Origin of the sequence: Spirulina sp. 06S082, assembly GCF_034932145.1 — a bacterium.
Lineage (GTDB): Bacteria > Cyanobacteriota > Cyanobacteriia > Cyanobacteriales > Spirulinaceae > CCY15215.
On sequence record NZ_JAYGHV010000005.1, the window covers coordinates 1 to 45,409 of the forward strand.

Annotated in this window: 33 protein-coding genes; 14 read left to right on the forward strand and 19 right to left on the reverse strand. The window is 44.4% G+C overall.

Going from position 1 to position 45,409, the window contains the following annotated elements:
* Positions 1 to 142: 142 nt before the first annotated feature.
* The gene (locus VB714_RS01075) at positions 143 to 3,634 is read right to left on the reverse strand and encodes an AAA-like domain-containing protein (protein WP_323220297.1); all 3,492 of its coding nucleotides are present in this window, start codon (positions 3,632 to 3,634) and stop codon (positions 143 to 145) included.
* Between the two features lie 147 nt (positions 3,635 to 3,781).
* Between VB714_RS01075 and VB714_RS01080 the strand changes: the two genes are divergently transcribed.
* Complete coding sequence (locus VB714_RS01080) at positions 3,782 to 3,907, forward strand: hypothetical protein (protein WP_323220299.1); 126 nt, start codon at positions 3,782 to 3,784, stop codon at positions 3,905 to 3,907.
* A gap of 119 nt (positions 3,908 to 4,026) precedes the next feature.
* On the opposite strand, the gene VB714_RS01085 is transcribed toward VB714_RS01080, so the two are convergent.
* The gene (locus VB714_RS01085; RefSeq protein ID WP_323220301.1) at positions 4,027 to 5,280 is read right to left on the reverse strand and encodes a 1-acyl-sn-glycerol-3-phosphate acyltransferase; all 1,254 of its coding nucleotides are present in this window, start codon (positions 5,278 to 5,280) and stop codon (positions 4,027 to 4,029) included.
* A gap of 29 nt (positions 5,281 to 5,309) precedes the next feature.
* Between VB714_RS01085 and ribD the strand changes: the two genes are divergently transcribed.
* Positions 5,310 to 6,431 carry a bifunctional diaminohydroxyphosphoribosylaminopyrimidine deaminase/5-amino-6-(5-phosphoribosylamino)uracil reductase RibD gene (gene ribD, locus VB714_RS01090; RefSeq protein ID WP_323220303.1) on the forward strand — a complete coding sequence of 374 codons (1,122 nt, stop codon included), beginning with the start codon at positions 5,310 to 5,312 and terminating at the stop codon, positions 6,429 to 6,431.
* Positions 6,432 to 6,546: 115 nt separating this feature from the next.
* A complete protein-coding gene (locus VB714_RS01095; RefSeq protein WP_323220305.1) occupies positions 6,547 to 7,494 on the forward strand; it encodes a DNA adenine methylase in 948 nt (315 codons plus the stop codon).
* Here the strand turns inward: VB714_RS01095 and VB714_RS01100 are convergent.
* The 4 genes from VB714_RS01100 to infC all read right to left on the reverse strand — a co-directional run bounded on the left by VB714_RS01100 (position 7,491) and on the right by infC (position 12,326).
* Positions 7,491 to 8,297, reverse strand: coding sequence for a hypothetical protein (locus VB714_RS01100; protein WP_323220307.1), 807 nt, complete (start codon positions 8,295 to 8,297; stop codon positions 7,491 to 7,493). The two genes, VB714_RS01095 and VB714_RS01100, sit on opposite strands and share 4 nt — an antisense overlap.
* Complete coding sequence (locus VB714_RS01105; protein WP_323220309.1) at positions 8,294 to 8,536, reverse strand: helix-turn-helix transcriptional regulator; 243 nt, start codon at positions 8,534 to 8,536, stop codon at positions 8,294 to 8,296. The genes VB714_RS01100 and VB714_RS01105 overlap by 4 nt, the downstream gene beginning before the upstream one ends.
* A gap of 140 nt (positions 8,537 to 8,676) precedes the next feature.
* Positions 8,677 to 11,712: an Npt1/Npt2 family nucleotide transporter gene (locus VB714_RS01110; RefSeq protein WP_323220312.1), complete on the reverse strand. Its 3,036-nt coding sequence runs from the start codon at positions 11,710 to 11,712 to the stop codon at positions 8,677 to 8,679.
* Between the two features lie 86 nt (positions 11,713 to 11,798).
* Complete coding sequence (infC, locus tag VB714_RS01115; RefSeq protein WP_204102607.1) at positions 11,799 to 12,326, reverse strand: translation initiation factor IF-3; 528 nt, start codon at positions 12,324 to 12,326, stop codon at positions 11,799 to 11,801.
* A 221-nt stretch (positions 12,327 to 12,547) separates the two neighbouring features.
* Between infC and VB714_RS01120 the strand changes: the two genes are divergently transcribed.
* Positions 12,548 to 13,468: an alpha/beta fold hydrolase gene (locus VB714_RS01120; protein ID WP_323220314.1), complete on the forward strand. Its 921-nt coding sequence runs from the start codon at positions 12,548 to 12,550 to the stop codon at positions 13,466 to 13,468.
* Here the strand turns inward: VB714_RS01120 and VB714_RS01125 are convergent.
* The 10 genes from VB714_RS01125 to VB714_RS01170 all read right to left on the reverse strand — a co-directional run bounded on the left by VB714_RS01125 (position 13,457) and on the right by VB714_RS01170 (position 27,376).
* A complete protein-coding gene (locus tag VB714_RS01125) occupies positions 13,457 to 13,741 on the reverse strand; it encodes a type II toxin-antitoxin system RelE/ParE family toxin (RefSeq protein WP_323220316.1) in 285 nt (94 codons plus the stop codon). The genes VB714_RS01120 and VB714_RS01125 overlap by 12 nt on opposite strands.
* Positions 13,734 to 13,997: a hypothetical protein gene (locus VB714_RS01130; RefSeq protein WP_323220318.1), complete on the reverse strand. Its 264-nt coding sequence runs from the start codon at positions 13,995 to 13,997 to the stop codon at positions 13,734 to 13,736. Before VB714_RS01130 ends, VB714_RS01125 begins: the two co-directional genes overlap by 8 nt.
* Before the next feature lie 156 nt (positions 13,998 to 14,153).
* Entirely contained in the window at positions 14,154 to 16,328 is a 2,175-nt protein-coding gene (gene ppk1 / locus VB714_RS01135) for a polyphosphate kinase 1 (protein ID WP_323220319.1), read from the reverse strand.
* A gap of 118 nt (positions 16,329 to 16,446) precedes the next feature.
* The gene (locus tag VB714_RS01140; RefSeq protein WP_323220320.1) at positions 16,447 to 19,380 is read right to left on the reverse strand and encodes an ATP-binding protein; all 2,934 of its coding nucleotides are present in this window, start codon (positions 19,378 to 19,380) and stop codon (positions 16,447 to 16,449) included.
* Between the two features lie 14 nt (positions 19,381 to 19,394).
* Positions 19,395 to 20,021: a restriction endonuclease subunit R gene (locus VB714_RS01145; RefSeq protein WP_323220321.1), complete on the reverse strand. Its 627-nt coding sequence runs from the start codon at positions 20,019 to 20,021 to the stop codon at positions 19,395 to 19,397.
* Positions 20,022 to 20,035: 14 nt separating this feature from the next.
* Entirely contained in the window at positions 20,036 to 22,891 is a 2,856-nt protein-coding gene (locus VB714_RS01150) for a DUF1156 domain-containing protein (RefSeq protein ID WP_323220323.1), read from the reverse strand.
* Positions 22,869 to 23,168, reverse strand: coding sequence for a hypothetical protein (locus tag VB714_RS01155; RefSeq protein ID WP_323220325.1), 300 nt, complete (start codon positions 23,166 to 23,168; stop codon positions 22,869 to 22,871). Before VB714_RS01155 ends, VB714_RS01150 begins: the two co-directional genes overlap by 23 nt.
* A 34-nt stretch (positions 23,169 to 23,202) precedes the next feature.
* The gene (locus VB714_RS01160; protein WP_323220327.1) at positions 23,203 to 25,371 is read right to left on the reverse strand and encodes a helicase-related protein; all 2,169 of its coding nucleotides are present in this window, start codon (positions 25,369 to 25,371) and stop codon (positions 23,203 to 23,205) included.
* A gap of 21 nt (positions 25,372 to 25,392) precedes the next feature.
* Positions 25,393 to 26,625: a DEAD/DEAH box helicase gene (locus VB714_RS01165; protein ID WP_323220329.1), complete on the reverse strand. Its 1,233-nt coding sequence runs from the start codon at positions 26,623 to 26,625 to the stop codon at positions 25,393 to 25,395.
* Positions 26,626 to 26,692: 67 nt separating this feature from the next.
* Positions 26,693 to 27,376 carry a DUF2834 domain-containing protein gene (locus tag VB714_RS01170; protein WP_323220331.1) on the reverse strand — a complete coding sequence of 228 codons (684 nt, stop codon included), beginning with the start codon at positions 27,374 to 27,376 and terminating at the stop codon, positions 26,693 to 26,695.
* Between the two features lie 57 nt (positions 27,377 to 27,433).
* Here VB714_RS01170 and lipB point away from each other — a divergent pair, with 57 nt between their 5' ends.
* The 8 genes from lipB (at position 27,434) to VB714_RS01210 (ending at position 36,149) form a co-directional block, all read left to right on the forward strand.
* Positions 27,434 to 28,075: a lipoyl(octanoyl) transferase LipB gene (gene lipB / locus VB714_RS01175; protein ID WP_323220333.1), complete on the forward strand. Its 642-nt coding sequence runs from the start codon at positions 27,434 to 27,436 to the stop codon at positions 28,073 to 28,075.
* Positions 28,076 to 28,194: 119 nt separating this feature from the next.
* Positions 28,195 to 28,821, forward strand: a complete 627-nt coding sequence (locus VB714_RS01180) for a Uma2 family endonuclease (RefSeq protein ID WP_323220335.1) — start codon at positions 28,195 to 28,197, stop codon at positions 28,819 to 28,821.
* Between the two features lie 124 nt (positions 28,822 to 28,945).
* Positions 28,946 to 29,746 (forward strand): SDR family oxidoreductase, encoded by an 801-nt coding sequence (locus tag VB714_RS01185; RefSeq protein ID WP_323220337.1) that lies wholly within the window; start codon positions 28,946 to 28,948, stop codon positions 29,744 to 29,746.
* A 142-nt stretch (positions 29,747 to 29,888) separates the two neighbouring features.
* Entirely contained in the window at positions 29,889 to 32,576 is a 2,688-nt protein-coding gene (locus VB714_RS01190) for an MGH1-like glycoside hydrolase domain-containing protein (RefSeq protein ID WP_323220338.1), read from the forward strand.
* Between the two features lie 101 nt (positions 32,577 to 32,677).
* Positions 32,678 to 33,703 (forward strand): agmatinase family protein, encoded by a 1,026-nt coding sequence (locus tag VB714_RS01195; protein ID WP_323220341.1) that lies wholly within the window; start codon positions 32,678 to 32,680, stop codon positions 33,701 to 33,703.
* 33 nt (positions 33,704 to 33,736) lie between these two features.
* Positions 33,737 to 34,525 carry an MIP/aquaporin family protein gene (locus VB714_RS01200; RefSeq protein ID WP_323220343.1) on the forward strand — a complete coding sequence of 263 codons (789 nt, stop codon included), beginning with the start codon at positions 33,737 to 33,739 and terminating at the stop codon, positions 34,523 to 34,525.
* A 103-nt stretch (positions 34,526 to 34,628) separates the two neighbouring features.
* Positions 34,629 to 35,285 carry a restriction endonuclease subunit R gene (locus VB714_RS01205; protein WP_323220345.1) on the forward strand — a complete coding sequence of 219 codons (657 nt, stop codon included), beginning with the start codon at positions 34,629 to 34,631 and terminating at the stop codon, positions 35,283 to 35,285.
* Positions 35,286 to 35,342: 57 nt separating this feature from the next.
* A complete protein-coding gene (locus tag VB714_RS01210; protein ID WP_323220347.1) occupies positions 35,343 to 36,149 on the forward strand; it encodes a hypothetical protein in 807 nt (268 codons plus the stop codon).
* Between the two features lie 80 nt (positions 36,150 to 36,229).
* Here the strand turns inward: VB714_RS01210 and VB714_RS01215 are convergent, their stop codons facing one another.
* Positions 36,230 to 38,362, reverse strand: coding sequence for a CHAT domain-containing protein (locus tag VB714_RS01215; RefSeq protein WP_323220349.1), 2,133 nt, complete (start codon positions 38,360 to 38,362; stop codon positions 36,230 to 36,232).
* 123 nt (positions 38,363 to 38,485) lie between these two features.
* On the opposite strand from VB714_RS01215, the gene VB714_RS01220 reads away from it, so the two are divergent.
* Together VB714_RS01220 and VB714_RS01225 are read left to right on the forward strand one after the other, a co-directional pair.
* Positions 38,486 to 41,506: a peptidase domain-containing ABC transporter gene (locus VB714_RS01220; RefSeq protein ID WP_323220351.1), complete on the forward strand. Its 3,021-nt coding sequence runs from the start codon at positions 38,486 to 38,488 to the stop codon at positions 41,504 to 41,506.
* Positions 41,507 to 41,605: 99 nt separating this feature from the next.
* On the forward strand, positions 41,606 to 43,420 hold the full coding sequence (locus VB714_RS01225; protein ID WP_323220353.1) for an aspartate kinase: 1,815 nt from the start codon (positions 41,606 to 41,608) through the stop codon (positions 43,418 to 43,420).
* A gap of 10 nt (positions 43,421 to 43,430) precedes the next feature.
* Here the strand turns inward: VB714_RS01225 and VB714_RS01230 are convergent, their stop codons facing one another.
* Both VB714_RS01230 and VB714_RS01235 read right to left on the reverse strand, forming a co-directional pair.
* Positions 43,431 to 44,393 (reverse strand): pentapeptide repeat-containing protein, encoded by a 963-nt coding sequence (locus VB714_RS01230; RefSeq protein WP_323220355.1) that lies wholly within the window; start codon positions 44,391 to 44,393, stop codon positions 43,431 to 43,433.
* Positions 44,394 to 44,398: 5 nt separating this feature from the next.
* Positions 44,399 to 45,367, reverse strand: a complete 969-nt coding sequence (locus tag VB714_RS01235) for a stage II sporulation protein M (RefSeq protein ID WP_416309573.1) — start codon at positions 45,365 to 45,367, stop codon at positions 44,399 to 44,401.
* Between the last annotated feature and the right edge of the window lie 42 nt (positions 45,368 to 45,409).

The window sequence follows — 45,409 nt, forward strand, 5'->3', positions numbered from 1 at the left end:
CCGGGACATTGCAGATCGAAGGTCATGGAGATGTGAGAATTAAAGGACAAGAATAGAGGAGAAGGGAACAAACACAATAGAATTTAATATTTTAACAATTCTAACATTTTAAGAATGGGGATAATGGGGAATTATTAATTACTCATTGATAAGCGCGATCGCATAAATGCCGATCTTCTTCTTTTAACTCAGTATTTGTTCGCAAATAATCCCGTATCCAATTACAAGCATAAGTAAATTCATCTAACTTGAGGATGTTTTCTAAATCCCAAAGAATGGCAGTATTATCTCGGCTGGCGGTGGCTAATATCTTGCCATCGGGAGAAAAAGCCATCCCTGATATTGCCGCAGTGTGACCGGTGAGAGTGGTGATAATCTCTCCCTCTCGAGTCCACAATTTAGCAGTTTCGTCTAAACTGGCCGTCGCGATCGCCTCACTGTTGGGGGCAAAGGCAACCTCCATGACTGCCCCATGATGTCCGATGAGATGCGCCAATAACTTCCCCGACAGACTCCAGAGTTTGGCGGTATTATCTTCTCCTCCTGTCATCAGGGATTTGCCATCCGGGGCAAAGGCGATCGCATCAACTCCGAGTTCGTGGGCGATCCAAGAAGCCAACAATTCTCCCTTGAGATTCCAGAGTTTCACGCTTCCGTCCCAACTGGTGGTTGCCAAGGTCTGACCATCGGGAGCAAAGGCAAGGGCTAACACTGAAGCATCATGGGCATTCCAAGCAGCGAGTAAATTTCCCTTGAGATTCCAAAGTTTAACAATCTTATCAACGCTAGAAGTGGCTAAAATCTCGCCATTGGGGGAAAAATCAATTCCCCAAACCGCCGCATCATGTTCTAGGGTCAGGATATTTTTTTGTCCTTGCCACAGTTTAATCGTTTTATCGCTACTGGTGGTGCCGATGGTCTGACTGTCTGGGGAGAAAGTAACTCCGAGAATGGCTGCATTGTGTCCGACTAGGGTTTTCAGCAAGCGCCCCTTGCGATTCCACACTTTCGCTGTATTATCTGCACCTCCTGTCACCAGGGTTTTACCGTCGGGGGCAAAGGCAACTCTCCGCAACCCAGCTTTGTGTCCTGTCAAATCTGTGAAAAAATAGTTCTCTAAATTCCAGAGTTTGGCAGTATGGTCATCGCTAACCGTCACTAAAGTTTTTCCATCGGGAGTAAAAACAACACCCCAAACGGCAGCTTCATGTCCTGTTAACGTTGCTAATAATTGTCCCGATCGCGCCCAGAGTTTGATTGTACTATCTTCACTGACTGTAGCGATGGTTTGACCGTCTGGAGAAAAGGCTGCATCTAAAACTCGTGACTCGTGACCGATGAAGGTAGTGAGGAGATTGCCTTGCAAATCCCACAATTTGGCAGTTTTATCCTCACTGGTGGTGACTAAACTTTTCCCATCGGGGGAAAAAGCGACACCCCAAAGAGAAACATCGTGAGCGAGGAAAGAATTCAGAAGTTTTCCTTCTCGATTCCATAATTTGAGGGTTTTATCCGCACCAATCGTCGCTAAAATTTGACTATCTGGAGAAAAGGCTGCATCCCAAACAGCAGAGGTATGTTTGCTTAGGGTATGTATTAGTTGTCCTTCCCGCGTCCAGAGGTTCACGATGTTGTCTTCTCCCACTGTAGCGATCGCTTCTCCGTCGGGGGAAAAGACCACACCTAAAACCGCAGCCCGATGCCCTTTTAAGGTACGCAGCAATTGTCCTTCCCGCGTCCAGAGTTTGGTGGTATTATCCTCGCTGGCTGTGGCGATCTCTTTGCCGTCGGGGGAAAAAGCAATCCCTAAAACTGGGGCAGTATGACCCTTCAAAGTGGTTAATAATTTTCCCTCTTTACTCCACAATTTAGCGGTAGTATCTTTGCTGGCAGTGGCGATCGCTTCCCCGTCGGGGGAGTAGTCCACTCCCCAAATTCCTGCCTTGTGATCCGAGAGGCGATTGTATTCTTTGGTTTGATAAATAGCCTGGCGCAGGGCATTTTTAACTTGTTTCTCGATGGGAAAATCCTTACCCCTGATGAACTGCAATCTTTGTTTAGCTTTGGTGGCTTCGATGAGGGCATCAAATTTTCTCTGGGTCGCAACTAGGGCTTTTGAGGAGGAAACCAGTGCTTGCACTTCACTGATTCTCGCTTGATCTTCGCTCTCGATCGCCTTGCGATATTGCCAAAAGGCGATAATTCCTAAGATTGAAGCAATGAGGAAGGCAATACTTGTCACTCCCAGCAACAATCTTTGCATTTTAGCGGTTTTGCGATCGCGGACTAATTGCGCCTCAATAATTTGAACCCGTTCGGCTTCTAAACGTATTTTCATTTCTTGTTGGTTGAGTTCCTGACTCGCCTTCAAGAATTGATAATCTAAATCGCTCAAACTTTTTCCTTGGGACCAGTCCAAGGCATTTTGCAAAGCGATTCCTCGTAATAGTCTCGATTCATCGCTTTGTTGGGAAGCGATCCAAGCCTTAAAAACTTCGGAATAGGGACGCAACTTTTCTAGTTGCTTTTCAACCCATTCTAAATTAAATACTTCTTGATAAATGCGATTTTTGACGGTTAATATTCCTTCTGATTTGACCACTAAGCCAGATAAAATTAAATCAATTTGTTCCGGACTATCATCGGTTTCAACTTTGCCCTTTTCCAAAACTTGTTGATAAATACCCAGTAAGCGAGAACTCTTGTTTTCATTCCTTTGGATGCGATCGCGGATTGTCCGTAAATGTTCGGGTTCGTCCTGGGATTCCCATTTATGAATAATGCGCGATTTAATCAGACTCTCAATCCAAAAGGCTTCTACTCCTGGGGGCATGATTAAGTCCCGTCCGTTTTCATCGCGACTGGATTCGATCGCAATCTTGCATATTTTTTGCGTTAAAAAAGGTTGCCCAGAAGTCCATTGCAAAATCTCTGCTAATATTTTTGTCTTGTTACAATTGGCAATTGTTAATCCTGCTGCAAGGGAGCCAATTTCATTCAGTTTAAAACCTTGTAATTCTATCGCTGTTCCAATATTAAAGGGCGTTCTTTTTTTATCTGCGATTAAATCTGAGGGTGTTGCTACACCAAACAGAACAAAACTAATGCGTTTATAGCGAGGATCTTGCGCTCTTTGGTTATAGCAAAAGCGAATCATCGCGAAAAAGTCATCAATGGGAAACTTAAGGCTGAGAATACTATCAATTTCATCCACAAAAATAAAGATTTTTTCTTCAGAAAACTCTTGGAGTAGCACTTCAGAAATAAATTGACTTAATTTTTGCAGTACAGAAATACCTTCTCGTTCTGCCCACCAAGTTTTTAAGTTAACTTTTCTTAAGAGTTTAAATCCTCGCCATAGTTCTACAGCTACGCCTTTATACCATTGAGCGGGGGTAATATTTTCACTACCAATATTGGTCATATCAATACTAGCACACTTAAATCCGTCTCGTTCGAGTCGATAGCGAGTACGCACTAATAAAGAGGATTTGCCAACTTGTCTCGAGTTAAGGACATAGCAAAATTCGCCTTGTTTGAGTGCTTCATATAATTCTGTATCGGCTTGTCGCTCAACATAACTAGGTGCATTATCAGCGAGGCTTCCTCCCACTTGATAGTGATGGTTGCTCATGCAATTCTCCTACAAAAAAGATTAGAAATGTTATGGCAGATATTTGCCCTGTATTAAATTGCCATTTTGAGGTAGACATTTTCAGGGACAAGCGATCGCGGTCTAGAGTAAGCAGAAGGCACACAAATACGCAAAAAAACAGGTCTATTGGTCAAGAGCAGAGGGGAGAAGCAGTTTCGATTACAAAGTTTAGGCGATCGCCAGCCCGAAAGTACCAAAAGTTTAACACTTGTCAAAGCCTTGGCAATCTCTAAATGGGATTATGCCCTTTAAGATTGCGAATTAAAAGGAGAAAGCGATCGCCCTAACGCGATTTTAACAAACTCGCTTATTTTATCTGGCTTTGGAATGATTCTACAAGTCTAACAAGTTTATTTGACTAAAAGAGAGCATTATGGGGATGCGATCGCCTGCAAATTCTCCTGTACGGCTTGCTGCATCTGTCGCGTGATGGTTTCGATCGTCTCGGTGCGATTTTGTTTGTAAGCGTGTAAATAATCTTTAAGATTGACGGGAACGCCAATTTTCAGGAAGGCGTGGCGATAGCCTTTGGGTTGGGGGCGATCGATGCTGAAAACTTCTCGTTCTAATCGAATTAAAGTATCTAAAAAGCGTTCGGGGGTAGGGGCTGCAGCCACGTAACCATCATAAATAGCATCGAAGTTGAGCAAGCGTACTGTAGCTTTATAGAGAGTTTCTGAAACGGGGGAAGGTTCATCGTCAGTATCGAGAAGCGCTTGAATTTTATAGACTCGTTCTCGCATGGGAAGATGAGAAGCAGAGGTAATGTCTAGCTTTTTTTCACAGTTGGTTAAAAGACGAATTTTGATGTTCTCGATACGTTGGTTGAGGAGTAATGGGTGAGTTTTAGGAGGGGCGATCGCGTATTCTTTTTCGATATTAGTGACGACTCTTTCTCCAATTGCCCGCAAGCGCGGATAGAATGCTTCTGTTTGGGGGACAATGCCTAAATGAGTTTCTAACTGCTGGAGACTGTCCGCGATCGCCTTCTCCATCGATCCGCGATAGCGATATTTGAGACTAACGGGAACGAGAAAAAAGTTAGGAACTTCTGAGGTTTCTTTCGCTAATTTATGGAGAACTTGTAAGGGCATTTGCACCGCCCCCGAGCGAAAAGGCATTACGGTATCATTTTGATAAGAACAGCCCCCCTCGGCAAAAATAACGAGTTTTGTCACATTTTGGCGCAATAGGTTGAGGGTGTAGGCAATACTGGCGCGATCGCCGACTCCTCGCTTGATGGAATAGCTGCCGATACGCTGTAGAAATTTCCCTTGCCAACCGTTAAAATTATCCTGGGCGACAAGGTAGTGAAACAACTGTCCGAGGCGCGTTGAAAGGAGAAAGAGGACAATGCCATCGTCCAATGAGGGATGATTGGGCATTAGGATAGCGCGATCGCCTTCTATGGCTTTTAATTTATCCAGATCGCGATCGGAAACCTGCAAATCCACGTGATAGGCTGTATGGGCGATTCCGTAGGAAAGACTTTGGATAAGGCGAACAAAAAGCGGCGTTAATTTGGCCGGATAAAACTCAGCAGTTTTCACAACAAGAATTAATGCGAATGCAACAATGAAGTTAATATTTTTGAGCTTAAAGGAATAACGAACAAATTTCCTCATCAACTATGACACTTTTTCAGAAAAATAAGATGGAGAGCAACAAGCCAAAAAATGACAACATTACGCCTTTTGATGGCAATATGATGCAACGCTGTTTGCAGCTTGCTCGCCAGGCTGAAGGATATACTGCTCCTAATCCTCTTGTGGGTTGTGTTATCCTGCGCGAGGGTAACATTGTGGGGGAAGGATATCACCCAGAAGCAGGACAACCTCACGCGGAAGTTTTTGCTTTGCGCCAAGCGGGAAATTTGGCAGAGGGTGCCACCCTTTACGTGAATTTGGAACCGTGCAACCATTATGGGCGCACTCCTCCTTGTAGTGAAGCCATTATTGCGGCTAAAATCACTAAAGTATTTGTGGGAATGGTGGATCCCGATCGCCGAGTTGCAGGAGGAGGGATCGATCGCCTGCGACAAGGGGGAATTGAGGTTATTGTCGGGGTGGAGGAGGCAAAATGCCGCCAGTTGAATGAGGCTTTTATCCATCGTAGCCTTTACCAGCGCCCTTGGGGAGTTTTGAAATATGCCATGACCCTTGATGGGAAAATTGCAGCCACTAGCGGGCATAGTGCTTGGGTGACGGGTCCGCGATCGCGCCACCGGGTCCACCAAGAAAGGGCGATCGCCGATGCGGTTATCGTGGGGGGCAATACCGTGCGACGGGACAATCCTCACTTAACAACTCATGGCGTTTCTCCTCGTAACCCTTTGCGAGTAGTGATGAGTCGCACTCTCGATTTGCCCTTAGAGGCGAATCTCTGGCAAGTTCGAGAAAATCCTACTTTAGTGTTAACTCAAACAGGAGCTAATTCACAACAGCGAGAATATTTGCAAAACAAGGGTGTTGAAGTGGTGGAATTTCCCGAATTGACTCCCGATACAGCCATGCAGCACCTAGGCGATCGCGGTTTCTCTCGCATTTTATGGGAGTGTGGGGGGGTTTTGGCGGCTCAGGCGATCGCGCAAGGTGCGGTACAAAAAATCATGGCTTTTGTCTCTCCTAAAATTATTGGTGGGAGTGCGGCTCCTTCTCCTGTGGGAGATTTGGGATTCACTAAAATGACGGATGCTTTGTTGTTAGAGCAAATAAAAATAACGCAAATCGATGCCGATCTTCTAATTGAAGGATATCTACAACAGAGAAAAGTTTAAGGCTTTTAGAATAACCTGCAATTGTTTTTCTTGCTTTTAAGAATATAATTGGGATTATTGACTCATAGTCGCATATACGTTAATTTGAATAAAGATTGAACTCATCAAATATTTTATGTCGAAGCTGCCTAGAAAATTAACTCATTCTCCTTTTCGTTATCCTGGTGGGAAGTTTTATGCTCGTAAACTTATCTTGAATTGTATTCCTCAACATGACAAATATTGTGAACCTTTTGCAGGTGGTGCATCAATATTTTTCGCTAAACCAAATGTTTGTGAAGTTATTCTCAATGACAAAGATGCAGACCTAATAAATTGCTATATTCAAATCAGGGATAATGTAGAAGCAATAATCGGTTTTCTTCAGGGAATTCCTGCAAGTAAAAATAATCATACATTTTACAAGAATAGTTTTAAACCCAAAAATAATTTGGAACGTGCTGCTCGTTGGTTTTACCTCAACCGTACATCATATTCAGGAATTATGAATCAGCGAAATTGTTATTGGGGATACGGTGATAAATATTCTATGCGTCCTGAAAATTGGCCTCATCATTTAAGAACGACTTCAGAGCGCCTTCAACATATTAATTTGTATTGTATGGATTTTGAAGATTTAATTAATTTATTACCGAATGACTATTTTCTCTTTATCGATCCGCCTTATTTTAATGCTGACCAAGATAAATTTTATACTTGTAGCTTTTCAATAGACGATCATTTTAGATTATGTAAAACTTTAAAAGATAATACTCATCGTCTTAGATTTCTGATAACTTATGATAATTCTGAAGAAATACGTTCTATGTATGATTGGTGTGTTTCTATGCAAGATAATGAATGGAATTATACAATTAGTCGCACTGACGACCAAAAAAACAAGAAACAAAGAAAAGATGGATATAAAAGTAGTAGATATAAAGGTCGCGAAGTTTTTATTACTAACTATAATCCTAATGACATTTTAAGTGTTCGTCCTTTGAACTTTGCGGATTCAAACAATTCTCAAAAATCTCAACAAACTGAAACCGATGCAGAGTTTATTCAACTTTCTCTCTTTTAGTGCAAAAGAGTTTCTATATTTTCTATAGAAACCCAAGGCTGGAAGGGAAGCCCAGTTTTTTTATCAAGATAAATGCACGGATAATTAGGAATAAAATTGCAATATTCCCTGTTCAACTTTTTCAATTCATCAGAACAAGTCTTTCTGGTACAAATTATTCTATTTTCTCTGTTTTCTGCATTGGCTATTAAATCTTTGCTTTTGGCTGCATACATCTTATAAAATGCGTTTTCTTGGTTCTGAATTCCCATTTTCTCTAAAAGTGGAAGTGCTTCTTCTGATGGAGACCAATAAAATAGTTTTTCAGTATCAGTTTCATAAAAAGCATTCGCTATAGAAGTAACAACTATATCAAAATCACTATCTACATATTGATCGTTATGAATTTGTAGCAATGTTTCGGGGACATTAAGAATTTTTGCTCTTTGTTGTGCAGCTTTCTGTCCAAGAGTTCTCGATCTCATACATTTTACCCGTAATTTGGGTTCACCTTTTTCTAATCGAAAACTGCCTTTTGCTGCAAGTTTACATTCTACAGAATATTGCTTTTGGTTCGATTTGTTTACGATAGAGATATCCATATCATGCAGTCCTGCTTGAGCATTTATTCTAGGATTTTTTACCTCATATTTGCTGGATAATATTTCTTGAATAACATCTCTTGCAGTCATTTCAAATGATTTTCCACGAATCATTGGAATAACCTTTGGATCATTAATAATATCTGCTAAATACTTAATGTTTAAATTATATTTTTTGCACAACTTCTGCAATTTTTCTTGCCAATCTTGTTGGTTATTCATTCGTTTTTAGCTTTTTCTAAATCATCAATTTTTTGAAAGAACTCTGTTAAACTTATATCTAAAGCTATGCAGAGCAAGTTAAGCAATTTTAATGACGGGTTTCTTTTTCCTCGCTCTAAAAAGCTAATATAAGTTCGATCGACATCAATCAACTCAGCAAGTTGCTCTTGAGATAAACCGCGAGCAACTCTTTGACTTTGTAAACATTTGCCGAATTGAATCAAGATGCGTTCTTCCATGTTCAACGTATATAATCGAATTTGTGACCATGAGTCTACAGACTGACAGTCACATTGATTCAAATGCAGTTATCGAGATATGAAAAGTATTTTTCCCGAATTGAGTGAAGATGAATAATATATTTTTTGCGATCGCCTTCCTAAGTTTGAGTTTTAACTGGCAAAGATTTCCCCTTTACCTTGCGTTGAGTAAATTCATTTTTCAAACTATCCACTTGCGATGCAACCAAAGGATCGGGATCGTCCTGTAAAACGGGAAGTAATTCATAACAAGTTTTTGGACTGGCAACCTTTAAATAAGTCAAAACCGCCTCTCTCACAAAACTACTAGGATGGCGCAACCCTACTAAAGCCGCCTCTCGCGTTACACCCCAACGCTGTTCCCTCGCTAAATGGAAACAACAGGCCAAGGTCCAATCCGAGAGAAAATGACGCAGATCGAGAAGGCGACGCAAGCGATCGCTTGGGGTCATTACTTCATAAGGGACCATCTCTTCCATATCTGACAGACGATCCGCCGTGGGACGATTTTCCAACACCCGCAGGAGGATTTGTTTTTGGGGTAAATCTACCGTATTATCGAGAATCTCCAACCCTAACGCTACGCTCACCTCTGAATCCGAATCCAAATTCAAAATTGCGGCTTGCATCGAACTAAAAGGATAGAGTAACTTCATAATCAAGAAACAGCGATCGGTAATATCCGACTGTAGCCCCACGATCGCACTCCGCAATAAATCTGCCTCTCGTCCCGATACCACCTCGGCAGGTAAATCCATCTCGGCAGCGAACATTTGTCCTAATAGTAATAATTCTTGTTGAATTAACTCTTCTACCCCCGATCGCCCTAACTGATCCAGCACCATTTCAATACCGCGATCGCCAGGAATTTTCAAAATAATCCGCAACAAATTGCGCCGACTGGTTCCCCAACTGGTTAACAATTGTTGTACGAGGGTTTTTAGGGCGATTTCGCTGCCAATTTCTGACATGGCACTCCAAGCCTGAAGGCGAATATAATCCGCTTTACGGACATCTTCTGCCAAGATCGTTAACATGGGTAGAGCTTCATCCCCCAATGCAATCAAGGATTGTTTTGCGGCATCTCTTGTAGAGCGGTAATATAAACCCTTTAACAAGGAAGGATAATAGTCTTCTAGGCGTTTCTTGGCGATCGTTGCTAATAAGGTACAGCGTACCCGTGCCGAGTCGTCTTGTAATAATTGCGGTAGATAAGACTGGGTTAAATTGGCATCGCGATCGGTGACTTGTAACGCTTGTACGCCAATAATTCGTTCTCTTTCTCGTTCTGAAGTGAGCATTTTTTCCAAAGTGGCGATCGCGCTTTGGCGATCTTCATCGGAACCCCGACTTAAAATCAATCCCGTTGCTGTCCCCCGTACCATCGGATCGACCCGTTGATTCAAATAAGGTTTAAGGGTATGAGTATCTAATTGAGGCTGAGAGAGCCAAATATAGCGCAATGATAGCGCCAATACTTCCAACTCCGGACGAGTTTGAATCAAGCGCTGCACGTCCTTTAAATAGGTTGCTTGGGGATATTCCAGCATCGCCTCCATACACTGACGCTGTAATGCAGGAGAGAGTTTAGCAAGACGCGGTGCCAGAATTTCTCCAGCATTAGGTAAATCTATGCGTTCGAGGAGTTGAATGCACGATCGCTTATCGCTATCCGTCGTTTTTCCATCTAAAGACTCAACAATAGCGCGTTTAAAGGCTTTGAGATCGACACTGCCAAAACCCAAGCGCCCTTGTTCCGCCGACTGTACCAGTAAAGTAATGTAACTTTGTCGTAACAGTAGCGCACTTAAAGCCCAGACTACGGAAAATAACACGATCGCGACAACAAAGACCCCGCCCTGGACCTGTCGCGCCATTTCCTCATCCCAATCTCCCAATAAATGTCCGAGAAGCCAAACAATAGAAATAATACCCAGTCCCGTCAGTCCCGTGGTTAGAGGTTCGGCGATCCCTTGGACTTGGGTTTGAATAGAACCGCGAATTTCCGCCGGGAGGGGTTGAAAAAGAAAGGGTTCGATGCCCGCAATGAGGGTATAGCGCAATAGTTCATCGAAGAACCGAATAATAATAATACCAAAAAAGAGAATTTGAGCGCTATTAATATTTAAACCGCCAACATTTGTAATATTAAAAAGAATCGTACAAAAGCCCAAAACCGAGAGGGAAACGGGCAAAAACATAGCCGCCACAAAGACTCCTAAACGTTCCACCGCACGGCTAGAAACAAACCATTGGGTCGCCAGTTCGCAGATGCCCAAAATCCCCGAAAATAACCCTAAAAATCCGGCGATCGCCTCTGTATCGGGATAAACTCGTTCCAGTTCTCCGAGATATTGGAATTCCACCAAAAGAAAGAGCAATTCTCCCAAAATGAAGAAAGCAAAAAGGGGGATAATATAACGGCGAATCGTGCCGCTCATGCGCTTGGAGGTATAGGTGGATTCTAACTCATCCAGTTCTCGCACAGGGGTATCGGGAAAGGCTTGCTTGTAGCGATTGGCAAGATAAAGAAAGGTAAAACCCCCTAATAAGAGTACGAGGGAAGCTAGGATAATAACATTTTTTAAACCGATCAGGAAAAGTAAAACAGGTAAAGAGAAACCCGACACTACATCCCCAATTAAAAGACCACTGGAAATAATGGGATAGGTGCGTTTAATTTCCCGAATATTAAAAAGTTGGTTGGCGGCAACTTGGGAGTTAAGATCGTTAAGAATTTCTTCGGCATCCAGCCACAATCGGAGAATAAAAACCGTGGCGAGGACGATAAAACCGTCAGCAGCGCCTATTTCTAAGCCGATACGGAAGAAAACCAGAGGAATCGCCATTAAGAGGGCGACCACCAGAAAGACGCGCTTGAGAGGGAAATTATTTTGCAGCCAAGAGTAAAGGATTCCTAAACCCGACCCCATCAGGGCGCTGGCGATGTAAATAATCGGTAAACCTTCCGCCCCAAAGTGTTCCAAGAATAGGGCGATCGTGCTTTGTTCCAGCCACAATAACCCTATGGAAGTGATGGTATAGGCAATCAGCATCACTAGGGTTCTCTCGCCTTCCTCTGGGCGAAGATTGACCACATTGAGCAGTTTTTTTGTCCAGTCGTCCCGCTCTTTATTGCTCTTTAACTGTTTCATGGTCGAGGGTTAGAGTTCAGAGTGTAGGGGGTTTAGGTTTAGGGGCGATCGCCAATCCCCCATTCCCAATTCCCCATCCTCATTATTTATTTCTTGGGAGAAATGAACATTATCATATTACGCCCTTCTTGTTTGGGGGCTTGTTGCAGTTCTCCAAAGTCTTTAAGGTCCTCGGCCATACGATTGAGTAATTCTTTCGCTAAATTTGAGTGTTGGATTTCTCGCCCTTTAAAGGTAATGGTAGCTTTGACCTTATCCCCTGACTTGAGGAAGCGTTGGGCATTGTTGACGCGCACTTGATAATCGTGTTCTTCGATTTTGTAGCGCATCTTCACTTCTTTTACATCAGCCGTGTGTTGTTTTTTACGAGCTTCTTTGGCTCTTTTTTCTTGCTCGAACTTGTATTTGCCATAATCCATGATCCGACAGACAGGGGGATCGGATTTGTCGCTAACGAGAACGAGGTCGAGTTCTTTTTCTTCAGCAAGTCGCCGACCTTCTTCCGAGGTGACAATCCCAAGCTGGCCGCCGTCGGTATCGATCAGACGAATGTTGGGGTAGCGAATTCTTTCGTTGATTTGAGGTAGATCTCGGCGTTGTCTTTTATCTTTCACAGGCGTATGCGTACTGGTTTGTAATCGTTGATAAGGGGTTTTGCAAAATGGGTGATTAGTTCATTGACCATTTCATTTTAGCGATCCTCTTCGCGTTTTGCGCCAGTTTGTTTACTTAACTTTCTATTTGGCGAGGTGGTGAGTATTAAGGCTCAAGTTTTGGCGATCGCGTTCCTTTGCCGTTTACAATCAATCAAGGTGAATTTTTATGAATTTGGCTTGTGATTTCTACGATACAATGGCATGAACGCATTGGTTTACAACGGGATTGGGTTTGGCGCGGTTGGCAGGTGCGTTATAGTTTCCGCAGAGCCTCGACGGGGAAAACGCCTATTCTCTTTATTCATGGATTTGGTGCGGCGATCGAGCATTGGCGCAAAAATATACCTGTGTTGGGGGAAGATCGGACGGTCTATGCGCTGGATTTATTGGGGTTTGGGGGATCGAGAAAGGCGATCGCCCCCTATGGGGCGGAACTTTGGGTGGCACAGGTTTACGATTTTTGGCGCGCGTTTATCGGCGAACCTGTGGTATTGGTGGGGAATTCTCTAGGGTCTTTAGTGAGTTTCATGGCGGCGGCGAAGTATCCGGAGATGGTGAAGGGGTTGGCAATGTTGAATTTACCGGATGTGACGCTAAGGGAAAAGAGCGTTCCAAAGCCATTTCGTTCTTTAGTGTTTGCGATCGAGGCATTTTTTAGCGGTCCGCTTTTTCTCAAGCCACTTTTTTACTTTGTGCGCCGTCCTTCTCTGATTCGCACTTGGGTGAAGTTTGCTTACGAGCAGAAAGAAGCGGTGGATGATGAATTGGTAAATATTTTAGCATTACCGCCGACGGATGGCGGGGCGGTGGATGCGTTTTGTGCGCTATCTTCTTCTGTGCGTCAGTCGGGTTTCTCGCGATCGGTTCGTGAATTATTACCAGAGTTAACGATTCCGATCTTATTACTTTGGGGTCGTCAGGATCGGATGGTTCCGTTTAGTTTATCAAAGAATTTTTTAGGATTAAATCCGAATTTAGAGTTTGTTCCTTTGGATAATACGGGTCACTGTCCTCACGATGAAGATCCAGAGACATTTCATCGAGTTATTTTGCCCTGGTTGGCTGCTAAATGCGATCGCACAACAATTCTATTTATCTAACAAGCGTTTGATTTTTTTGTAAACTTCATCATCATTCCGCTTACCGACCAACAAAATTTCTACTAAGTCCTCCTCGGGTAAAAATCGGTAAATAATACGATATTCACCACTATCGACGCGATATATTTCAGAGTATCCTTTTAACTGTTTGCTATCTGTTGGTAATGGTTCGATATTCAACGCTAAAACTTTCTTCGCAAGTTGTGCTGCTATTTTGGGCTGTAGTCCTTTGAGAAAATCTAAAACTGATTTTAAACCATCAAGTTTAGCCATTTGCTAACTCCTGAAGCGATTTTTTGAATTTATCTTCTCCGATAAATTTTGATTCTTTTAAAGCATCAATTGCTTGTTTTCCCCAAACTAAATCTTCTAATTCCCCGATGCGGTTTATTAATTCTTGGTATGCTTGAAAAGACATGATAACATGAGAGGGATAAGATTTTTCTGAGAGAGATATAGGCTCATCCTTGGCTTTATTAAATATTTCTTCTTGTCGAGATTTTGCTTCTTTTAATGTGTAGTTCTGCATTGTTTTTCTTTGAATCTTTTGGAGTGCGAGAGATATCAGAGTAAGGCTTATGATTTTGAACTGACAAGGCTTCACAAACAGTTTTGCGAGGTATTCCCTATTATACCTGAAAACTTAAAATTGCTCCCAGCAATATTTTGCTGTATCTTATGTCAATTAATTCAAAGCACTTAAAGACATCTCCATTAAAGTCTTCTGGGCGCTGCGATCGCTTTCGTTGGGCTGGGGTTTGCGCTGGAGATAATGTCCATCGGTTTGTAATTCCCAGGCTTGACGATTATCTGCTAACATAATCCCCAAAATTTCTTGCAGGTCTTTGCGGATGTCAGGATCGTCGATAGGGGCGATCGCCTCAACGCGGCGATCTAAATTGCGAGTCATCCAATCTGCACTACCAATATAAACTTCTTCGTTGCCCAGATTATGGAAGTAGTAAATACGGGAATGTTCTAACAATTGTCCAACAATACTTATTACCTTAATATTTTCGCTGACCCCTTCCACTCCTGGACGCAAACAACAAATTCCCCGGATAATCAGATCGATTTTGACTCCGGCTTGAGAGGCTTCATAAAGTTTAGCAATCATCCGCGCATCGACTAATGAATTCATTTTCGCAACAATGCGTCCGCTTCCTTCATTTTGGCAATTTTCTATTTCTCGTTCGATTAATTCTACCATGCGATCGCGTAAATTCACGGGAGAAATTAACAGTCTGCGATAAGAACGCTGTCGCGAATATCCGGTTAAAAAATTAAACAAATCTGTCAGATCTGACCCCAGTTCTTCCCGACTGCTGAATAGTCCCAGATCGGTATAAAAACGGGCAGTTTTCGGATTATAATTTCCCGTTCCGATATGAACGTAGCGGCGAATTTTTTCTCCTTCCTGACGGACTACCAATGTGACTTTGGTATGGGTTTTTAAACCTACTAATCCATAGACGACATGAACGCCAGCTTGTTCTAATTTTCGCGCCCACAGAATATTATTCTCTTCATCAAATCGCGCTTTTAACTCTACTAAAGCAACTACTTGTTTGCCATTTTCGGCGGCATCAATTAAAGCACTGATAATGGGAGAATCCCCCGAAGTGCGGTATAAAGTTAATTTAATCGCCAAGACTTTAGCATCGTGGGCAGCTTGGGTGATGAACTCCTGTACTGAAGCTGTGAAAGATTCGTAAGGATGATGAACTAATAAGTCTTTTTGAGATAATAAATCGAAGAAACTTTCCCCATCTTCTTGTTCTAATTTGCGACTGGCTTCTGCTGCATCTAGCATTCGCCGCAGTCTTGAGGGAATAACCGGAGTCCAGTCGGGTTCTTTTAAATGAGGCAAAGGCAGTTTCATAAAGAAAAAGAGGTCATTTAAACCCAATAATCCTGTGAATCCATAAACCTCATCCTCATCTAAGTTCAAGCCTCGCATGAGAGGATTGCGGACATTTTCCGGCATTGAGGCTTGAATTTCCAAACGAACTGCGGATTTGCCGATGCGTCGCTTGCGAACTTCCTGTTCGATCGCCAGCAGGAGATCGTCGGCTTCGTCTTCTTCTACGGATAAATCTGCATTGCGAGTGACGCGAAAGGGGTAACATTCTTGGACATTCATGCCTGGAAAAAGGGCATCGAGATTATGGGCGATCGCCTGTTCGATGGAAATTCCCGTCCAGACTGCGGGGACTTCTCCGGAATGTTGTAGATTTTTGGGAAAGGAAACAAATCGAGGGAGAGTAGAAGGGACTTTAATGCGGGCAAAAAGTTCTTCTTTGGTTTCGGGATTTTTCACCAACACTGCTAAATTCAGGCTGAGATTGGAGATATAGGGGAAAGGATGAGAGGGATCGACAGCGAGGGGAGTGAGAACGGGAAAAATATGTTCTTCAAAGAAACTGTGGAGATGCTTGCGCTGTTCTTGGTTGAGATCGACATAATTGAGAAGATATACTCCTTCTTGGGCAAGTTCGGGTCTTAAGACCTGCTCAAAAGTGCGATCCTGTTGCTGCATGAGGGGATGGAGGCGATCGCGGATTTCTTGTAATTGTTCTGAGGGGGTGCGACCATCAAAACTAAGTTTATTAACTTGTGCCTCTTCTTGTTTCTTTAATCCCGCTACCCGTACCATGAAAAATTCATCGAGATTAGAACAAAAAATAGCAAAAAATTTGAGGCGATCGAACAGTAGGGTGCGATCGTCTAAACCTTCGTGCAGAACGCGGTAATTGAATTCCAGCCAACTGAGTTCTCGGTTAAAGTAATATTTGGGATCTTTGAGATCGATTGTGGTAACGGTATCTTTAACGGGTTTAACAGTTTTAGGAGTTGGCATCGTTTTTAGAAGCAGGAATAGGGAATAGGTGCGATCGCAATTTCCCTATCCTATCGCGATCGCCGAACGGAAAAAACTATTGTGGAAAAAAGCCGATGTTTTCTGGAAACAGGATTGTTTATTCAAGGCGTGTTGTAGCGGAAATGTCCGACTCATCAAGGACTTCCTCGATCGCATTGCGAATCCAGTTGGGGTCGAATTCAGCCTGGGTGTGGGCGCGAACTTCGATTGTTACCATCATCTCATCGGCTTTATCCGAGAGAAGTTGCAGGACACTAAATAGTTCAAATAATTTCGCTTTATCCGTGATAGATGAAAGTTGATAATGTTTAGCAATTTGCTTACCCTCAACGATTTTGGTTAAAACCGATCGCTCAATTGTACTGGCCGAAGTCTTCTCGATTTTATATTGCTGACTCTCATCTGCGACGGAATTTGTCTTCCCTTCTGATTCTCCAGCGTGTCGCACTCGATCCAGATAATCCATATCTGCGCGATCGCTTTCTGTTACCGTCTCTGCTGTAGATGGCAGAGTAGTCTGAAAAGGTGCTAAAAGTTGTTCCACCAGGGAGGGCGTGAGTAAATAGCCGTCAGGATCGAATTCATCGGGAGGGATTTCCTGGTTGATGTAGACCTGTTTGGGGTTCTCTAGAGTAACTGTACCATCGCTGGCAATGACCAGGGTGGGAGTATAGCCCAATTGACCCGAGGCGATCGCCTTCAAGATTGCCTTTTTAATCGGTGCATCCGTCCAAAACTTGGTTGTGCTGGGATAGATAAACGCACCATTAATGACGGTTTTGGCTTGCAGATATTGGGCATCGGCTCGATCGAGTTGGTTGAGTCGGAGTAGACGATTGACGGTAACGCTATCAAAAACATGACCTTTGAGGGCTTCTGTAATGCGCTGTTGCCAGGATACTGAGGTGTTGAGTTGGGATTGCAGATCCAAGCATTCCATCCGTAGGGGGGGATTCTCCGCCGGGGCGGGCATGGGAATGAGAATATAGTCGTAAAGGCGGCGGATCGCGGCGGCGATTTTGGTTTGGGCTTCTTTCCGCTTGTCCTTCAGTTCTTCGAGATCGTCTGGGACAAATTTGTATTTTTTTCCTTGTTCGAGGAGACTGGCGATCGCCAACTCCGTGCGGGCTTCTTGGCGCAAGGTTTCCATCTGTTGAGCATTGGGGACGACAAAAGCTAAGGCGTTTTTGTATTCCCGTTTGTTGGTATCTAACCACAGCATCGCGGCATCGATCGCCATCTGTTGGTCTTTTTCTGCCCAAGCGGGATCGAGGTAAGCCACCGTAAATTCTGTCAGGCGATCGCCGATCCGACCTGCATCTTGCGGCCACAAGACCACACGCCCTTGTCCTGGCTTTTTCTGGATCCCTTGTTCCAACTGTTGACGAATTAAGTCTAGAACCTCACGGCGATCGACCCGACTTAGTTCATCGGCGATCAACTTATTCAGGTTGGGCTGAGTCTCGAAGCGATAACGGCGGCCTGCGTAGTGGAGGTACAGTAATTCATCCCGCAGATCGCTTAAAGTTGCCGTTAAGGTGGTGCGATCCAAACTAGGCGATAAACAAGCAGCCGCAACTTCCCCTTCCCTCACCCCACGATCTTCCCCCTGTTTTGCCCCGAAGGAGTAGAGCAAAATAGCCGTGGCCAAGCGCGAACCGACATTTAAACTGGCTAGATGGGGAGAATCCTTGGCTAAACGTTGGTTAACGCGCTTCACTTTGGCGGTACGACCCGTTAAATCTGCTGATAGTACGGCATCATAGGCGTTTTTGCGTTCTCCCACTTGAGCGTAGAAAATGCTTTTCACATCGGGGTCATCAATGGGAATATCCCCTGGGGTAATGAGCCAAGCATTATCTTGGCGTTCCCAGAGGATAGCGATCGCCCGCGCTAAAAATTGTAATGCCCCTCGAGTGCGTTGATAGCTGGGCAAACTTCCCCACCGAAGATACATCAAATCGAGGAGATCGGGATGGAAAGGGTAACTAAACTCAATTCGTTCTGCCAGAATTTGAGCCTGTTGGTCGATTTCTTTGCGATCGCGTTCCGTTTCGGCGTAGGTATTTTGGAATTTGCGAAACAGATCCCCCTGTTGTTGAGCCACTTCGCGAATAGTATCCGGATCTCCCACGGTTTCAAAGAGGCGACGCTGCACCACTTTCATAACTTCATCCCCCGATACCGGTTCTTTTTTGGCATCGAGACGACTGACCAATTTATCGAGGGTATCGAGTAAGCCTTCATAGGTGAGGGCTTCCTGGACACTCGATTGCAGGGAATAGACCATCACCGCATTGGGTAAGCCGCTTACGGCTTCGGTGAGTTTCTGCACAAACCCTAAAACTTGACGGCCTAGGGTTGATTCCCCCACCGGAACCCCCAGGGCATTATCGATATAGAGGAGAAATTCATCGAGGAGGAACAGGGTAGGGCGATCGCCAATCAACTGACGCAAAGTATCGCCACCAGGGGCAACTCGTTTTTCATCATTCTCCCGCACAATCTCGTAAGCGTCTCGCCCCCCCATCCGCCAGGCGAGAACCCCCCAGGGAGTGAGTAAGGTTTGTCCGTCAATGTTTGCGCCGGTGGTGACTTCCGTATCTTGACCGATGAATGCCCCCACTTGCACCTTCCCAGGCTGAGGAAGTTGAGCCAATTCGGGGATATCTCCCAATTGGTTGCGGTGTTCGATCAGGTGATAGAGGCCGATCAAGGAGTGGGTTTTGCCACCGCCAAAGGGGGTCCGCAGTTGTAGAACGCGATCGCCTCCCTGTCCGCACAATCCTTTCAGTACCGTTGTAAACAATTTTTTCAGTTCCGTGGTGAGGTAGGTGGCGGCGAAAAATTGCCTAGCATCACGGTAAACCAAGGGACAATGAGGGTCTTGGCTCACTACTTGCCCGAGTTTGGCACCAAACTGAGCATTTTCTAGGTTTCCGTTGCGAATATCGGCGTGGGGGGTGACAACTTGTGTCCAGGGTTTGATTTGATAGGCAGACATGGCTTTTATGGGGGGTTGGGTTGGCATGATGGGAGGTTGGACTAATGCCTCATCCCTAATTTTTTCAAGATTTGTAGGACGCGATAGAGGCCGTTCTGATGATTGCGGAGGGTGAACTCATCCGAGAGAGTATAGGTGAAGTGGGTAGCGGTGGGAATGAGTTTGATGAAGATAAAGTTTGCGCCGTTGGTGAGGACACCATAGGTCGGTTGTGTGGTGGCGTTGGGGGCTGCGAGGAGGTAGGACAGGAGTTGCGATCGCCCCACTTCTAAAGAAAATGCGGCTTGTTTTGATTCGATCGCTAACACCCAAAGGGATTCCCACAGGACTAACACATCTAGATTACCCGTAACCCTCAGTTCTCCGTCTTGTGCGGCGATCGCGGTAGAGGCTTCGGATTGAATGCGGAAGGGGGGCAGGAAAAACCCGGCCATATCCAGCAGGGGAGACAGTACCACCAGTTTAACGGTATTTTCGAGCAGGGGAGGATAGCGGAGCAAGTAGGTATAGCTGGCTTTGATGCGATCGCACCGCTCCTGCTCTGATACGGTTAATTCGGGGAGGTCGTTTTGCCATTCGGGAAAGGCGGCCAGATCGTCGGTGAATTGGAGTTGAAAGTGTTCTTCCAATTCGTAAAGGGGGATGGTGCGGGCGGTTAGGGTTGGCATGATGGGGGGTTGGGTTAATTTCTAATTCGTGCGGGGTCTTCAATGGTGCGTTTCCAACTGGCCAGCAGTTTATCGATCGCCTGTTGTTCTGGTGTCCGGTTTTTACTGCCATTTTCGGCGATCGCCATTTCTCCTTCCAGGGTTATTTCTGGGGTGAGGGCGCGTCCAGCAAGTGCCTGGGCGACAAGGCGCAGTTTTTCGAGGTCGGTATTAGCACTAAGCAAGAAGTTGTCGATCTCTTTGGGATCGTATTCAAGCAACCAGAGCAGACGGTGCAGCACGTCGATTAGGGTGGGGATATGGTTGGGGGTATTTTTTTGGTTAAAGGTTTGGCTGGGGCTAATATCGGGAACACCGAGGCTTTTATCTTGTCCTCGTTGTTGATAATTTTGCAGTTGAATTGTGTTTTTTGTTTTTTCGATGGAGGCATTTTTGCCCTGGGTTAATCCTTCGGGTCCATCGAGTTCGATGCCGACTCCACGGGCGAGGGTATTGGCTTCGTCGAATGGGACGATCGCCTCTCCATATTCGTAGCGGGCGAGGATGTAGTATTGGGTGGGTTTATCAACGCTGGAGATGCCGCGTTTATCGAAGCTCATGATTTCGCTGAGGATGGTTTCGAGGACTTCTTTCTGCACGTCGTCGAGGAAGGTGGTGGCATCGAGTTCGTCACCGTTGGGCAGTTCGACGCGATCGAATTGGGTATATGCTTGCAGTCCTGCGCCAATACAAGCGATGACTAAATCTGCACCGCTTACTCCTTCTTGCATCAGGTCTTTAACCCGTTTCTGCACAATTTCTTTTAGTTGGGGTTGCACTTCGGTGGTGTAGTCGCCGATGGCTTGGTTGGGGCGTTTGCGAGAAATCAGGAAGATGCTGGAGGCTAGGGCGGCAGAGTTTTGTCCGCGTAATCTTGCTCTCATTTCGGTATCTAGTGGCCAGGCTTCGGTAATCATAAATCCGGCACGGCGGAGGGAGTCAATCAGGGTTGACCAGCCGGAGGTAGTTTTATGGGCATAAACGACTGCCATAATGCCATCTGGTTTTAAGACACGATAGGCTTCTTTAAAGGCTTGGTGCATCATCTCTTCGTAGGCTTTAGATGCGGCTTTTTTATCCCCCCCGTGGCGTGTGGGTTCCATGATCGCTTCTTGCTTTTTTGGGGTAAGTTTGGCGGTGAAATGTTCGGGGTAAAGATGACCGACGGAACGCTTTAACCACACATAAAAGAAATCGGATAAATCGGCGTAGGGAACTGAATCGAAGTAGGGTGGATCGGTAATGACAGCATCAAGAAGTTCTGCATCTAACGGATTCGCCATTGCTGAAGTTCGATAGACTTGAGCAGGACAGCCATTATCACTTTCTCGTTCAAGAAATGAATTGATCCAACCTAGTGCATTATTTACATTTCCTGAAGCGTTGCCCAAAGGATTATTTTCGGCAAAATCCCAAACCATTGGTAATGCTTGACGTGAAAATGTATTAGAAGACATATCTCGCAAATTATCCCATCTGCAAATCGTACTTCCTCGATCTGTTAATCTATTACACAAAATCCCCAAATAAGTAGAAATTGCTTTGGCAAAATCTTCCTCATAGTCTTGCTGCACCAGTTCATCATGTGCCAATCGTACCCACTTCACAAACGTCATTAACGCCAACAACTGACGCGGCGTGAATAACTTTTCAAAAGTATTTAATCCATAGAGGGGCGCATTAAAAACACCCGACCATTCTTTAACAGGCTCATCTGGAGTTGTTAAACCTGTTTCCTGACACAACTTTTCTAACCGTCCTAAAATCGCCTTGTCATCCGGAATATATTTCTGATAATCCGTCGCGGAAAGATAGGTTTTCCCCTTCTTCCCCGGAGTTGTGCAAACGATCGCCATCATTTGCTGACCAATACGACCCGCTTTCCCTTCATCTTGAATATAGGGCTTACTTTTGATCGTCGTCCCACAATGATGACAAGTCGAACTTCCCCGCGAACTCCCCAAAGCCGGATTGAACCCCAAATCCTTCGCAGTCGTCGCCTCCACCACCTTAAACTCAACCCGCTTCGTCTCGTGATTCGGAATCACCCGTAACGCCACATATTTCTTACTCTTTTTACAGAGCCAAGTTTGCCGCAACAACGGCACATCCGCCCCACAACTGGGGTTAGGACACTGCACCGTCCGCGTCCAGAGATAAGCAACCGGGGTAAGAGTCTCCTGAAAAGCCAAACCCAACTGCTGCGGCTTCTGCTCCAATAACTCCAACTGCTCAGAATTTTGTGTGAGAGCCTCCCCTACTTGAATCGAAGGATAGAGATCGCCAATCTCACTTTTTACCCGCTCAATCACCCAATTCCCCCAGGTTTCCACCTCCGTCGCCAACTTGCTCCCGTACTTCTGGGGATAAACCAACGTACATAACTCAATAATGTGAGCTACAGGATTGAGATCGATCGCATAAGTCTCGCAGCCCAACCGTAACGCCTCCAAAGGAATCGCACCCCCTCCCGCGAACATATCCAACACCTTCGGCGGCGGTACATCCCCTAACGGCGTATCTTGCGGCAAATTCAGGCGATCGCGCTGTGCCTCCAAAATTGCCAGACGTGCCTTCTTAATCTGGTCTTTCCCCGCTTTCCACTGGCACAAATCAATCATCTGCTTTGTGTACGCCGTGCGCTTCTGGTGGTTTGTGGGAGCCGCCACCAACGCCGCAAACACAGCAGCCCGCGCCGCCACCAAAGGCCGCCGCGCCCACCAGAGATGTAAGGTAGAGATATGCCCCTTCCGGATCGACTTCTCCCGCGCCGCTTCCTTGGAAATTTCCTTGATGGGAATGTAATCTTCAATCAGTCGGCGATCGTCCATAGTTCTTGGGGTTAGGGGTTGGGGGTGAGGTAATTAAATTGTTCTTCTTATCTCGAGTTAGACATTTGTGAACATTTTGGGTTAGGGCGATCGCAGCATGGATAATCTCATCCTCCGTTGTTAAAGCGTTTAAAAAATCAGGGTCTACCGTAGTCTCTAAAGCGCGTTGACCCTGACGATACTGATAATTGAGGAAAGCCCGCGCAATGTCCTGATGCAATATGTCTAGATTCTCATCATCCGTATATGTAGAGATTGTCCTTCCTTTTCTCATCATCCTTTGATTTTTTGATTGATATGAGTTACAGAAATTATAGGACATTATCCCGACAATAATGAGCCAGAGATTCCCCATTGACCAGATAGCGCGTCACATCCTGCACCTCCTGCACCTGATTTGCAAACACCCCCACCGGATTTTGGATTGTCAATAACTCCAGTTCAGTCCCCCGACAATTCCAGACCACATAGAGCCAGTACGACTCCCCCAACTGCTGCGCCTTGCGCCATTCATTGCGGGTTAAAGATACCCCCTGGCCAGACTGGGCGCGGCCTTTCACCTCAATCCGTCGTAAAGGTTGCTCTTGAGTTGTAGTATCCATCGCTCCTAAACTGCGAATATCAAAGCCACTGCCATCCCGTAACTGACTGATATCCTCCGGAGTCCAACCGCGATCGCGCTCATACTGCATCACATAGGCCATGGCGATCGCCTCCACTTCAGGATCATTCCGCATTCCCTCTCTTGTCACCGGAGCAGGACAGACCAACGCCGTCCCCAAATATGTCACCCGTCCAGGACGCAAAATCTTGAGATAATCCAATTCTTTCCTTTTCATTTGTAACCGTTCTTGCAGCGATCGCACCTTATTTTGCGCCTTATCTCGGGCAATGCGAAAACTCTCATCCCCCTTGGCCACCTTAGCCGCTAAGTTCATTTGAGTGCGCTGGGAAGCCTTAATTGTCTCCGTCATAGCCTTGTCTAAATATTCCCGCCGAATAGATAGCTCCCGTTGACGCTTTTCGCGCTCCTCCTTGATCAGAGCGAACTGTACATTAACCTTCAGCCAGTTTTCGACCTGTTTTTGTACTGCAACGGTAGGCGATCGCAACGGACAATCTAAGTGGGAAGCATTGGCAAAATCATGAAGACAGTCCGAAGAAATTAATTTTAGCTCCTCATCCCATTGAGCCACGGCACATAAGCGAATGCGAACCTCCTGCTCCTGACCGCGAAGGGATTGACCCGCCACCGCCACGGTAAAAAAGTGAATGCGGTAGGGTTCCAAAGTATCTGCATCCACAAACAGCGCCGAACGATATCCCACGGTTTCCGCCAGGTGACGATCCAAGCGTTCCGCGATCGCCGCAAACAAAGGATGACCCGGCGACATAAACTCAGCATCGGCGTGTTTGGCGGTATCTAGCTTCTCTTTATAAAACGTTAGCTTGGGATAGGTCTTCTCAATTGCCCCTAACCGTCGTACTGCTTCCAGGTGAGGCGATCGAAACTCTTCTTTGAGGTAGGATACCCGCCATAACCCATCGGCTCGCACATCCAAATTTACCCCCTGATAGTCGCAGGCTCTCCGGAAAAACTCCTCCACATAGCGCGGCATCAAGCGATGCTCTTCGGAACGATAATCTTCTCGCTTGGTTCGCTGTACCTGTTCCAAGTCTACATGGGACGTGGCCAAGGCCACCCCAGTTGCCTTTTGCAATTCTTCCAATCGGGTCGGATCGAGACGCTCAATAGACTCTTTGACAATCCCCTCCTCCTCGGATCCGTAGGTGGCATCCTTGAGCATTTCCTCAAAATTAATGCCATTTAGCTGCAAAAGCTGGCCAATTACATCGAATACTTTATCCCCCATAGCCTTGCGAATTTCTTCCAGCTTCGTTAACAGTTTTTCCAGAACCCGTCCCTCCACCGTTGAGATCGCTGCGAAGTTAAAAATATACACGGCACTGGGTTGACCGATCCGGTGAATCCGTCCCATTCGTTGCTCTAACCGATTTGGGTTCCAGGGTAAATCATAGTTGATCATCAAGCGACAGAACTGAAGATTAATCCCTTCTCCTGCGGCTTCTGTGGCTAAACAGATTTGTCGGTTGTACTGAAAATCGCGCCTGGCTTCTTTGCGTTGATGAACATTCATACCGCCATGAATTTCGCACACCGTGTAGCCCCAATCTTCTAAGTTCTGCCGTAGATAGTTCAAGGTGTCCCGATGTTCGGTAAAGATTAACAACCGCCCGGATTCTTGCTGCAGTTCATCAAATTCACTGCCTTTGAGACAATCTCGCAGAGCATTGAGTTTGGCTTCTTCTCCTAGGGCAATGGTGGCGTGGGCTTTGTCTACTAAGCGATTTAAGACGACCAATTCATCTTGAATATCGGCAATATGTTCGGCAACGGTGGAGTCGGCGATCGCATCATCAAGTTCATCGTCGTCGTAATCATCGCTGGCTTGCTCCACATCAAAAATTGTTCACATTTCTCACAATCGCTGCTGTTGCTCTCCAGGAGTTAACTCTCGCAATTCTTCCAGCAGGTCTCTAAACCGTTTCTGCCGCCTTTGCCGGGAACTGGAAATTGCGTTTAAACTGCTGGCCAAACGTCGTTGTAAGACGGTTCGTGCTAATGCGACTACTGCTTTTTTTCGTCCTTTGGTCTTCCCCAGATATTTGTTAATGTAGCGGGTCACTTCATCGTAAAGACTTTGCTCTGGTATCGTTAGCTCAAAGGGGACGGTACGGGCATGACGTTCTTTAAAGAGCTTCTGTCCTTGAAAATCTCGGAGTTCTTCTTTAATACGACGCAGAAACCAGGGGCTATCTTTGAGTTTTAAGACTTCGGGATTGACCTCATTGGAGATGAACAGATCGGGATCGAGCAACCGCAGAAAATTATGAAATTGATCCACATCTCCTTGGTGAGGTGTTGCGGTCAACAGGAGCAGGCGATCGCTATTTTGAGACAATTCCTCTGCTAACCGATAGCGACCGGTTCGCCGTAAATCATCCCCTTGGGTTTTAGCTGAACACTTGTGAGCTTCATCAATGATGGTCAAGTCCCAATCTACTTGGAGAATGCCTGGCATGATATCATCGCGCTTGGCGAAGTCAATTGAAGTAATACATTGCCGAAATCGTTCCCAGGGATTGCCCGCGAGTTGCTGTTTAACTAACCCAGAATTGACGATCTCAAAGGTTTCTGCAAATTTGCTTTTGAGTTCATCTTGCCATTGGATGGTCAAGGGTGCCGGGGTTAGAATCAGAATGCGATCGATCGCATGACGCAGTTTCAACTCTTTCAGGAGTAACCCTGCCATAATCGTTTTGCCTGCCCCTGGATCGTCGGCTAAGAGAAACCGCAAACGCACCTGGGGCAAAATCCGCTCATACACAGCTTCCAATTGGTGGGGTAAGGGTCGCACTCCGCTCAAACTTACGGCAAAATGGGGATCGTATTCAAAGGCAGTTTTGATCCGGATCGACTCCATGAACAAGAAAAACGAGTCTGCATCCACGAGGGTATCGGCGATCGCTTCTTGCTGTGTCAGAAGTTCTTCCACTTGCGATCGTTCTAAGATCGCATCCCTTGTCTCTCCTGCTGATGTTTGCACTCTCATCAAAATCGTGCCGTCAATGTCTTCTACTGACTCGACTGTAACTACTCCCGTAAATTGGTCGGGCAGTGAAATACGTTTACCTGGTAGCTTGTCCAGCATGACATTACTTGTTCTCAAGACAATACAATTCTTTCATGGTAATTTAAGTCCGTGAAAAAAGATTGGGTTAAGACTCTGGTGCAATGGGGTTTCCTGTCACAATTTTGTTTGTTTCTTCTTCTTGAGGCAAGGGAGGTCGAAAACTGAGATAAAGTAATGTTCCTAAGAGAGGGACAAAAGAGATTAGCCAAAAGATGAGAGAATTTTTGCCACCTCGCTTTTTCATATCATCCCCCAAAATAGCCGGAAAGAGGAGAGATAACAGGCAAAAGTCAAGACTCATCACATGAATAAATCGACTGGTTTGCCATTGCTGGATAAAGTCCCCCCAATCTCCAGAGACTATAGCATAAGCAATTAAAACACTGGCGCTGAGAGTGAGTGAGATTCCCAACCAGCGAGAATCAAAAATTTTCAGGATAAAGTCTTTTTTTCCCTTAAAATCAGGGTTGGTTTGTCGGAGAGCAAAATAAGGCAGGAGGGCAAATGCACCTAATCCAAAAGAGGCGATCGCAAAGGGATAAGCGCGAATTTTCTGCCCTCTTCCATCGGCGAGAATAAGGGCAGTATAGGCGATAGGCAAAATCCCCATAATGTTAAATAAAGCAACAATAATCGGGTTAATGCCTTGCCAATTACCTGTCGAAAGATTGATAATTAAATCGAGGGTGTCTGGGCGATCGGGGGGTGCGAAGAGAAACGCATAAGCGATAAATCCCAGCCAGAGTAAACCAAAACTAATTTTTCTCATTTTTGTTTTCCCGTAGGGGTTTGGTCTCCAAACCCAACAATACCCAATAATAGAAAAATGCGCCAATGTTACGTTAAATTACAAGATTTAGTTCCCTATCAAGTCGCTTGGGAACAGCAGCGATCGCTGGTGGCAGAACGATTGCTAAATCCAGAACTTGATGATGTACTATTATTATTAGAACATCCTCCTGTTTATACTTTGGGAACCGGAAGCAGCGAGGACTTTTTAAAATTCGATCCTCAAGAGAGTAAATGGGAACTCTATCGCACGGAACGAGGGGGGGAAGTAACCTATCATTGTCCTGGGCAACTGGTTGCTTATCCTATTCTAAATCTACACTATTATCGACAAGATTTACATTGGTATTTGCGTCAGTTAGAAGAGGTAATTATTCGCGTTGTGGCTCAATATGGACTGGAAGGAAAACGCATTTCAGGGTTAACTGGAGTTTGGATAAAAGGGTATAAAGTCGCGGCGATCGCCATTAAAGTTAAGCGCTGGATTACTATGCACGGTTTTGCTTTAAATGTTTGTCCCGATCTAGAAGGATTTTCGCGCATTGTTCCTTGTGGAATTCCAGATAAACCCGTTGGTAGTTTATCTCAATTTCTCCCCGATCTTCAAGTTGAAACTGTTCGACAAGATATTTTAATCGCCTTTGCTGAAGTTTTTGGAGTAGATTTAATACACAAATAGTTTGAGTGCATTTCAAAATTGAATGGACTTGCTATAATTATCAAACAAGTAGGACGATTGTTCCACGGGCAGTTTTCTCCTGTTAACTATAATAAAAATCGCCTCGCCAATTTTACCCCATGAAAATCACCCTCGATATTCCCGCGATCGAACTGGAAAAATTAGTCGCCCCATCTCTTATTGAACCGCGCGTTTCTCTCAGAAATATATCTTGGCAACAATACGAAACCCTCGTGACAACCCTTTCCCCTTGTCCGATATTGCGCCTTAGTTACAACGCGGGGAATTTAGAAATCATGACCAACTCCTCCGAACATGAAAGCATTAGAAGCATTATTGGAAGACTGCTCGAAATCTATGCCTTAGAACGCGATATCGACCTCTACAGTTATGGTTCTACCACCTTTTGTAACCCAGACGCAGCCCGAGGCTTAGAAGCCGATGAAAGCTATTGTTTAGGAGAACGGCGAGAAGTCCCCGATCTGGCCATTGAAGTCGTTATCAGCAGTGGTGGAGTTGATAAGCTGGATATCTATAAAGGGTTGGGAGTACAAGAAGTTTGGTTTTGGCAAGAAAATTGTTTTACCTTATACCAATTAATTGATACGACAATCGGTTATCAAGAAATTCAACGCAGCCAACTCCTCCCCGATCTCGACCTCGATCGCCTAACCCAATTTATCGATCCTACCCAAGAACCGCAAATGATTCGCGCCTATCATCAAACATTACGAGATAATCTTTGAAAGATTCTGGCGATCGCCACCCTAAGTAAAAGTGAAAAAAACAATTTTTGCCTAGAGACAAAAGCCAAAATCGCCATTATCATAAAATCGAGCCATCATTACCGACTAATCCAATCCACAAATCATGCCAAGTTTAGCAGGCCAAGTTGCCCTCATTACGGGATCGAGTTCCGGCATTGGTTCAGCCGTTGCCAAGTGCATCGCTGCAGCCGGTGCAAAAGTCGTTATCAACTACTCTCGCAGCGCTAAAGGTGCCGATGCAGTCGTTGATGAAATTAAAGCCGAAGGTGGAGAGGCGATCGCGCTACAAGCCGATGTCAGCCAAGAAGAACAAGTGCTGGCCATGTTTGCGAAAATGTTAGAAGCCTACGGGACCATCGACATTCTCGTTAATAATGCCGGCTTACAACGAGATTTTAACCTCGTCGATATGAGCCTTGATGATTGGAATAAGGTAATCAGTGTGAATCTAACGGGACAATTCCTCTGTTCTCGGGAAGCCGTCAAAGAATTCCTGCGTCGCGGTGTTGTCCCCGATCGCTCCGTCGCAGCAGGTAAAATCATCTGCATGAGTTCCGTGCATGAGGTCATCCCTTGGGCAGGTCATTGCAACTATGCCGCCTCGAAAGGAGGAGTCAGCCTGTTAATGAAAAGCATGGCACAGGAACTCGCCCCCAAGAAAATTCGCATCAATAGCATTGCCCCTGGTGCGATCCAAACCTCCATCAACAATGAAGCCTGGGAAACCCCCGAAGCCCTCGAATCTCTGCTAACCCTCATTCCCTACAAGCGTATCGGCGTTCCCGACGATATCGGTAAAGCCGCAGTTTGGCTTGCTTCCGACGATTCCGACTACGTTCAAGGTGCAACCCTCTTCGTTGATGGTGGCATGACCCTCTACCCCGGTTTTGAATCAGGAGGCTGATCGAAAAACTGGTGAATGAAGGCAATTCTTAAATTTGTTTAACTTTTGGGTGTTTGTTATAACAGGATTGCCATATTGGTAAAAATCAGTAAAAACCTTTCAGCATAAAAAAGGGTTGGGAGACCAAACCCCTACTATTACCATGAACTCAGAAGAACTCCGACTCGAAGAAGACCGCACCAAAAAAACCGCTTGGAAAAAATGGGGACCTTACCTCAGCGAACGACAATGGGGCACCGTGCGGGAGGATTATAGTGCTACAGGGGAAGCCTGGGACTATTTCACCCATGACCAAGCGCGATCGCGTACCTACCGTTGGGGAGAAGATGGCATCGGAGGCATTTCCGATGACAAACAGCAATTATGTTTCGCGATCGCCCTTTGGAATGGCAAAGATCCAATTCTCAAAGAACGCATTTTTGGCTTAACGGGAAGTCAAGGCAATCATGGGGAAGATGTAAAAGAATATTACTTTTATCTGGATAGTACCCCCACCCATTCCTACATGAAATTCCTCTATAAATATCCCCAATCTGAATATCCTTACGGTTGGTTGGTGGAGGAAAATCAACGGCGTATGGGGATGGACAAACGCGGGGGAATGGAATTTGAATTGTTAGATACGGGAGTATTTGACGAAAACCGTTATTTTGATGTTTTTGTTGAATATGTTAAAGCAGATTCAGAAGATATTCTCATCAAAATTAGCGTTAGCAATCGCGGGGACGAAGCAGCAACTTTACACCTCCTTCCTACCCTTTGGTTTCGCAATACTTGGGCATGGGATCGAGAAAATACCCAGAAACCCACGTTAGCCCAAAAATCGACAAACTCAAATTATAGTTGCGTTGAAAGCAATCATCCTGTTTTAGGCAATGGCTGTTTTTATGCTCAAGGAGATGCCACGCTTTTGTTTACAGAAAATGAAACCAATAATGAGCGTTTGTTTCATGTTGCCAATACAACGCCTTATGTTAAAGATGGCATTAATAATTATGTCGTCCACGGTCAAAAGGATGCTGTAAATCCCGATGGAACAGGGACAAAAGTTTCCCCCCACTATATCTTAGAAGTTGGCGCAGGACAAACCCAAGTTGTTAATTTGCGTCTGAAAGATAGCGCCAATTCTAGCGAACCTTTTGGCACTGAATTCGAGCAAATTTTTGCCACTCGCAAACAAGAAGCTGATGAGTTTTACACGGATATTGCCCCGAAAGATATCGATGGCGATCGCCGCAATATTCAGCGTCAAGCCTTTGCGGGGATGATGTGGAGCAAGCAGTTTTATAATTACAATATTCGGAATTGGTTAAAAGGCGATCCCGATACCCCTCCCCCCCCTGAACAACGCAAAAAAGGACGTAATAGTACTTGGACTCACTTGGAAAATGAAGATATTATCTCTATGCCGGATAAGTGGGAATATCCTTGGTTTGCCGCATGGGATTTAGCCTTTCATTGTTTGCCTATTTCCCTCATCGATCCCGAATTTGCGAAATATCAACTCGATGTTATGACACGGGAATGGTATATGCACCCCAACGGACAAATGCCTGCTTATGAATGGAATTTTGGGGATGTGAATCCTCCCGTTCATGCTTGGGCAACTTGGCGGGTTTATCAAATCGATCGCAAGAAAACAGGTAAAGGCGATCGCGCTTTTCTGGAACGAGTTTTTCAAAAGCTATTGTTGAACTTTACTTGGTGGGTAAACCGCAAAGATCAGGGGGATAATAATGTTTTTGAAGGCGGATTTTTAGGGTTAGATAATATTGGGGTTTTCGATCGCAGTTCTCCCTTACCCACGGGGGGTTATATCGAACAGTCCGACGGCACCAGTTGGATGGCCATGTATTGTTTGAATATGCTGACAATTGCCCTCGAATTAGCGATAGAAAACTCAGTTTATGAGGACATGGCAACGAAATTTTTTGAGCATTTCCTCTATATTGCCGAGGCCATGAATCAGATCGGTGGGGATAATACTCAACTTTGGGATCCCGAAGATGGGTTCTTTTACGACGTTCTTAATTTACCCGATGGCGGCGATGTACACTTAAAAGTGCGATCGATGGTGGGATTGATTCCACTTTACGCCGTAATGACCATCGAACCCGAATTGCTCAATCAACTTTCCGGTTTCAAAGAACGCTTAGAATGGTTCATCGAGAATCGCGACGATCTTAAGTGTAATGTTGCCAATATGGCAGAATTGGGAGCGCACGAACGACGTTTGTTGGCTCTCGCTCAAGTGACCAGAGGGGATTATGTGTCTGGCGATCGCTTCCGTTGCATTATTAGCAAACTCCTTGACGAGAGTGAGTTTTTTGGCGATTACGGCATTCGGGCGCTTTCTCGCTATCATGCAGACGATCCCTATAATTTCTATGTTGGCGGCCAGGATTATCGGGTAGATTATGAACCCGCAGAGTCCAGTACAGGGTTATTCGGTGGGAATTCCAACTGGCGCGGCCCGGTGTGGATGCCTGTGAATTACCTGTTGATTGAATCCTTACAAAAGTTCCATCATTATCTCGGCGACGATTTTAAGGTGGAATGTCCCACGGGTTCTGGAAATTGGCTCACGCTTTGGGAGGTTGCAACGGAAATGTCCGAACGTTTGATTCGCATTTTCACCAAAGATGAATCGGGTCGTCGTCCTCTTTACGGCGCGACAGAAAAGTTCCAAAACGACCCCTACTGGAAAGATTTAATTCTTTTTAACGAATACTTTCATGGGGATAATGGTGCGGGAATTGGTGCTAATCATCAAACGGGATGGACGGGGTTAATTGCGAAGTTAATTCAACAAACGGGAGAATACAGCTAAAGAATTAAAGGATAAAGAAAGAAGGATGTATTTTTTTTTCTTTCTTTCTTTCTTTCTTTCTAGAACTTTAATAATATGTAAATCCAACCGAATGATTATCCATGTATCTCGATCCGAATGATATTAGCCCCTTCAATGGCAACTTTTTTGGTCTTCCCTCAAATATTGAAAAAGCAAATCTTGTTTATTTTCCCGTTCCTTGGGATGTTACCACCTCTTATGGAGAAGGAACAGCAGAGGGTCCGCAAGCCATTTTAGAGGCTTCTTATGAACCCGAATGGTATGACTTTGACTTTCCCGATATTTGGCAAGTTCCTCGCGGTACTGTACCAATTTCTCAGGAAATTTACCAGAAGAATCAGGAAATGCGATCGCCAGCAAAAAAAGTAATTCAGCATCTCGAAAACGGAGGTAAAATCGACGCTTCTATTATTACTCAGGAATTAAAAGCTGTTAATCAAGCCAGTATTGAATTAAATAATTGGGTCTATCAACATACAAAAACATTCCTCGAACAAAATAAACTTATTGCCTTAATTGGAGGCGATCATAGCGTCCCTTTAGGCTATATGCAAGCCCTTGCAGAAAAATATTCCAGCTATTGTATTTTGCAAATTGACGCTCATGCAGACTTGCGAAACGGGTATGAAGGCTTTATTTATTCCCATGCTTCGATTATGTATCATGCCTTGCAAATTCCGAATATTAATCGCTTAGTTCAAGTGGGAATTCGCGATGTTTGTCAAGCTGAAATTGCACGCATTCAACAAGATAAAAGAATTATTGCTTTTGATGATTGGCAACTTAAAGATAATGCTTTTTCTGGCATGACTTGGGCAGCACAATGTCAAGAAATCGTGACGCAATTACCCGATCGCGTTTATATAAGTTTTGATATTGATGGCTTGAGTCCAGAACTTTGCCCCCATACTGGAACACCAGTACCGGGAGGATTGCAATTCAATGAAGCCATTTATTTACTGCGAGAAGTGGTTAAAGCTGGGAAAACTATTATTGGTTGCGACCTCTGCGAAGTTGCTCCCGGAAATGATGAATGGGATGGTAATATTGGAGCAAGACTGCTTTACAAACTCTCTAATTTTATGCTTGCTTCTCAAGCAACTTAAGATTTCCGAAAACCCAATCGTTGAGGTGATAGCATGAAAAATAGTCTCAAACTCGAACACTGGCAAGAATACTTGATTGAAGCGATCGCCTTGGGTTTTTTGATGGTTTGTATCGGTATTTATGCGACTATTCTGGAGTCTCCTTCCTCTCCTATACACGAGGCGATCGCATCTCCTCTTTTACGTCGTGTATGTATGGGAATTTGTATTTGTTTTACCCTCATTGGTATCATTTATTCCCCTTGGGGTAAGAAATCAGGAGCCCATACCAATCCTGCTTTTTCTCTCGCTTTATTTCGCCTGCGAAAAATGACAGGAAAAGATGCAATATTTTATGCCGTTTCTCAATTTGTTGGCGGCACTTTGGGGGTATTTCTCATCTCTCAACTCTTAGGAGACCTCTATACTAATCCTCCCATTCAATATACTGTTACAATTCCTAACAATTTAGGCTGGCCGATAGCATTTATTGTAGAATTATGCTTGTCTTTTGGCTTAATGGTCATGGTTCTCTTCTTGATGAATACTCCTAGATTTTACTCGCAAGTTGGTATATTTGTTGGTATTCTCGTCGCTATTTATATTGTGATTGCGGCTCCCATTACAGGGATGAGTATCAACCCAGCACGAACTTTTGCTTCTGCATTACCTGCGGGAATTTGGACGGATATTTGGGTTTATTTTCTGGCTCCACCTTTGGGAATGTTATTGGGTGCAGAACTTTATCTTTACTTGAGTTGCAGGCGTTTAAAGAGTATTTGCGTTAAGTATTGCAAAGAAACTCCGACACGCTGCATTAAACCTAGGCACGAAACAGTTTAAGAATTGGTAATGAGCAAGCGAAAAGAAAGAATGAAGTAAAGTTTAGCAGGGGTGCAAGCATTGCGCCCTCAAATCCTCTACAAATAACAAACAGGAGAAAATTATGGTGCAAACCCTAGCAGCCAAAAACCTAAACCTTTACGATCTCGAAGAAAAATTCAATTTGCAATTGAATGACGATGAAAATTTCTTTCCAGAATCGCGGGAAAATTTGCCCGAACTGAACGATCTCGAAAAACAGACACTAGATGAAGTTCGAGAAAACTTTCGCCATCTGTCTAAATATCCTCCACTTGAAGCCATTGTTAAACTGGTTGTTTTATCTCCTTTACTAAGATTAGCAGGATTTTATCGCCCCCCTTTTTACTTAGTAGCAGAAAAAGAAGTTAAACTCGATATCGAAGAGGAAGATACGAAGATAACGGGAAGATTAGATTTTCTGGTTTTTACGCCTAAATTTTCGGTTCTAGCGGTGGAGACTAAAGGTGCAAAGGCTTCTTTATATGATGGAATTACCCAAGCCTTAACTTATATGTTAGCCGATGCCAATTCTCAAGAGCCATCCTATGGTTTTGTAACTAATGGCCTCGAGTTTCTGTTTTTAAAATTAGTTAACACCTCTCCTCCTCAATATGGAGAATCTAATGGCTATTTATTACGAAATCCAAATGATATTTATCTAGTTTTAAGGATTTTAAAACGATTTGCAAACTTAGTTCAACAAAGAGCGGGAAAAGCGATCGCTAATGGTAATGTATAAATCGATCGCTAGGAGTTATTATGACCTCAATGTAATTTACTTTAGGAATAATTCGCCATGTTTCCGCTTTATTTGTTAGTCGAATCTCACGGAGGAATGATGCACTCCTCTAATCCAATTCTACCAATACTCGCTGTAGTTTTCCCAATACTTCTTGCCTTAATTAATATCTATGTGGGTAAGATGGAATGGCTCAATAAAATTATTCCTGAATTTCGTTGGATTTCCTTGGGTGCTGGTGTTTCGATCGCCTATGTTTTTCTGGATATCCTACCGGAATTAAGTGCTGCACAGATGGAAATTGAAGAGTCGGGTTTGATGTGGCTTACCTTTTTGGAAAAACACGCTTATCTCTTGGCTTTAGTGGGTTTAGCACTCTTTTACGGATTGGAATTATTAGCAGATAATTCGCGAAAAGCGAACTTACAAGCATCCGGAGAAGATTGTACCAGCCAAGGCATTTTTTGGGTACATATCGGTGCATTTGCCTTCTATAATGCGCTCATTGGCGAACTATTGAGCAATACAGAGGAGAAAGGATTAATTCCAGCAATTTTACTATCTATTGCCCTTACTTTACATTTTTTAATCAACGATCGCAGCTTACGAGAACATCATAAAAAGCCTTACGATAAGATTGGTAGATGGGTCTTAGCGGGTGCCTTAATTGTCGGTTGGGTTGTGGGTAGTGCCTTCCATATACCAGAGGCATTTCTTGCTGTATTATGGGGTCTAGTCGCTGGAGGTTTGATTTTAAATGTTTTAAAGGAAGAATTGCCAGATAGCAAAGAAAGTTGTTTCTTATCCTTTACAATGGGTTCAGGAATATATGCCATTTTACTGTTATCTATTCGCGTTCATTAACTGAATGACTTGTTTACAAATCATGTATTTTGTACACTGTGTGACCTATAAATTAATTTTGCAGGCTTTTTCAGCAGACCCTAATTAGACGATGATTGGGGCGATCGCTGCCAAATTTTAATCGTCTGATCTCGTCCTCCACTAATTAAAGTTTCACCATTGGGACTAAAGGAAACAGAAGTCACACCGCGATCGTGCTGTTGAGGAAGCACATACAATTGTTTTCCTGTAATTGTCCATTCAATCAAAGTTTCATCATTACTTCCACTGACTAAAGTTCGTCCATCGGGGTTAAACGCAAGACAAGTAATTGCATCAGAGTGCGATCGCAATGTCTTAGGTAATTCTCCACTATAAATAGACCAGAGTTGAATCGTATTATCTTTCCCTCCACTTGCTAAAATTTGTCCGTCTGAACTAAATGCGATCGCGTAAACTTCGTCAATATGTTCAGATAGCGTGAAAATCGATTTTCCTGTATCAACTCGCCAAATTTTGATAGTTTTATCATAACTGCAACTCGCCAAAATTCGAGCATCTTGTGGATGAAAGGCAATACAAGTAACTTTATCAGAATGTCCGATAAGTTTAATCATTTCTTGTCCGGTTTCTAGATTCCACAATTTTATATCTTGGTTATCATTTGCTGCTAAAATCTTTCCATCTGGACTAAACTCTAGTCCATCAAAGCCAAAAACATCTAAAAAATTGGAAAAAGGAGTTTTAGAGAAAGTATAAATTGGCTTTTCTTCTCCCAGTTTCCAAACCATAATTTTATATTGTTTACAAGCAGCGATCGTGCGAGTATCGGGACTAATTGCCACAGAAGTAAACCAGAGATCGACAATACCTGGAATAGATATTTTTTTTGTATTTTCCCAAGTTTTCATTTCCCAAATTTTTAGATTTTCACTACCTCCACTGATAAAATAAGGATTCTCTAATTTAGGGCTAAATGCAACCTTAAGTCCATAACGCATTGTGACACCTTCCGAGAAGTTTGCCATAAATTCAGCCGCATTGGTGAGAAAAGGAATTCCCGTTTTCCAAGGAAATCCATCTGCGAGATAGTATCGATCGGTCGCACTAGCAATCTGTTGAAAAGGTGGAGGAGGAGTTCCATGTACGATTTCTTCCCATGTTGGAGGAATTTCCAGAGATTTCTGGTAAATAATTGGTAGCCAAGTTGCACCAGGAATATCTTTTTCTATCGCTTCTAGTTGCGATCGCGCTTGACGAACTGCTAAATATAAAGGTTCTCCTTGCGAATATGCTTGTAGGAAATATTCTAAAAATAATTGCGCGATTCGATCGGTTACAGGTTCGCGCATAATGATAATTTGGGGAATATTTAATTCAGCTAAATATTCAGCTAATTTTAAGCCATCACAAGAGTTGAAAATCGCTAGTTGTAAACCGCGATCGCCAATTTTTTTCAAACTATTTCTGAGTTCTTCGATAGGTAACTTATCTTGGGGGTTAAGATAAATTATTCCTGATTCATTTTTGCCTATACTATGACCTGCAAAAAAGAGAATATCCCAATCTTTTTCCCATAATTTAGCGCTAAATTGCTGGCGATCGGGTTCGAGCAGAAATTCGGGTTCGGCTTGCTCTAAACTTTCGATAATGTTCTTATCTTTATTCGTATCAATTCCTGTTTTATCTCCCAAAATCGATAAAATTCTAACTTTATTTTGTCCTGTTCTTGGAGTTCCTCGATCGCTATTTTCGATTTCTGGAGGACTTAAAGCAATTTCTGCTTTGGGAAAGCGATCGCGAAACAAGTCCCATTCTTGCCAAGGAAGTTTTTTTAGTACCTCATTTTGGGTTTGAATGAACACAAAAATTTCATCTTCAGGTTCCAAGCGATCGCAGAGTGTTTCTCGCAACCGTTGAAATTTAAGATTTGTGCTAGACTTCAGCCAAGTTTGAAAATCTCTTTTTAATTGTTTGGCAAGATCGTAACATTCTTGATGAACATTCTCTGGAGAAACAGTTCGTCCTATTCTTCCTCGAAAAATATTAGGGAGTAGTTGATAGGTATTGAACCAATTTTGATACGCGATGGGGATTTGTGAATTCGGGGGTAATTCGCAATCGATCTCGACATCTATAAAAGAAGCGCGATCGGGAGAAGCAATTTTTAAAGTTACATCAAATCCGCGATCGAAGTCTCCTTGACTAATTTTTAGAAAAACAAATCTTTGCATTTTTAATTTCTCTGTTGATAATTAATATTTTTGGCTCGATCGCCAAATCCCCATCATTCATTACTAGATTTTACCGTCCCGATTCTGTATCCTGAGATTGACTTGCAATGTAGGGGCTTCTGCATGAGCTACACTGTCACTGATATTAATGCTTTTCTTAAGCAACATACCCCCTTCGATCGCCTGCCCGAGTTGGTATTGGCGGAATTAGCTGGTGGAATGCGCTTTCTGCGCTACCGTATGGGACAAACGATCCTTTTGCGGGATAAACTGCCGCAAAATGTTGTTTTGCTTTACGAAGGACAAGCGCGGCTGTTGGGTTACGATCCCACCACTAAAATGCCCCTGACCCTCAAATTATTAGAAGTGGGAGAAGCGATCGGTTGGACGGGAATTTTGCGGGGACTCCCCTGCGAAACCGCGATCGCCTCCACAGAAACCATCTGTCTCACCCTCGAAGCGAAACAATTTTTACTCCTCCTCAAAGAATATCGCCCCTTTGCAGAATATTTTCAACAAACCGTTTCTGTCGCCGAAATCTTCGATCTCCTCGCTAACCAAAATTTTATTCAAGTTCAAGGTACCCAAGACCTCAAATATCTCTCCCAAAGCGCCCAAGAAAGCGTACAACTGTGCAATTTACCCCCCGGACGGACATCAGTTAGCAATCCCCTCCTACAGCCCCTGCAAGACCCAAATTTGCTCTGGTTAGTTAGTGGTGGGGGAGTCATTGAAAATTCTCCCACTGGCGAACCCTTACAATTGCTAGAAAATCAGCGCTTCATTCAAGTTCAAGGTAAATTTCCCGCCCGTTTACTCGGTTTTCTGCGGGCAGATTTAACCAGTCAACCCAAAATAAAAACCAGAGAAACAGAAGCAGTTTCCTCCTCCGATACTACAGATTCGACAACCGAAACTCTTGCCACAGTTATCCCCTACGCCCCAGAAGTTCGCGAAAGCAACTTGGACTTAGAAACAACAACAAATCGAAAGCAGATTAAGTACCCTCACATTCGTGGCAGTGGCGAACTCGATGGAACCGTGGCTTGTTTCCAAATGCTGTGCCTCTACTACAATGTACCCTTTCGTCGAGAAGTGATTCGCCGAGTCTTGTCCCAGCAGATCGATCGCCAAGGGAGTTTATCCCTGTACCATTTGGGTGCAGTGACGGAACTGTTGGGGTTAAACGCCCAAATGGTGAACGTTCCCGCCGCGACAATTACCCGCTTACAACCTCCTGTTTTAGTACGCTGGCAAGAAAGTTGGGCTATTTTATACGAAATTGGCGATCGCCAACTCACAATTGGCTCCCCAGAAATGGGCATCCTACGCCGCAAACCCGCCGATTTTATCGAATCTTGGGAGAAATTCGGTCAAGTTCTCCTCGTTCAACCCACCAAAGAAACCCCTAAAAAACGTTTTGGTCTTTCTTGGTTCGTTCCAGTTCTCTTGCGCTATAAAGGAGTTCTCGTCGAGGTTTTAATCGCCTCATTTCTCGTGCAGCTTTTTGGTTTAGCCAACCCTCTCATTATCCAAATTATTATTGATAAAGTGATCGTGCAGAATAGTGCCGATACTTTACAGATTTTGGGCATATTTCTCCTCGCCGTCGCCATTTTTGAAGCAATTCTCAGCACCGTTCGCACCTATCTTTTTGTAGATACGACAAATCGCATCGATATGACCTTGGGATCGGAGATTATCGATCATTTATTACGCTTACCTTTGCGCTACTTCGATCGCCGTCCCGTGGGGGAACTCTCCAGTCGCGTCAACGAGTTAGAAAATATTCGTTCTTTTCTCACAGGAACTGCATTAACTGTAGTCTTAGATTCGGTCTTTTCCGTGGTTTATATCGCCGTGATGGTCATTTATAGCTGGCGATTAACCCTCGTAACTTTAGCCGTTATTCCTGTCTTTATCCTCATTACCTTGCTCTTTTCTCCCATCGTTCGCCAGCAGTTACGAACCAAAGCCGAACGCAATGCCGAAACTCAATCTCATTTGGTTGAAGTAATGTCGGGAATTCAAACTGTTAAGGCACAAAACATCGAACTGCGATCGCGTTGGCGCTGGCAAGAATTATACGCCCGTTATGTTTCCGCAGGCTTCAAAACCGTACAAACTTCCACTCTTGCCAATTCTAGCAGTAATTTTTTAAACAAATTTTCGGGTTTATTAGTATTATGGGTCGGTGCGTATTTAGTTCTCCAACAAGAGTTAACTTTAGGTCAGTTAATTGCGTTTAGAATTATCGCCAGTTACGTCACTAGCCCCTTATTGCGTCTCGCACAACTCTGGCAAAACTTCCAAGAAGTCGGACTTTCTTTAGAACGCTTGGGAGACATTATCGATACACCCCAAGAAGCAGAAGAAGATAAAGGTAATATTCCCATGCCTGCAATTACTGGTCATGTCAAATATGAAAATGTTTCTTTCCGTTTTAAACCCAATACTCCCTTACAATTAGTGAATGTGAGTGTGGAAATTCCCGCCGGAAAATTTGTCGGCGTTGTTGGCAAAAGTGGTGCGGGAAAAAGTACCCTCACGAAACTATTAGTTCGACTGTATGAAATCGAATCAGGGCGCATTTTTATCGATGGTTACGATGTCGCTAAAGTAGAATTATATTCCGTGCGGCGACAAATTGGAGTTGTTCCTCAAGACCCTTTACTCTTTGACGGCACCATCCAAGAAAATATTGCCATGAATAATCCAGAAGCATCCAGCGAAGAGATTATCGAAGCCGCAAAAGTAGCCGCCGCCCACGAGTTTGTCATGGGTTTACCAAGCGGTTATAATACGCGAGTGGGAGAAAAAGGTGCATCTCTTTCTGGGGGACAGCGCCAACGGATTGCGATCGCCAGAACAGTGCTGCAACGTCCGGCTTTATTGGTTTTAGATGAAGCAACCAGCGCCTTGGATTATCCCACCGAACAACAAGTTTGCACCAATTTAGCGCAAGAATTTGGCGATCGCACGGTTTTCTTTATTACCCATCGTCTCGGCACGATTCAACATTCTGATATTATTTTAATGATGGATTCTGGGGCAGTCGTAGAACAAGGAGATCATGCAGAATTAATGGCATTGCAAGGCCGCTATTTTGCCCTCTATCAACAACAAGATGTTAAGAATCTCTAAACATTTTTGCATCAAATCAATCCCCATCAAAAATAAAAGTAATGCGATCGCCCAGATCGAGAGTTACAATATAAAGCGCTTTCACTCAAACCTGAAATCATGGCGTTAATCGTCCAAAAATTTGGCGGCACCTCGGTAGGTTCCGTCGATCGCATTCAAGCCGTCGCCCAACGCATTTGCAAAACGACCCAACAAGGACACTCCGTTGTAGCCGTCGTCTCGGCAATGGGCAAAACCACCGATATGCTTGTAGGACTGGCAAACCAGGTCTCTAGCAGCCCCTGTCGTCGGGAAATGGATATGCTCCTCTCCACCGGGGAACAAGTCTCTATTGCCCTCCTCAGCATGGCTCTGCAAGAATGCGGACAGCCCGCTATTTCTTTAACTGGGGCGCAAGTGGGTATCGTTACCGAAACCGATCATAGTCGCGCCCGCATTTTGGACATTAAAACCGATCGCCTGCAACGCCATCTCCAAGAAGGAAAGGCGATCGTTGTTGCTGGTTTTCAGGGCATTAGTAAAAGCCAAGATTTGGAAATTACCACCCTAGGACGCGGTGGATCCGATACCTCCGCCGTCGCCCTTGCTGCCGCCCTCAACGCCGATCGCTGCGAAATTTATACCGATGTCCCAGGCATCCTCACTACAGACCCCCGCCTTGTCCCAGACGCGCAGTTAATGCCGGAAATTACCTGCGATGAAATGCTGGAACTGGCCAGTTTAGGGGCAAAAGTTCTCCATCCTCGCGCCGTAGAACTGGCTCGCAATTATAGCATTCCCCTCCTTGTCCTCTCCAGTTGGAGCGATACCCCTGGCACCCTCGTCATTCCTCCCCCCAAACAAGGGCGATCGCTACAAAATTTGGAAATTAATAAAGCCGTGGACGGGGTAGAATTTGATAAAGATCAAGCCAAAATTGCCCTCCTGCGAGTCCCCGATCGCCCCGGCATTGCCGCCAAACTCTTCGGAGAAATCGCCCGCCACAGCGTTGATGTAGACCTGATTATCCAATCCATCCACGAAGGCAACACCAACGATATCGCCTTCACCACCACCAAAAATGACCTGAAACCTGCCGAAGCCGTTGCCGAGGCGATCGCACCTATCCTGCGCTTTGACAATAGCCCTCACTCTACAGAAGCGGAAGTCTTCATCGATCGCAATATTGCCAAGGTAGCCATCATTGGAGCCGGCATGATCGGTCGTCCTGGGATCGCCGCCAAAATGTTCTCTACTCTAGCTGATGCAGGGGTAAATATCAATATGATTTCCACCTCAGAAGTGCAAGTGAGTTGTACCATTCGCGACGAAGATTGCGAAAAGGCGATCGCTGCCCTCTGTAGTGCCTTTGAAGTTAGCTCTTCCTCCATCGCCGCCGCCCCCAAAGCCCCTCTTGATGCCAACGCCCCTCCCGTCCGAGGGGTTGCCATCGACCGATCGCAAGCGCGTTTGGGAATTCGTCATATCCCCGATCGCCCCGGTATGGCGGCGCAAATTTTCGCTCTCCTCGCACAACATCGCATCAGTGTCGATACCATCGTTCAATCTCAACGCTGTCAGGTTATTGGCGGGTTTGCCAGTCGGGATATTGCTTGTACCATCGCCCGTGCCGATGCGCCGGAAGCCGAAAAAATTCTCACCAATGTTGCTTTAGATTGGGGATTAGGTGAAATTGCGATCGATACGGATATTGCAAAAGTGAGTATTGTGGGCGCGGGAATGATCGGTCATCCAGGAGTTGCTGCGAAAATGTTTGCCGCCCTCGCCCGAGAACAAATTAATATTCAAATGATCGCCACTTCAGAGATTAAAATTACTTGTGTTGTCGCCGAAAGTGAAGGCGTTAAAGCCTTGAAAATCGTTCACGAAGCCTTCGATCTGGGAGGGGAAGGACGGACTGAAATTCCGGCTTAGAAATATTATCTTAATTCTGCAATTCCCCACGACGGCCGCATCCTTGGTCTGAAATCGATGCACCTCTTCCTCCTTGAGAAGTATAGGCATTCGGCAAACGCGATCGACAAAAAATGACTGTTCCCAATTCTACTGCTGTTAAATCGGCATTGCGTAAATCCGATTGAAAGACATTAGCATTTCGCAGATCCGCATAAGCAAGATCGGCATTTCTGAGATCGCTATCCCGAATATTCGCCTCTCGCAGATTAACTCGTCTTAAACCGGCACGTTGTAAATTTGTTGCATTAATTTGGGTTTCTCGCAAATTAGCACCCCCTAAATTAGCACTAGTTAATGTGGTTTGTAACATAATCGCTCGAATTAAAGAAGAATAGCGCAGATTCGCACCAGAAAAATTAGCTTGTGTAAGATCGGTTAAACTCAAATTGGCATTATTAACCTGACTGTTTTTTAAATTTGCATTACTAAGATTGGCTTTTCTCAAATTAGCTTCAATTAAATTGGTGCGAGAAAGATCGCTCTGAGAAAGGTCGGTTTCGCTCAGATCGGCTTGAGCGAGATTGGCATTGCGAAAATTAGAACTATTTAATTTAGCTGCTGTCAATATTGCCATTCTCAAATCCGAATTGCTCAAATCTGCATTACTGAGAATTGCTTTAGCAAAAATTGTTCTATTAATGAGAGAAAAGCGCAAATCTGCCCCTTCTAAATTAGCCAATGTGAAATTAGCTGCCGTTAAATCTGCCCGACTGAGATCGGTTCTGCTCAAATTCGCTTTAATTAAATTAGACCCCTGAATTCTCGCACTTCTCAAATCTAAACCACTGAGATCCGCCTCGCTGAGATCGCAATTTTGACAGATTTTTGTTTCTTTTAATTGGGCGACATGATCGGGATTTTCTCCTCGGGCAGGGGTTGCAACGACAAGAGAAACTAGAAGAGAAAATATTGTTAGTATTTTATATTTCATCGGTTTTAATTAACGGGTGACTGGAGATCGTTTCTCCGACGACAATAAGTAACTAATAGAATAAAAATAATTCCTCCTGTGAGATACTTGAGAGAATCGGGGATAACAGGATTAGGAGAGAAAAAGCCTTCAATCAATCCAGCAATTACTAATAAGACAATGATACCAAAAACGAGTTGAGCCGCTTGGGTTCCATAATATTTAAGAGCATCAATGCGTTTATATTTTCCAGGAAAAACGATCGCGCGGGCAATCAGCAGTCCGGCACCACCTGCTAGGAAAATTGCGGGAAGTTCTAATGCACCGTGAGGCAGTACAAATGCCCAAAAAGGATAGGCTAAACCATTTTGACCGACAAGGGTGGCGATCGCGCCAATTAAAAGACCGTTAAGGGCGAGAATATAAATAGTAAAAAGACCTGCGGTTACGCCCCCTGCAACTGCGCTAAAAGATACTCTAATATTATTAATCATAATGTTAGTCGAAGCAAGGGGCTCTATCCCCAAAATCGATCCCATCCAAAGTTTGCCATCCCGCACTGTTTCGATCAATCGTTCTGGCACCATTAAACTCATAAAAACCGGATCTTGCCAAGCAAACCACCAGGCGATCAGTCCCATCCCCAAAAAAATTGCCGTCGCAAGGGCAGTATAGGCACGAGTTTTCTGCACGATCGCCGGAAACCCCCAAAGAATAAAATCCCGCACCGACTGCCATTCCTGGTGGCGCGATCCTTGGTAAATTTGACTGTAACCTCGGGCAGTGAGAGTTTGTAAGTTTTGAATGAGGCGATCGCCGACACGGTGAGTTCTGGCCCGCGCTAAGTCCCCAGAAACAGACCGATACAAACTGGCTAATTCGCGAATCTCCAAGGCACTTAAAGATTTTAACCCACGTTTCTCGATTTGTCTTAATAACGCATCCAAGCGCTTCCAGTTGGCTTCTCGTCTAGCAATCCATCGTTTAAGATTCAATACAAAATCCTCCTGATTCACAAACTTTGCTTTAACATAACC

Coding starts and splice junctions, on each gene's coding strand:
- VB714_RS01075 (WP_323220297.1), bottom strand. CDS start 3,634: ATGAGCAACCATCACTATCAAGTGGGAGGAAGCCTCGCTGATAATGCA.
- VB714_RS01085 (WP_323220301.1), bottom strand. CDS start 5,280: ATGAGGAAATTTGTTCGTTATTCCTTTAAGCTCAAAAATATTAACTTC.
- ribD (WP_323220303.1), top strand. CDS start 5,310: ATGGAGAGCAACAAGCCAAAAAATGACAACATTACGCCTTTTGATGGC.
- VB714_RS01095 (WP_323220305.1), top strand. CDS start 6,547: ATGTCGAAGCTGCCTAGAAAATTAACTCATTCTCCTTTTCGTTATCCT.
- VB714_RS01100 (WP_323220307.1), bottom strand. CDS start 8,297: ATGAATAACCAACAAGATTGGCAAGAAAAATTGCAGAAGTTGTGCAAA.
- VB714_RS01105 (WP_323220309.1), bottom strand. CDS start 8,536: ATGGAAGAACGCATCTTGATTCAATTCGGCAAATGTTTACAAAGTCAA.
- VB714_RS01110 (WP_323220312.1), bottom strand. CDS start 11,712: ATGAAACAGTTAAAGAGCAATAAAGAGCGGGACGACTGGACAAAAAAA.
- VB714_RS01125 (WP_323220316.1), bottom strand. CDS start 13,741: ATGGCTAAACTTGATGGTTTAAAATCAGTTTTAGATTTTCTCAAAGGA.
- VB714_RS01130 (WP_323220318.1), bottom strand. CDS start 13,997: ATGCAGAACTACACATTAAAAGAAGCAAAATCTCGACAAGAAGAAATA.
- ppk1 (WP_323220319.1), bottom strand. CDS start 16,328: ATGCCAACTCCTAAAACTGTTAAACCCGTTAAAGATACCGTTACCACA.
- VB714_RS01140 (WP_323220320.1), bottom strand. CDS start 19,380: ATGCCAACCCAACCCCCCATAAAAGCCATGTCTGCCTATCAAATCAAA.
- VB714_RS01145 (WP_323220321.1), bottom strand. CDS start 20,021: ATGCCAACCCTAACCGCCCGCACCATCCCCCTTTACGAATTGGAAGAA.
- VB714_RS01150 (WP_323220323.1), bottom strand. CDS start 22,891: ATGGACGATCGCCGACTGATTGAAGATTACATTCCCATCAAGGAAATT.
- VB714_RS01155 (WP_323220325.1), bottom strand. CDS start 23,168: ATGATGAGAAAAGGAAGGACAATCTCTACATATACGGATGATGAGAAT.
- VB714_RS01165 (WP_323220329.1), bottom strand. CDS start 26,625: ATGCTGGACAAGCTACCAGGTAAACGTATTTCACTGCCCGACCAATTT.
- VB714_RS01170 (WP_323220331.1), bottom strand. CDS start 27,376: ATGAGAAAAATTAGTTTTGGTTTACTCTGGCTGGGATTTATCGCTTAT.
- lipB (WP_323220333.1), top strand. CDS start 27,434: ATGCGCCAATGTTACGTTAAATTACAAGATTTAGTTCCCTATCAAGTC.
- VB714_RS01180 (WP_323220335.1), top strand. CDS start 28,195: ATGAAAATCACCCTCGATATTCCCGCGATCGAACTGGAAAAATTAGTC.
- VB714_RS01185 (WP_323220337.1), top strand. CDS start 28,946: ATGCCAAGTTTAGCAGGCCAAGTTGCCCTCATTACGGGATCGAGTTCC.
- VB714_RS01190 (WP_323220338.1), top strand. CDS start 29,889: ATGAACTCAGAAGAACTCCGACTCGAAGAAGACCGCACCAAAAAAACC.
- VB714_RS01195 (WP_323220341.1), top strand. CDS start 32,678: ATGTATCTCGATCCGAATGATATTAGCCCCTTCAATGGCAACTTTTTT.
- VB714_RS01200 (WP_323220343.1), top strand. CDS start 33,737: ATGAAAAATAGTCTCAAACTCGAACACTGGCAAGAATACTTGATTGAA.
- VB714_RS01205 (WP_323220345.1), top strand. CDS start 34,629: ATGGTGCAAACCCTAGCAGCCAAAAACCTAAACCTTTACGATCTCGAA.
- VB714_RS01210 (WP_323220347.1), top strand. CDS start 35,343: ATGTTTCCGCTTTATTTGTTAGTCGAATCTCACGGAGGAATGATGCAC.
- VB714_RS01215 (WP_323220349.1), bottom strand. CDS start 38,362: ATGCAAAGATTTGTTTTTCTAAAAATTAGTCAAGGAGACTTCGATCGC.
- VB714_RS01220 (WP_323220351.1), top strand. CDS start 38,486: ATGAGCTACACTGTCACTGATATTAATGCTTTTCTTAAGCAACATACC.
- VB714_RS01225 (WP_323220353.1), top strand. CDS start 41,606: ATGGCGTTAATCGTCCAAAAATTTGGCGGCACCTCGGTAGGTTCCGTC.
- VB714_RS01230 (WP_323220355.1), bottom strand. CDS start 44,393: ATGAAATATAAAATACTAACAATATTTTCTCTTCTAGTTTCTCTTGTC.